The 57671-nt window shown below is 73.4% G+C and carries 45 protein-coding genes and 1 pseudogene (2 of these 46 cut by a window edge); 32 read left to right on the top strand and 14 right to left on the bottom strand.

The window, feature by feature from the left end:
• Positions 1-3072 carry the 3' portion of a fused isobutyryl-CoA mutase/GTPase IcmF gene (icmF, locus tag Q0967_RS04805; RefSeq protein WP_298747108.1) on the top strand. The gene continues 126 nt to the left of window position 1, outside the view, so the window shows 3072 of its 3198 coding nt (coding positions 127-3198); its start codon lies beyond the left edge, outside the window; the stop codon is at positions 3070-3072.
• A gap of 139 nt (positions 3073-3211) precedes the next feature.
• On the opposite strand, the gene Q0967_RS04800 is transcribed toward icmF, so the two are convergent.
• Complete coding sequence (locus Q0967_RS04800) at positions 3212-4756, bottom strand: DEAD/DEAH box helicase (RefSeq protein ID WP_298746134.1); 1545 nt, start codon at positions 4754-4756, stop codon at positions 3212-3214.
• A 166-nt stretch (positions 4757-4922) separates the two neighbouring features.
• Here Q0967_RS04800 and Q0967_RS04795 point away from each other — a divergent pair, with 166 nt between their 5' ends.
• The 4 genes from Q0967_RS04795 to Q0967_RS04780 all read left to right on the top strand — a co-directional run bounded on the left by Q0967_RS04795 (position 4923) and on the right by Q0967_RS04780 (position 10537).
• Positions 4923-5780 (top strand): alpha/beta fold hydrolase, encoded by an 858-nt coding sequence (locus tag Q0967_RS04795; RefSeq protein WP_298746136.1) that lies wholly within the window; start codon positions 4923-4925, stop codon positions 5778-5780.
• Between the two features lie 97 nt (positions 5781-5877).
• The gene (locus Q0967_RS04790; protein ID WP_298746138.1) at positions 5878-9162 is read left to right on the top strand and encodes a DEAD/DEAH box helicase; all 3285 of its coding nucleotides are present in this window, start codon (positions 5878-5880) and stop codon (positions 9160-9162) included.
• A gap of 27 nt (positions 9163-9189) precedes the next feature.
• Positions 9190-9813: a maleylpyruvate isomerase family mycothiol-dependent enzyme gene (locus tag Q0967_RS04785; protein WP_298746139.1), complete on the top strand. Its 624-nt coding sequence runs from the start codon at positions 9190-9192 to the stop codon at positions 9811-9813.
• Entirely contained in the window at positions 9806-10537 is a 732-nt protein-coding gene (locus Q0967_RS04780) for a VOC family protein (protein ID WP_298746141.1), read from the top strand. The genes Q0967_RS04785 and Q0967_RS04780 overlap by 8 nt, the downstream gene beginning before the upstream one ends.
• A 7-nt stretch (positions 10538-10544) precedes the next feature.
• Here Q0967_RS04780 and Q0967_RS04775 read toward each other — a convergent pair whose 3' ends face one another.
• From Q0967_RS04775 to Q0967_RS04765, 3 genes are read right to left on the bottom strand one after another with little or no spacing between them, the layout of a single operon-like run.
• Positions 10545-11378: a carbohydrate ABC transporter permease gene (locus Q0967_RS04775; protein WP_298746143.1), complete on the bottom strand. Its 834-nt coding sequence runs from the start codon at positions 11376-11378 to the stop codon at positions 10545-10547.
• Between the two features lies 1 nt (position 11379).
• The gene (locus Q0967_RS04770; RefSeq protein WP_298746145.1) at positions 11380-12294 is read right to left on the bottom strand and encodes a carbohydrate ABC transporter permease; all 915 of its coding nucleotides are present in this window, start codon (positions 12292-12294) and stop codon (positions 11380-11382) included.
• Positions 12294-13598: an ABC transporter substrate-binding protein gene (locus Q0967_RS04765; protein WP_298746147.1), complete on the bottom strand. Its 1305-nt coding sequence runs from the start codon at positions 13596-13598 to the stop codon at positions 12294-12296. The genes Q0967_RS04770 and Q0967_RS04765 overlap by 1 nt, the downstream gene beginning before the upstream one ends.
• 178 nt (positions 13599-13776) lie before the next feature.
• Here Q0967_RS04765 and Q0967_RS04760 point away from each other — a divergent pair, with 178 nt between their 5' ends.
• Positions 13777-14610: a L,D-transpeptidase family protein gene (locus Q0967_RS04760; protein ID WP_298746149.1), complete on the top strand. Its 834-nt coding sequence runs from the start codon at positions 13777-13779 to the stop codon at positions 14608-14610.
• A gap of 37 nt (positions 14611-14647) precedes the next feature.
• Here Q0967_RS04760 and mmsB read toward each other — a convergent pair whose 3' ends face one another.
• The 3 genes and pseudogenes from mmsB to Q0967_RS04745 all read right to left on the bottom strand — a co-directional run bounded on the left by mmsB (position 14648) and on the right by Q0967_RS04745 (position 17629).
• Positions 14648-15820 (bottom strand): multiple monosaccharide ABC transporter permease, encoded by a 1173-nt coding sequence (gene mmsB, locus Q0967_RS04755; protein ID WP_298746151.1) that lies wholly within the window; start codon positions 15818-15820, stop codon positions 14648-14650.
• A pseudogene (mmsA, locus tag Q0967_RS04750) lies at positions 15817-17359 on the bottom strand (multiple monosaccharide ABC transporter ATP-binding protein). Before mmsA ends, mmsB begins: the two are co-directional and overlap by 4 nt.
• A gap of 105 nt (positions 17360-17464) precedes the next feature.
• Entirely contained in the window at positions 17465-17629 is a 165-nt protein-coding gene (locus tag Q0967_RS04745) for a hypothetical protein (RefSeq protein ID WP_298747126.1), read from the bottom strand.
• A gap of 133 nt (positions 17630-17762) precedes the next feature.
• Between Q0967_RS04745 and Q0967_RS04740 the strand changes: the two genes are divergently transcribed.
• Entirely contained in the window at positions 17763-18749 is a 987-nt protein-coding gene (locus Q0967_RS04740; protein WP_299449287.1) for a LacI family DNA-binding transcriptional regulator, read from the top strand.
• Positions 18750-18763: 14 nt separating this feature from the next.
• Positions 18764-21010 (top strand): acyltransferase family protein, encoded by a 2247-nt coding sequence (locus Q0967_RS04735; protein WP_298746154.1) that lies wholly within the window; start codon positions 18764-18766, stop codon positions 21008-21010.
• On the opposite strand, the gene Q0967_RS04730 is transcribed toward Q0967_RS04735, so the two are convergent.
• Positions 21007-22182, bottom strand: coding sequence for an acyl-CoA dehydrogenase family protein (locus Q0967_RS04730; RefSeq protein WP_298746156.1), 1176 nt, complete (start codon positions 22180-22182; stop codon positions 21007-21009). The two genes, Q0967_RS04735 and Q0967_RS04730, sit on opposite strands and share 4 nt — an antisense overlap.
• Before the next feature lie 51 nt (positions 22183-22233).
• Here Q0967_RS04730 and Q0967_RS04725 point away from each other — a divergent pair, with 51 nt between their 5' ends.
• A complete protein-coding gene (locus tag Q0967_RS04725) occupies positions 22234-24633 on the top strand; it encodes a xanthine dehydrogenase family protein molybdopterin-binding subunit (RefSeq protein ID WP_298746157.1) in 2400 nt (799 codons plus the stop codon).
• 28 nt (positions 24634-24661) lie between these two features.
• On the opposite strand, the gene Q0967_RS04720 is transcribed toward Q0967_RS04725, so the two are convergent.
• Positions 24662-25606, bottom strand: coding sequence for an aldo/keto reductase (locus Q0967_RS04720; RefSeq protein WP_298746159.1), 945 nt, complete (start codon positions 25604-25606; stop codon positions 24662-24664).
• Positions 25607-25804: 198 nt separating this feature from the next.
• Here Q0967_RS04720 and Q0967_RS04715 point away from each other — a divergent pair, with 198 nt between their 5' ends.
• From Q0967_RS04715 to Q0967_RS04705, 3 genes are all read left to right on the top strand, one after another.
• Positions 25805-26671, top strand: coding sequence for an oxygenase MpaB family protein (locus tag Q0967_RS04715; RefSeq protein WP_298746161.1), 867 nt, complete (start codon positions 25805-25807; stop codon positions 26669-26671).
• Between the two features lie 46 nt (positions 26672-26717).
• A complete protein-coding gene (locus Q0967_RS04710) occupies positions 26718-27278 on the top strand; it encodes a 2'-5' RNA ligase family protein (protein ID WP_298746163.1) in 561 nt (186 codons plus the stop codon).
• Between the two features lie 61 nt (positions 27279-27339).
• The gene (locus Q0967_RS04705; protein ID WP_298746165.1) at positions 27340-28827 is read left to right on the top strand and encodes a cryptochrome/photolyase family protein; all 1488 of its coding nucleotides are present in this window, start codon (positions 27340-27342) and stop codon (positions 28825-28827) included.
• A gap of 72 nt (positions 28828-28899) precedes the next feature.
• Here the strand turns inward: Q0967_RS04705 and Q0967_RS04700 are convergent, their stop codons facing one another.
• Positions 28900-29376: a PPOX class F420-dependent oxidoreductase gene (locus tag Q0967_RS04700; RefSeq protein ID WP_298746167.1), complete on the bottom strand. Its 477-nt coding sequence runs from the start codon at positions 29374-29376 to the stop codon at positions 28900-28902.
• 126 nt (positions 29377-29502) lie between these two features.
• Positions 29503-31881 carry a hypothetical protein gene (locus tag Q0967_RS04695; protein ID WP_298746169.1) on the bottom strand — a complete coding sequence of 793 codons (2379 nt, stop codon included), beginning with the start codon at positions 31879-31881 and terminating at the stop codon, positions 29503-29505.
• A 143-nt stretch (positions 31882-32024) separates the two neighbouring features.
• Between Q0967_RS04695 and Q0967_RS04690 the strand changes: the two genes are divergently transcribed.
• Both Q0967_RS04690 and Q0967_RS04685 read left to right on the top strand, forming a co-directional pair.
• Positions 32025-33272, top strand: coding sequence for an amidohydrolase (locus Q0967_RS04690; RefSeq protein ID WP_298746171.1), 1248 nt, complete (start codon positions 32025-32027; stop codon positions 33270-33272).
• Positions 33273-33315: 43 nt separating this feature from the next.
• The gene (locus Q0967_RS04685) at positions 33316-34275 is read left to right on the top strand and encodes a diacylglycerol kinase family protein (RefSeq protein WP_298746173.1); all 960 of its coding nucleotides are present in this window, start codon (positions 33316-33318) and stop codon (positions 34273-34275) included.
• A 57-nt stretch (positions 34276-34332) separates the two neighbouring features.
• Here the strand turns inward: Q0967_RS04685 and Q0967_RS04680 are convergent, their stop codons facing one another.
• Positions 34333-35064, bottom strand: coding sequence for a flavodoxin family protein (locus tag Q0967_RS04680; protein ID WP_298746175.1), 732 nt, complete (start codon positions 35062-35064; stop codon positions 34333-34335).
• A gap of 104 nt (positions 35065-35168) precedes the next feature.
• On the opposite strand from Q0967_RS04680, the gene Q0967_RS04675 reads away from it, so the two are divergent.
• A complete protein-coding gene (locus Q0967_RS04675) occupies positions 35169-36050 on the top strand; it encodes an NAD(P)-dependent oxidoreductase (RefSeq protein ID WP_298746177.1) in 882 nt (293 codons plus the stop codon).
• Entirely contained in the window at positions 36047-37141 is a 1095-nt protein-coding gene (locus Q0967_RS04670) for a tartrate dehydrogenase (RefSeq protein WP_298746179.1), read from the top strand. The genes Q0967_RS04675 and Q0967_RS04670 overlap by 4 nt, the downstream gene beginning before the upstream one ends.
• A gap of 21 nt (positions 37142-37162) precedes the next feature.
• On the opposite strand, the gene Q0967_RS04665 is transcribed toward Q0967_RS04670, so the two are convergent.
• Positions 37163-38197, bottom strand: a complete 1035-nt coding sequence (locus tag Q0967_RS04665) for a LacI family DNA-binding transcriptional regulator (RefSeq protein WP_298746181.1) — start codon at positions 38195-38197, stop codon at positions 37163-37165.
• Positions 38198-38328: 131 nt separating this feature from the next.
• On the opposite strand from Q0967_RS04665, the gene Q0967_RS04660 reads away from it, so the two are divergent.
• The 16 genes from Q0967_RS04660 (at position 38329) to Q0967_RS04585 (ending at position 56802) form a co-directional block, all read left to right on the top strand.
• Positions 38329-39672, top strand: a complete 1344-nt coding sequence (locus Q0967_RS04660) for an ABC transporter substrate-binding protein (protein WP_298746183.1) — start codon at positions 38329-38331, stop codon at positions 39670-39672.
• A complete protein-coding gene (locus Q0967_RS04655) occupies positions 39672-40691 on the top strand; it encodes a carbohydrate ABC transporter permease (RefSeq protein ID WP_298746185.1) in 1020 nt (339 codons plus the stop codon). The genes Q0967_RS04660 and Q0967_RS04655 overlap by 1 nt, the downstream gene beginning before the upstream one ends.
• Positions 40688-41515 carry a carbohydrate ABC transporter permease gene (locus Q0967_RS04650; RefSeq protein WP_298746187.1) on the top strand — a complete coding sequence of 276 codons (828 nt, stop codon included), beginning with the start codon at positions 40688-40690 and terminating at the stop codon, positions 41513-41515. Before Q0967_RS04655 ends, Q0967_RS04650 begins: the two co-directional genes overlap by 4 nt.
• 85 nt (positions 41516-41600) lie before the next feature.
• Entirely contained in the window at positions 41601-43895 is a 2295-nt protein-coding gene (locus Q0967_RS04645) for a family 43 glycosylhydrolase (protein WP_298746189.1), read from the top strand.
• On the top strand, positions 43892-44965 hold the full coding sequence (locus tag Q0967_RS04640; RefSeq protein ID WP_298746191.1) for a glycoside hydrolase family 43 protein: 1074 nt from the start codon (positions 43892-43894) through the stop codon (positions 44963-44965). Before Q0967_RS04645 ends, Q0967_RS04640 begins: the two co-directional genes overlap by 4 nt.
• Positions 44962-46818 (top strand): glycoside hydrolase family 2 protein, encoded by a 1857-nt coding sequence (locus tag Q0967_RS04635; protein WP_298746193.1) that lies wholly within the window; start codon positions 44962-44964, stop codon positions 46816-46818. Before Q0967_RS04640 ends, Q0967_RS04635 begins: the two co-directional genes overlap by 4 nt.
• Positions 46819-46832: 14 nt before the next feature.
• Positions 46833-47399: an AAA family ATPase gene (locus Q0967_RS04630; RefSeq protein ID WP_298746195.1), complete on the top strand. Its 567-nt coding sequence runs from the start codon at positions 46833-46835 to the stop codon at positions 47397-47399.
• 205 nt (positions 47400-47604) lie between these two features.
• On the top strand, positions 47605-48663 hold the full coding sequence (locus tag Q0967_RS04625; protein ID WP_298746197.1) for a LacI family DNA-binding transcriptional regulator: 1059 nt from the start codon (positions 47605-47607) through the stop codon (positions 48661-48663).
• 71 nt (positions 48664-48734) lie between these two features.
• Positions 48735-49502, top strand: a complete 768-nt coding sequence (locus Q0967_RS04620) for an ATP-binding cassette domain-containing protein (RefSeq protein ID WP_022924685.1) — start codon at positions 48735-48737, stop codon at positions 49500-49502.
• Entirely contained in the window at positions 49499-50605 is a 1107-nt protein-coding gene (locus Q0967_RS04615) for an ABC transporter permease (RefSeq protein WP_298746207.1), read from the top strand. The genes Q0967_RS04620 and Q0967_RS04615 overlap by 4 nt, the downstream gene beginning before the upstream one ends.
• Positions 50605-51609, top strand: a complete 1005-nt coding sequence (locus tag Q0967_RS04610) for an ABC transporter substrate-binding protein (protein WP_298746209.1) — start codon at positions 50605-50607, stop codon at positions 51607-51609. Before Q0967_RS04615 ends, Q0967_RS04610 begins: the two co-directional genes overlap by 1 nt.
• 97 nt (positions 51610-51706) lie before the next feature.
• Positions 51707-53149 (top strand): FGGY family carbohydrate kinase, encoded by a 1443-nt coding sequence (locus Q0967_RS04605; RefSeq protein ID WP_298746211.1) that lies wholly within the window; start codon positions 51707-51709, stop codon positions 53147-53149.
• Between the two features lie 80 nt (positions 53150-53229).
• A complete protein-coding gene (locus tag Q0967_RS04600; RefSeq protein WP_298746213.1) occupies positions 53230-54141 on the top strand; it encodes a hypothetical protein in 912 nt (303 codons plus the stop codon).
• A complete protein-coding gene (locus Q0967_RS04595) occupies positions 54138-54869 on the top strand; it encodes an SDR family oxidoreductase (protein WP_298746215.1) in 732 nt (243 codons plus the stop codon). The genes Q0967_RS04600 and Q0967_RS04595 overlap by 4 nt, the downstream gene beginning before the upstream one ends.
• A complete protein-coding gene (locus Q0967_RS04590) occupies positions 54866-56119 on the top strand; it encodes an AGE family epimerase/isomerase (RefSeq protein ID WP_298746217.1) in 1254 nt (417 codons plus the stop codon). Before Q0967_RS04595 ends, Q0967_RS04590 begins: the two co-directional genes overlap by 4 nt.
• On the top strand, positions 56116-56802 hold the full coding sequence (locus Q0967_RS04585) for an HAD-IA family hydrolase (RefSeq protein ID WP_298746219.1): 687 nt from the start codon (positions 56116-56118) through the stop codon (positions 56800-56802). The genes Q0967_RS04590 and Q0967_RS04585 overlap by 4 nt, the downstream gene beginning before the upstream one ends.
• 31 nt (positions 56803-56833) lie before the next feature.
• Here the strand turns inward: Q0967_RS04585 and Q0967_RS04580 are convergent, their stop codons facing one another.
• Positions 56834-57671 carry the 3' portion of an MFS transporter gene (locus Q0967_RS04580; RefSeq protein ID WP_298746221.1) on the bottom strand. Its footprint extends 254 nt past the window's final position, so 838 of the gene's 1092 nt are visible here — the last part of the coding sequence; the start codon falls outside the window, past its right edge; the stop codon is at positions 56834-56836.

Below are 57671 nucleotides of genomic sequence, written 5' to 3'. Positions count from 1 at the left end.
GAGGCCGTCCTCGACGAGGACGCCAACGCGGTCGCGGTCTCCTCCTACCAGGGTGGGCACGTCGAGTACTTCGAGTACCTCGTCGAGCAGCTGCGCGAGGCCGGGGCCGGGCACGTCAAGGTCGTGGGCGGTGGCGGGGGCGTCATCGTCGCGGAGGAGATCACCCGGCTGCGGGAGGCCGGCGTGACGATCTTCTCCCCGGAGGACGGCCAGCGCCTCGGCCTGCCGGGGATGATCAACCAGGTCATCACCGACGCGGACTACGACATGTGGGAGGTCGGCCCGGCGGCGGTCGACGACGTGCTCGCCGGGAGCCGTACCGCCGTGGCCCGGGCCATCACCGGTGCCGAGCTGGGCGCCCTCCCGGCCGACGACCGGGAGCGGTATGCCGCCGCCGCCCGGGAGAGCAGCGCGCCCGTCCTCGGGATCACGGGCACCGGCGGCTCGGGCAAGAGCTCGCTGACCGACGAGCTGGTGCGGCGCTTCCGGATCGACCAGGGCGACCGGCTGCGGATCGGGATCATCGCCATCGACCCGACCCGCCGCAAGGGCGGCGGCGCGCTGCTGGGCGACCGCATCCGGATGGGCGCCATCGGCGGCCGCCAGGCGATGTTCCGGTCCATGGCCACGCGCGGGGAGTCCGAGGTGCCGGAGGCGCTGCCCGCCGCCATCGACGTGCTCAAGGCGGCCGGCTTCGACCTCGTCGTCGTGGAGACGCCCGGGATCGGCCAGGGGGACGCCGGCATCGTGCCGTTCGTCGACACCTCCCTCTACGTCATGACGCCGGAGTTCGGCGCCGCCAGCCAGCTGGAGAAGATCGACATGCTCGACTTCGCCGACGTCGTGGCCATCAACAAGTTCGAGCGGCGCGGGGCGATGGACGCGCTGCGCGACGTCGGCCGCCAGCTGGTGCGCAACCGGGAGGCCTTCGGCGCGCGGCCCGAGGACATGCCGGTCTTCGGGACCTCGGCGGCCACCTTCAACGACGACGGGGTCACCGCGCTGTACCAGGCGCTGCGGGACCGTCTGGCCGAGGACGGCCTGCCGGTGGGCGAGGGCGCGCTGCCGCCGGTCGACGTCCGGCACTCCTCGATGATCCGTCAGGTGGTCCCGCCCCGGCGGGTCCGCTACCTCGCGGACATCGCCGAGACCCTGCGCGGCTACCACGCCGACACCGAGCGCTACGCCCTCGCGGCCCGCCGGGTGGAGCGGCTCGAGCAGACCGCGGACGAGCTCGCGGCGGCCGGTGGCACCGGCGGCGACCACGGCCTGGACGAGCTCCTCGACGCCGCTCGCCGGGACGTCCCGACCGAGGTCCGGGAGATGGTCGAGGACTGGCCGGCCCGGGTCGAGGCATACTCCGGCGACGAGCAGGTGGTCACGGTCCGCGACCGGGAGATCCACACCCGGCTCACCAAGGAGTCGCTGAGCGGCAACCGCATACCCCGCGTGGCGCTGCCCCGCTACGACGAGGCGGGGGCGCTGGTCCGCTTCTGGCGCCGCGAGAACCTGCCCGGCCACTTCCCCTATACCGCCGGCGTCTTCGCCTTCAAGCGCGACAACGAGGACCCGGCCCGGATGTTCGCCGGCGAGGGCGACCCCTTCCGCACCAACCGGCGCTTCAAGCTGCTCTCCGAGGGGCAGCCCGCGACCCGGCTGTCGACCGCCTTCGACTCGGTCACGCTCTACGGCCACGACCCGGCGGAGCGTCCTGACATCTACGGCAAGGTCGGCACCTCGGGGGTGTCCATCGCGACGCTGGACGACATGAAGGCGCTCTACGACGGCTTCGACCTCGTCGACCCGACCACCTCGGTGTCCATGACGATCAACGGCCCGGCACCCACGGTCCTGGCGTTCTTCCTCAACACCGTCATCGACCAGCAGCTCGAGGCGTTCCGGGAGCGCGAGGGTCGCGAGCCCTCCGGCGCCGAGGCGGAGGAGCTGCGCGCGTATGCCCTCCAGAACGTCCGGGGGACCGTCCAGGCGGACATCCTCAAGGAGGACCAGGGGCAGAACACCTGCCTGTTCACCACCGAGTTCTCGCTGCGGATGATGGGCGACGTCCAGGAGTGGTTCATCGAGCAGGGGGTGCGCAACTTCTACTCGGTGTCGATCTCCGGCTACCACATCGCCGAGGCGGGGGCGAACCCCATCAGCCAGCTCGCCTTCACCCTCGCCAACGGGTTCACCTACGTCGAGTCCTACCTCGCCCGGGGGATGGACATCGACGCCTTCGCGCCCAACCTGTCCTTCTTCTTCTCCAACGGCATGGACATCGAGTACTCCGTCATCGGCCGCGTCGCCCGGCGCATCTGGGCGGTCGCCATGCGGGAGAGGTACGGCGCCAACGAGCGCAGCCAGAAGCTCAAGTACCACGTGCAGACGTCGGGTCGCTCGCTGCACGCGCAGGAGATGGACTTCAACGACATCCGGACCACGCTGCAGGCGCTCATCGCGATCTACGACAACGCCAACAGCCTGCACACCAACGCCTACGACGAGGCCGTCACCACCCCGAGCGGGGAGTCCGTGCGCCGGGCCCTGGCGATCCAGCTCATCATCAACAAGGAGTGGGGCCTGGCGATGAACGAGAACCCCAACCAGGGCTCGTTCGTCATCGACCACCTCACCGACCTCGTCGAGGAGGCCGTGCTCGCCGAGTTCGACCGGATCAGCGAGCGGGGCGGGGTGCTGGGCGCCATGGAGACGGGTTACCAGCGCGGCAAGATCCAGGACGAGTCGCTGCTCTACGAGCACCGCAAGCACGACGGCTCGCTGCCGATCATCGGCGTCAACACCTTCCGTCGGCCGGAGGCCGAGCGGGAGGAGGTCGAGGTGGAGCTGGCCCGGGCGACCGAGGCGGAGAAGCAGTCCCAGCTGGAGCGGGTGCAGGCCTACCAGGAGGCGCACGCCGAGGAGGCCCAGGAGGCGCTGGCGCGGCTCAAGGAGTCGGCCATGACCGGTGAGAACGTCTTCGCGGTGCTCATGGACGCCGCGCGGGTCTGCACCCTCGGTCAGATCACCGAGGCCTTCTTCGAGGTGGGCGGGGAGTACCGCCGCAACGTCTGAGTGGACTCCCGCCGGTTCCGTGGGCTGGCCGGGAGCAGCTGGCCGGCCAGCCGACCCACTTCTGTGCAGAAGGTGTTCCTCTGCGGTGACGCATCACCTCAGAGGAACACCTTCTGGGTATGAGTGGTGCTGGGTCCGCTCAGCGGCGACGGCCGCCGCCGCTGGAGGTCGAGAAGGCCACCACGGACCCGCCCGAGGAGCCGCCCTGGCGTCCGCCGCCCTGGCCACCGGAGCGCCCACCGCCGGAGCGTCCGCCGCCCTGACCGCCGGAGCGCCCACCGCCGGAGCGTCCGCCGCCCTGACCGCGACCGCCGCCGGAACGGCCCTGACCGCCGGAGCGTCCGCCGCCACCGTTGCCGCGACCGCCCTGGCCGCTGCCCCGGCCCTGGCCGCCGGATCGCCCGCCGCCACCGCTGCCACGGCCCTGGCCACCGCCCTGGCGACGGCCGCCCTGGCCGCCGGAGCCCTGGCCGCCCTGGGTCGGGACCTCGACGACCAACCCGCCGGGGGTCAGCACCCGCTCGCCGGGGGCCAGCTCGCGCAGGATCGGGTGGCTCGAGTGGGCCTTGGTGGTGGTGGCCTTGATCCCCGCCGCGCGGGTGAGGGAGCGCACGTCGCGTACCTGGTCGTCGGTCATGAGGGTGACCACCGTGCCGGCGTTGCCGGCCCGGGCGGTCCGCCCCGAGCGGTGGAGGTAGGCCTTGTGCTCGACCGGCGGGTCGGCGTGCACCACGAGGGCGACGTCGTCGACGTGGATCCCGCGGGCGGCGATGTCCGTCGCGACCAGCGTGCTGGCGCGCCCGGAGTGGAAGGCGTCGAGGTTGCGGGTGCGGGCGTTCTGGGCGAGGTTGCCGTGCAGCTCCACGGCCGGGACGCCGGCGCCGTTGAGCTGCTTGGCCAGCTTCTTGGCGCCGTGCTTCGTCCGGGTGAAGACCACCTTGCGGCCCGGCGCGGCACCGAGGTCGGTGAGCACCGCGAGGCGCTCGCCGGCGTCGATGTGCAGGACGTGGTGGTCCATGGCCTCGACCGGGGACTGCGCCGAGTCGGCGTGGTGGGTCACCGGGCTGCTGAGGTAGCGCTTGGCGATGACGTCGACCCCGGCGTCCAGGGTCGCGGAGAAGAGCATCTTCTGCCCCTGCCGCGGCGTGCGGTCCAGCAGCCGGCGGACGACCGGGAGGAAGCCCAGGTCGGCCATGTGGTCCGCCTCGTCCAGCACGGTCACCTCGACCCCGGAGAGGTCGGCATAGCCCTGTCCGATGAGGTCCTCGAGCCGGCCGGGGCAGGCGACGAGGACGTCGATGCCGGCCTGCAGCGCCCGCACCTGCGGATTCTGCCCGACACCGCCGAAGACGGTGAGGTGGGTCAGCCCGGCGGCGGCCGCCAGCGGCTCCAGCGAGGCGGCGATCTGACCGGCCAGCTCGCGGGTCGGGGCGAGGACGAGCGCGCGGGGGGTGCGGCCGCGGCGCCGGCCGGCGCCCGGGTCGGCCATGAGCCGCGTGACGAGGGGCAGCAGGAAGGCGTAGGTCTTGCCGGAGCCGGTGCGGCCCCGGCCCAGGACGTCCCGGCCGGCCATCGAGTCCGGCAGCGTGGCCGCCTGGATGGGGGTGGGGGTGGTGATGCCGCGCTCCGCGAGAAGGGCATCGAGGGTCGTGGGCACGCCGAGGTCGGCGAAGGAAGAGGTCACAGGGAGCTTTCGAGACGTGTGCGGAGTCCCACCCGGCGCCAGGCCCGGGGGCGGCGCGAACGTGGCAGCCGTCCGGCTGCGAGATCGGGCAGTCCGGGGCGAGACGGTCCGGGCTGCTGTGACCAGTCTACCGCAGACGGGGCTGCCCACCCGCCATCATGGACCGATGAGCACGGAGGAGACCCTGCGGCACACCCGGGACGGGCTGACCCACGAGGCGCTGGTCGGCGGACCGCCCGACGGGCCGGTGGTCCTGCTGCTGCACGGCTTCCCGCAGGACGGCACGGCCTGGGACCGGGTGTCCCCGGCGCTGCAGGAGGCCGGGCTGCGCACCCTGGCCCCGCACCAGCGGGGGTATGCCGAGGGCGCGCGCCCGCGGCGCGTCGCGGCATACCGGCTGGAGCGGCTCGTCGAGGACGCGCTCGGTCTGCTGGACCACGTCGGGGTGGACCGGGCGCACGTCGTCGGGCACGACTGGGGCGGCGCCGTCGCGTGGGCGCTGGCCGCGTGGCACCCGGAGCGGGTGGCCACGCTCACCGTCGCCTCCACGCCCCACCCCCGGGCGCTCGCGTGGGCGGTCCGGCACGCCGACCAGGCCCGCCGCAGCTGGTACATCGCCGGCTTCCAGGTCCCGGTGCTGCCCGAGCTCGTCATGGCGCGGGCCCTGCGCCGCGGTGCCCTGGTGCGCACCGGCCTCCCGGCACCCGACGCGCGCCGCTACGCCGCGCGGCTGGGCACCCGGGCAGCCCTGCGCGGTCCGGTGGGCTGGTACCGCGCGGCCGCCCGGCCCGGCGGCCGGCCGGTCGGCCGGGTCGAGGTGCCGACCACCCTGGTGTGGGGGGCCCGGGACCCGTTCCTGGGCCGGGCCGCCGCCGAGCGCACCGCCCGCGCCGTGTCCGGCCCCTACCGGTTCGTCGAGCTGGACGCCGGCCACTGGCTGCCCGAGCGACGGCCCGCCGAGCTGGCCCACGAGGTCCTGCTGCGGTGCGGGGCGGCGCCGGACGCGGTGGAGGGAGCCGGCTGAGGACGGGGCGTGCTCGTCCACGGGCGGCCGGACCGGGGCTCCGCCCGCCTGTGGACGAGCCCGCCGGCCTGTCGGCCCCCGGCCCTAGGCTCGGTCCATGTCGCCGAACCTCTCCGCAGCCGGGTGGGTGCTGCGCGTCGGCGACACCGACCTGCGGGCCGAGGTCGGCGAGCTGACCCTGGCCCGCGGCCGGGGGTATGCCGACGCCGGTCACGTCCGCACCCTCGTCACCGGTCCCGACGGGGGCGCCCTGGTCGGCACCGTGGTGGGCTCCGGTGGGCGGGTCTACCAGACCGTGGTGCGGGTGCACGACCGCGACATCGTCGTCTGGAGCGGGCAGTGCAGCTGCCCCGTGGTCCAGGACTGCAAGCACGCCGTGGCCGTCCTGCTGACCGCCCGGGCACGGCTGCGCTCGGACCCACCCGCGGCACCGGGGTGGGAGGCCGCGCTGGCCCCGCTGGTCCGCCCGGCGCCGGACACCGGCGCGACCCGCCACCGGCTCGGCCTGCAGGTGTCGCTCACCCGGGGGCCCGGTGGCCGGGAGGAGTCCGCCCGGGTGACCCTGGCACCGGTGCGGCCCGGCCGCAGCAAGCCGTGGGTGGGGCAGGGCGTGAGCTGGGACGACCTGACCAACCGCTGGTCCCCGACCGAGGTGGACCCGGAGCACCGGGCGCTGCTGGGCCAGCTGGCCGCGTTGGGCAAGAGCTCGGGGTTCGGCTACTTCTACGCCTCCGCCAAGGAGCTGCCGCTGGGGGCGATCGGCGCCGTCGCGTGGCCGGTGCTGAGGCAGGTCCAGGAGGCGGGGATCCCTCTCGTGGCCGGGCAGGGGGTCGCCGGGGTCGAGCTGGGGGAGGGGTCCGCGGCGATCGGTCTGGACCTCGTCCGCGGCGACGACGGCGCCCTCACCCTCGCCCCCGAGGTCGCGGTCGACGGCGCACCGCCGACGGGGGGCAGGCGCTTCCTCGTGGGTCGCCCTGCCCACGGGCTGGGCTGGGTCGACACCGACGACCGGCTCACCCTGTGGCCCCTGCGGGCGGCGGTCCCCGAGCCGCTCGCCGGCCTGCTCGAGGGCGGCACCTCGCTCGAGGTCCCCGCCGACCAGGTGGGGCGCTTCCTCGCCCGCTACTACCCCGCCCTCGCGCGCCAGGTCGGGCTCACCTCCAGCGACGGCAGCGTCGTCACCCCCGCCGACCGCCCGCCGCGGCTCCGGCTCGAGGTCACCCCCGAGCCCGGCCACGTCCTGCACCTGCGGTGGACCTTCGGGTATGCCGTCCCGACCGTCGAGGGGGAGCCGGACACCGTCGTGGTCGGCCTGGACGGGGGGCCCGAGGACCTCGCCCGGGACGAGGAGGCCGAGCGGGCCGCGGTGGCGGCGGTGACGCCCCTCCTGGAGGCGTCCCCGGCGGTGTTCGCGAACGGCCCGGCCGGGTCGGTCCGGTTGCGCCCGCGGTCGGTCCTCACCGAGCTGGCGACCGCGCGCTTCGCGGGCGAGGTGCTGCCCGCGCTGCAGCGGCACGAGGGCCTCGACGTGCTGGTGCACGGTGAGCTGGCCACCTACGAGGAGGCCGCGGAGGACCCGGTGGTGCACCTCACCACCAGCGAGGCGGGAGAGGGCGACTGGTTCGACCTGCACGTGAGCGTCACCGTCGACGGTCAGGAGGTCCCGTTCGAGCAGCTCTTCGCCGCGCTGGCGGCCGGGCAGGACGTCCTGCTGCTCGACTCCGGTCTGTGGCTGCGCCTGGACCAGCCCGAGCTGCGCACCCTGCGCCGCCTCATCGAGGAGGCGCGGGAGCTGGTGGAGGACGAGGAGGACGACGCCGCCCTCCTGCGGCTGACGCCCTACCAGGCCGGGCTGTGGGAGGAGCTGGTCGACCTGGGGGTGGTCCAGGAGCAGGGCGGCCGGTGGACCGAGCGGGTCGACGCCCTGCTCGCGATCGGCGACGGCGACCGCGGCCACGTCGTGCCGCCGCCGGACCTGCGGGCCACCCTGCGCCCCTACCAGCTCGAGGGGTACCGCTGGTTGTGCGCCCTCTGGGACGCCGGTCTCGGCGGCATCCTCGCCGACGACATGGGGCTCGGCAAGACGCTGCAGGCGCTGGCCATGGTGGTCCGGGCCGAGCACCGCGCGGACCTGGCGGAGGGGCCGGTGCTGGTCGTCGCCCCCACGAGCGTGGTGACCGCCTGGGCCGAGCAGGCCGAGCGCTTCGCCCCCCACCTGCGCACCGTCACGATCTCGGCAACCCGCAGGCGTCGCGGCACGGACCTCGCGGGCGCCGTCGGGGCCTCGGACCTCGTCATCACCTCCTACACCCTGCTGCGGCTGGAGGCCGAGGACTACCGCGCGCTGCCGTGGAGCGCCGCGGTGCTGGACGAGGCCCAGGTGGTCAAGAACCGTCGCTCGGCGACCTACCAGGCGGTGCGGCGCCTGGGGGCGTCCCGCACCTTCGCGATGACGGGCACCCCGCTGGAGAACACCCTCATGGACCTGTGGTCGATGACGTCGCTGGCCGCCCCCGGGCTCTTCCCGCGGCCGGAGTCCTTCACGGAGCGCTACCGCACCCCGATCGAGTCCGGCTCCGCGCCCGAGGATCTGGCCCGGCTGCGACGACGCATCCGTCCCTTCATGCTGCGCCGCACCAAGGCCCAGGTGGCCGCCGACCTCCCCGACAAGATCGAGCAGACGCTCGCCGTCGACCTGCACCCCGCGCACCGCCGCGTCTACGACCAGCACCTGCAGCGGGAGCGTCAGCGTGTGCTGGGGCTGCTGGCCGACCTGGACAAGAACCGCGTCAAGATCCTGCGGGCCCTGACGATGTTGCGCCAGCTGTCCCTCGACCCCGCGCTGCTGGACGAGGCGCACGCCGGGCTGGCGACCTCGGCCAAGGTGACCGCGGTGGTCGAGCGGCTCACCGCGCTCGCGGCCGAGGGGCACCGGGCCCTGGTCTTCTCCAGCTTCACGAGCTACCTCGCGCTCGTGCGGGACGCCCTGGACGCGGCCGGCATCGGCTACGTCTACCTCGACGGTCGCACCCGGGACCGCTCGGCGCGCATCACCGCCTTCCGGGAGGGTGAGCAGCCGGCCTTCCTCATCAGCCTCAAGGCCGGAGGTGTCGGGCTGACGCTGACGGAGGCGGACTACGTCTTCGTGCTCGACCCGTGGTGGAACCCCGCCGCGGAGGCGCAGGCCGTCGACCGGACCCACCGCATCGGCCAGCACCGGACGGTCCACGTCTACCGGCTGGTGTCGACCGGCACCATCGAAGAGAAGGTCGTGGCCCTGCAGGAGCGCAAGCGGCGGCTGTTCACCAGCGTCGTGGACGCGGGCGAGTTCGGGTCCGGCGTGGTCACCGCCGAGGACATCCGTGGGCTGCTGGACGGGTGACCAGGTGGCGAGACGAGACGATGAGACATGAGTGACGTGTGGGACCTGGTGCACCAGGAGCGCGAGTCCCTGGTCGCCGACCTGGAGACCGTGGAGACGTCACGCTGGGACGAGCCCTCCCTGTGCCCGGGGTGGAGCGTCCACGACGTCGTCGCCCACCTCGTCGACAACGCCCGGACGAGCACGCCCAGGCTGCTCCTGGCGATGGCGCGCGCCGGGTTCGACTTCGACCGGCAGAACGCCCAGGGAGTGGCGCGCGAACGCGGTTCGAGCCCGGGGGAGACCCTGGAGCGGCTGCGCGCGGTGGCAGGACGCACCTCATCGCCACCGGCGCCTCGCGCCAGCCGGCTGGTCGAGGAGGTGGTGCACGGCGAGGACGTGCGGAGCCCGCTGGGGATCGGGCATGCCTACGCCCAGGAGGCCGTGGTGCTCGCGCTGCGTGACCAGCTGCGCACCCCGGTCGGGTTCGGCGGCGGCAAGGACCGTGTCGAGGGCCTGTCCCTGCGCGCGACCGACGCCGGGATCGTCGTGGGCGAGGGACCCGTGGTCGAGGGGCGGGCGCTGCCCTTGCTCATGGCGGTCTCGGGGCGCCGGGTCTTCCTCGGCGACCTCCATGGCGCCGGTGTGGACACGATGGTCTCGCGTGCCTGAGGCAGCGGGGGGTGGGCGCGAGCGGCGGGGCGGCGGGACCGAGCGCCCGGAGCAGGGGTCGCGCGCGCAGCAGCTGCACCCCGCCGCGCTGGACCACCTCGTCTACGCGGTCCCCGACCTCGACGCCGCGGTCGAGGAGCTGCGGCAGCGCACGGGGGTGGCGGCGGCACCGGGTGGCGCCCACGTCGGCCGGGGCACACGCAACGCCCTCGTGGCGCTGCGGCACTCCGGCAGCACCGCGGCATACCTCGAGCTGCTCGCCCCGGACCCGGAGCAGCCGGACGTCCCTCCGGAGCGCACCATGCTCGGTGTCGGCCGGCTGGGCGCGGGGCACTCACCGGTGGGGTATGCCTGGGCCGTCCGTCCCGCCGACCTGGACGATGCGGTGGCCCGGGCCGCCGCGGCCGGTATCGACATCGGCACACCGGTCGGGGCCGCCCGCCGGACCCCGGCCGGCACCGACCTGGTCTGGCGGCTGGCGGTGCCCTCGCCGCTGGGCCTCGGCGGCGTCCAGCCGTTCCTCATCGACTGGGGTGGGTCGGCCCACCCCGTCGACGACGACCTCCCGCTGCTCGGGCTGACGGGGCTGCGGGCCGAGCACCCCGACCCGGTGCGGGCGCGGCAGGTGCTTGCGCTGCTGGGTGCGCAGCTGGCGGTCTCCCGCGGGCCGGTGCCCGCCCTGCACGCCCGGCTGACCGGTCCGGCCGGCAGCCTCACGTTCTAGAGGTGCCTCAGTCGCTGATGCCGGTGCGCTCGACGCCCTGGACGATCCACCGCTGCAGGAGCAGGAACATCAGCAGCAGCGGCAGGATGGCTACCAGCGCGGCCATGAACAGCAGGCTGACCTGGGAGGTCTGGGCGGTGAGGTAGGTCGACAGCGCCACCTGCACCGTCCACGACTCGGGGGTGCGCCCGATGACCAGCGGCCACAGGAAGGCGTTCCAGGAGCCGATGAAGGTGATCGTGCCGATCGCGGCGGCGAAGCCCCCGGAGTTGGGCACGACCACCCGCCAGAAGATGCCCCACCAGGAGAGCCCGTCCAGCGCGGCCGCCTCCTCGATCTCCCGGGGGAAGGAGAGGAAGAACTGGCGGAAGAGGAAGGTCGCCAGCGCCTGGAAGAGCCCCGGCACGATGAGCCCGCGCAGCGTGGAGATCCACCCGAGGGAGGAGACGAGCACGAAGCTCGGCACGAAGGTCACCGCGGCAGGGATGAGCAGGGTCACCGTGATGAGCCAGAAGACGACGTTCGACCAGCGGTAGGGGATCCGGGCGAGCCCGTAGCCGGCCATCCCGGAGAGCACCAGCACCCCGACGGTCTGGCTGACGGCGATGAGGGTGCTGTTGAGTAGGGCACGGCCCAGCGGGACGGTGCGGTTGTCGAAGACGGCCGCGAGGTTGCCCCACTCCCACGTGGGCGGGAGCCAGTGCCAGGTGGCCGAGGTGAGGTCGGCCTCGCTGCTGAACGCGCCGCGGAGCAGCAGGTAGAAGGGCACGAGGAAGAGCAGGGTGCCCACCAGCAGCAGGCCGCGGCGCAGCACGGCGTGGCGGCGACGTTCGTGCAGCATCTCAGTCCCTCCCGCCGAGGCGCAGGAGCCGGGTCTGGGCCAGCGCGACGACCGCGATGAGGACGGTGAGGATCACCGCACCCGCGCTGCCGTCGCCGAAGTTCTGCCCGCTTCCGAGCGCGGTGTAGTAGAGGTACACCAGCGGTGGGCGGGCGTAGGGCGGGTAGCCGCTGAAGCCGGCCAGGATGTTGTAGAACTCGTCGAAGGCCTGGAAGGCGTTGATGAGCAGCAGGAGGAGCACCGCCGTGGAGGCGGGCAGCAGCTGGGGCCAGGTGATGTGCCGGAAGACCTGCCACCCCTCGGCGCCGTCGATCGCCGCGGCCTCGTAGAGGGTCACCGGGACCCGTTGCAGGGCGGCGAGGAAGAGGATCATGTAGAAGCCGACCTGCAACCAGAGCCGGGCGGACACGATGACGAGCCAGTACCACGGCGGGTCGGTGATCGAAAGCCACGGGATGGGGCTGACCCCGGCCAGCCCGAGCAGGGCGTTGGCCGCCCCGGAGCTCATGCCGGAGAAGATCGACATCTTCCAGACGAGCGCCGCCACCACGTAGGAGCAGGCGACCGGGAGGAAGAAGACCGAGCGGAAGAACGCCTGCATCACCCGCGTCCGCGCCACGAGCAGGGCGGTGAGCAGCGACAGGGCGAAGGTGGTGGGCACGATGAACGCGGCGAAGACGACGAAGGTCAGCAGCGAGTCCCTGAACGCCTGGTCGGTGAGCATGTCGCGGTAGTTCGCCAGCCCCACGAACTCGGTGGGGGTGACGGTGTTGTAGGCCTCGAAGAAGGAGAGGTAGACGCTCCACCCGATGGGGACGTAGATGAAGAGGACCAGGCCGGCGAAGAACGGGCCGACGAAGACCCAGAACCACAGGCTCGCATCGCGGTTCGTGCGACCGCGAAGCCGCGTCAGCATCAGCCGGTGACCCGCTCCAGCTCGGCCTCGACGATGGGCACGAGGGCGTCCAGCTCGGCCTGCGGGTCCGCGCCGTCGCGCACGATGCGGTTCATCATGTCGCTCCAGGCGGTCGCGCTCTGGGGGGTCCACAGCAGCGGGGTCTGCGCGTGCCCGTGGTCGGTGACGTAGCCGGCGGCGTCCGCGGCCGGGCCGGAGGAGAGCACGTCGGCCTCCGGCACGAGGCTGGTGCGCGAGGGCAGGTGGAAGCCGTAGGCGGTGGCGAAGTCCAGCTGCTTGTCGGTCTGCTCGATCCACAGCCACCGCACGAAGTCCTGGGCGGCCTGCACGTCGCTCGCGCGGGTCGAGACGCAGGACCCGTAGGCACCGACGGGGACCGAGGGGGAGCCACCCTCCATCGCGGGCCAGGGGATGACGCCGAAGTCGTCACCCAGGGCCTCGGCGATCATCGGGAAGGTCCACAGCCCGGTCCACTGCATCGCCGCGCGCCCGGAGGTGAGGGCGTCGGGGTCGAACCAGTCCTTGGCCTGCCCCAGCAGCACGGTCTCGTCGGTCCAGAGCGTCCGCAGCACGGCGAGGGCCTCCGGGGCCCCGGCGCTGTCGAAGCCGACCCGCTCGCCGTCGAGGTAGTCCAGGCCCGCCGCCCACAGCATCGGCCCACCGAGCAGCCCGGCGCCGCCGTCGTTGCCGAGGAACAGACCCTTGACGTCGTCACGGGTGAGCTCCCGGGCCGCCTCCACCAGCTCGGAGATCTGCTGCGGCGGCTCGATGCCGGCCTGCTCGAGCAGGCTGCGGCGGTAGACGAGCACCTGCGTGTCGACGACCTGGGGGACGGCCCAGACCTTGCCGTCGTAGGTCATCCGCTCGACCAGGGAGGGGGTGAAGTCGTCGAGGGTGTCGCCGAAGAGGTCGGTGAGGTCGGCCACCTGGTCACCGCGGATCATGTCGATCGTCGGGCCGTTGCCGTACTCGAAGACGTCGGGACCGGAGTCGGTGAGCAGCGAGGCCGCGGTGGACTGGTCGTAGTCACCCGGCTTCCACGAGACGGTGACGTCGGCGGGCCCGTAGTCCGCGGCATACCGCTCGACGGCCTCCTGCGTGCCCGCCTCGCCGTACTGGTGGTACCACTGCGCGATCTGGGGCCGGCCCGCGGCGCTGGACCCGGCACCGTCCGGGCTGGTGGACCCGCCCCGGCCGGTGTTGTCGCCGCACGCCGCGAGCGAGGCGCCGAGCGCGCCGACGCCGCCCAGGGCGAGCACCCTCCGGCGGGAGAGGGACGGCAGCGGTCGGTGCGGGCGGGCCATGGTGGTCCTCCTTGGGCGCGTGGTGTGACAACCTGGGGTGGGGTGCAGCATATGCGGGCCCCGGGGACGGGGCGCGGGAGAGCGTCCACATCACGATTCGGCAACATCGGGAGCGGCGGGCAACCTCCCGGGTGCACCGCCGCGTCTACTGGCCAGGAAGCAGACGAAGGGGACACACATGCGCAGGCAGAGGTATGCGTCGTGGGCCGGGCGGCTCCGGACCGCACCGCTGCCCCGGCGGGCTCTGGTGCAGGGTGGCGCGGGGCTGATGGCGGGGGCCGTGGTCGGTGGCCTGGAGGACTCCGGCGACGTCTTCGCCCTCCCTCCCGAGCCCGAGCCCGAGCCCGAGCCCGAGCCCGAGCCCGAGCCGGAACCCGAGCCGGAACCGGAGCCCGAGCCCGTCGAGCCGCCGCCCCCGCCCGTCCTGGAGCGAGGCAGCGGCGGCGAGGCCGTCTGGGTGCTGCAGGAGCAGCTGGGCGCGGCCGGCTACTGGTGCGGCGCGCCGGACGGCGGCTTCGGCCACCTCACCCAGCAGGCCGTGTGGGCGCTGCAGAAGGCGCACGGCCTGTGGCGCGACGGGGTCGTGGGCCCCAGCACCCGCGCGGCGCTGGCCACCGGCTACCGACCGGCGCCGGCCTACGGCGGCGACCACGTCGAGGTCCACCTGGCCTCGCAGCTCCTGCTCGTCGTCCGTGGCGGCAGCACGCTCATGACCCTCAACACCTCGACCGGTAACGGTGAGCCCTACGAGTTCGAGGACCGCGAGTACGACGCGCAGACCCCGACCGGCGACTTCACCGTGTGGCTCACCCACAGCGAGGGCTGGCAGGACGGCGAGCTGGGCAAGATGTACCGCCCGATGTACTACCACGGCAACTACGCGGTGCACGGCTCGCAGTCCATCCCGCCGGTCCCGGCCTCGCACGGCTGCGCCCGGATCTCGGTGGACGCCATGGAGATGTTCTGGTCGCAGGGACTGCTGGGCCCGGGCGACCGGGTCGTCGTGCTCTGACGGACGACCCGGTGCCACCCGGCCGCGAGGGTCCGGCTCAGTTCCCGGCGCGCCGCTTGTTGTAGACGTCGAAGGCGACCGCGAGCAGCAGCACCAGGCCCTTGACGAGCTGCTGGGTCGACTGCTCGGCGCCCATGAGCTGCATGCCGTTGGACATCACCGCCATGATGAGGCCGCCGATCATGGCCCCGGTGACCCGGCCGACACCGCCGGTCACCGCGGCCCCACCGATGAAGCAGGCGGCGATCGCGTCCAGCTCGAACATGTTGCCCGCTCCGGGCTGGGCGCCGTTCATCCGCGAGGAGAACACCACGCCGGCGATGCCCGAGAGCAGCCCCATGTTGACGAAGATGAGGAAGTTGACCTTCTTGACCTTGACGCCGGAGAGCCGGGCGGCGGTGAGGTTGCCGCCGATGGCGTAGACGTTGCGGCCGAAGACGGTCTTCTGCGTGACCATGCCGTAGACGAGGATGAGCACCGCCAGCAGGATGAGCACGTTGGGCAGACCGCGGCTCTGGGCCAGCTGGTAGCCGAACCACATGACGACCGCCCCGACCGCGACGATCTTCAGCACGAACAGCGGCAGCGCGCCGACCTCCTGCTCGTAGGAGACCGCGGCGCGGCGCTGGCGCCAGGCGTTGACGGCATACCCCAGCACCGCGATCGCGAAGATCACCAGGGTGAAGACGTCCACGACGTAGCCGCCGAGGATGCCGTTCTGGAAGCCGTTGGCGATCTGGTAGTAGGTGCCGCCGAAGGGGGAGCGCGAGACGTTGTCGAGGACCTGGAAGGTCAGCCCGCGGAAGATGAGCATCCCGGCGAGGGTGACGATGAAGGCGGGGATCCCGATGTAGGCCACCCAGAACCCCTGCCAGCACCCGGCCAGGACGCCCACCGCCAGGGCCGCGAGGACCCCGACCCACCAGGGCATCCCCTGGCGGATCGAGACCACGGCCGCGGTCGCCCCGGTCAGGGCCACGAGCGAGCCGACGGACAGGTCGATGTGCCCGCCGATGATGACGATGATCATCCCGATCGCCAGGATGAGGATGTAGGAGTACTGCAGGACGATGTTGGTCAGGTTGCCCGGGGTGAGGAAGGTGGGCTGGAGGACCGAGAAGAACGCGACGATCACGACCAGCGCCAGGAGGATGCCGCTCTGGCGGATGTTGCTGGTGAGCAGTTCCCTGAGGTTGAGCGTCCCGGTCATCGGGCGGCACCTTCCTTGTCCATGGTCATGAGTGACATGAGGCGTTCCTGGGTCGCCTCGGCGACGGGCAGCTCACCGGTGATCCGGCCGAAGGCCAGGGTGTAGATGCGGTCGCTGATGCCGAGCAGCTCGGGCAGCTCGGAGGAGATGACGACGACCGCCTTGCCGGCCGCGACCATCCGGTTGAGATCGTGGAGATCTCGTACTTCGCCCCGACGTCGATGCCGCGCGTGGGCTCGTCGAGGATGAGCACGTCGGGATCGGTGAACAGCCACTTGGCGAGCACGACCTTCTGCTGGTTGCCGCCGGACAGCTTGCCCACGCTGTTGAGCACGCTGGGCGTGCGGGTGTTGAGGTCGCGCCGGTAGTCCTGAGCGACCTTGAGCTCCTCCAGGCCGTTCACCCAGCCGAGCCGGGACAGCTTGTCCAGTCCGGCGGCGGAGGTGTTGTGCCGCACGTCGTCGATGAGGTTGAGCCCGTAGGCCTTGCGGTCCTCCGTCGCGTAGGCGATGCCGTGACCGATGGCGCGCGAGACGGTCGAGACGTCCACCTCCTGGCCCTGCTTGAGGACCCGGCCGGAGATCCCGCGGCCGTAGCTGCGCCCGAAGATGCTCATCATCAGTTCGGTGCGTCCGGCGCCCATGAGGCCGGCGATCCCGACGACCTCCCCGGCCCGGACCGAGAAGCTCGCGTCCTCGATGACCACCCGGTCGGCCTGGGTGGGGTGGTGGACCCGCCAGCTCTCCACCCGGAGCATCTCCTCGCCCACGTGCGGCTCCCGCTCGGGGTAGCGGTGCTCCATGTCGCGGCCGACCATCCCGCGGATGATCCGGTCCTGGGTGGCTCCCGGCTCGCTCATGTCGAGGGTCTCGATCGTGCGACCGTCCCGGATGATCGTCGTCCGGTCGGCGATGTCGGCGATCTCGCCCAGCTTGTGCGAGATCATGATGCAGGTCACCCCCTGGTCCCGGAGCTGGCGCAGGAGCCCGAGCAGGTGCTCGGAGTCGTTGTCGTTGAGGGCCGCCGTGGGCTCGTCGAGGATGAGCAGTCGCACGTCCTTGGACAGCGCCTTGGCGATCTCCACCAGCTGCTGCTTGCCGACGCCGACGTGCCCGATCTTGGTCACCGGCAGCTCGTGCAGGCCGACCCGGTGCATGAGCTCGGTGGCGTCCCGGTTGGTCCGGTGCCAGTCGATGAGGCCGCCGCGGCCGCGCCGCTCGTTGCCCAGGTACATGTTCTCGGCGATCGACAGGTGCGGCACGAGGGCCAGCTCCTGGTGGATGATGACGACGCCCTTCTCCTCGCTGTCGTTGATCGAGGAGAAGCGGACGGGGTCACCGTCCAGGAGGATGTCGCCCTCGTAGGTGCCGTGCGGGTAGACCCCGGACAGCACCTTCATCAGGGTCGACTTGCCGGCGCCGTTCTCGCCGCAGATGGCGTGGATCTCGCCGCGCCGGACCTCAGGGTCACGTCCTCCAGCGCCTTCACGCCGGGGAACGTCTTGGTGATCCCACGCATCTCCAGGATGGTGTCGCTCATGGAGCTCCTCACGGAGGGGCCATCCGCACGGGGACGGGTGGCGGGAGGTGGTCCGCCCCTGACCCGCCGTCGTCGCGACGGGTCAGGAGCGGTCGGGCAGGGGGGTCACTCGGCGACGCCGGAGTCGACCTCCTCCTGGGTCCAGTACTCGGAGTCGATGAGCAGCTCGGTGATGTTGTCCTGGTAGACGATGTCGGACTCCAGCAGGAACGAGGGGACGGACAGGGTGCCGAAGTCGACGCCGACGACGTAGGTTTTGTTACCGCTCACAAGCGAGGAGGTTACCGCTAACATCTGATTTGTCCAAGCCCCCTCGTCGCGGTTGCGACGAACGGTGCAGGATGGTCGCCGAGCGGACGGAGAGGTGATGGACGGGCGAGGTCGACGCACGACCATGTATGACGTGGCGGCCGCCGCCGGCGTGTCCCACCAGACGGTGTCGCGGGTCGTCAACGGCAGCCCGCAGGTGCGTCCGGAGACCGTGGAGCGGGTGCGCAGCGCCATGACGCGGCTGGGCTACCGGCCCAGCGGCACCGCCCGCAACCTCGCGGTGCGCCGCACCCGCTCGCTGGGGGTGGTGAGCTTCATGGGGCCGCTCTTCGGGCCGATGTCCATGCTGCTGAGCATCGAGGCGGCAGCCCGACGGAGCGGTTACGCGGCCCAGATCGTGTCGGCGCACGGGCTGGACGCCGGCCAGGTCGACGCCGTCCTCGAGGAGGTGCTGGGCCGGGACGTGGAGGGGGTGGCCGTCATCGCGCCCACCGACGGGCAGGCGCGGATGGTGGACGGGCTGCGCGCCCAGCTGCCCGTCGTGGCCGTCGAGGGCCGGCTCGGCGACGACGTGCCGTTCGTCGCGAGCGACAACGAGGCCGGCGGCCGCCTCGTGGCCGAGCACCTGCTCGACTGCGGGCACCGCACCGTCGCCCACGTCAGCGGTCCGACGGACTGGGGGGAGGCCCGTCAGCGCACCGCCGGGTGGGCGGACCGGCTGGTCGCGGCCGGGGTGCAGCCAGGGCCGGTCTGGGTCGGCGACTGGAGCCCCGAGGCCGGCTACCGGGCCGGTCTGGAGCTGCTCGAGCATCCTCGCTGGGAGGAGGTCGGCGCGGTGTTCGCCGCGAACGACTCGATGGCGCTCGGGCTCATGGCGGCGCTGCACCGCTCGGGTGTCGAGGTGCCCGCCCGGGTGAGTGTCATCGGCTACGACAACACGCCCGAGAGCGGGTGGCTGCAACCGGCGCTGAGCACGGTCGAGCAGCAGTTCGACGCCGTCGGCGCCGCCGCGGTGGAGCGTCTGGTGTCGCTGCTGGAGGGAGGAGACGGTGCGGCGGAGCTGCTCATCCCGCCCCGCCTCGTCTCCCGGTCGAGCGTGTCCTGGCACCGGAGGCGCTGACTAGACTTCCCCGGGTGAGCAGGCTCGGTGGTCGTACGGTCCCGCCGGGCTACCGGGCCGACATCCAGGGGCTGCGGGCGCTCGCCGTCCTCCTCGTGCTGCTCTACCACGCCGGGGTGCCCTGGCTCCCCGGCGGTTTCGCCGGGGTCGACGTCTTCTTCGTCATCTCCGGCTACGTCATCACCGGGCTGCTCGTCTCCGAGGTCCTGCGCACCGGGACGGTGGACCTCGGGAGGTTCTGGTCCCGCCGCGCGCGGCGGCTGCTCCCGGCCTCGGCCCTCGTCCTGGTGGTGACGGCCCTGCTCACCCTCACCCTGCTGCCGCAGGTGCGCTGGCGCGAGACGGGCTGGGACATCGTCACCTCCGGGCTCTACGTGGTGAACTGGCGGCTGGCGGACCGTTCGGTGGACTACCTGGCCGAGGACTCGGTCGACTCCCCGGTGCAGCAGTACTGGTCGCTCGCCGTCGAGGAGCAGTTCTACGTCCTGTGGCCGCTGCTGCTGCTCCTCGCCGCCTGGCTCGCGCGCCGGCGCGGTGTCCGACCGGTCCCGCTCACCGCCGTGCTCCTGGCCGTGGTGGTGGTCCTGCCGTCCTTCGGCTGGGCCGTGCACCTCACCACCGCCAGTCCTCCGGAGGCCTACTTCGTCACCTCGACCCGGCTGTGGCAGCTCGGGGTCGGCGCGCTGGTGGCGCTGGGGAGCGCCTGGTGGTCCCGCGTCCCCGTCCCCCTCGCCACGGCGTTGGCGTGGGGCGGTCCGGCCGTGGTCCTGGCCGGGGCGGTGCTCACCGGACCGCAGACGCCCTGGCCCGGGTGGGCGGCGCTGGTCCCGACCCTCGGGACCGCGGCGGCGCTCGTGGGCGGGGTCCGGGCCTCGGAGACGTCCGGGCCGGTGCGCGTGCACCGCGTGGCGCCGCTGCAGTGGACGGGGGCCTTGTCCTACTCCCTCTACCTCTGGCACTGGCCGCTGCTCGTCGTGGCGGAGGCGCGATGGGGCGCGCTGCCGGTCTGGCTGGGCCTGGGGGTGGTGCTGCTCAGCGCGCTGCCGGCCACCGCGGGCTACCTGCTGGTGGAGCGGCCGGTGCGCCACGCCCGCGGCCGATGGGCGCGCCCGGCGGCCGGGTTGGCGGTGGGCGCGCTGTGCACGGTGCTGGCGACCGCCTCGGGCTGGCAGCTGGTGCGCGAGGTCGACCGCCAGGTCCGCGTCAACGAGGCCACCGCCGACGCCGACGGTGCGGCGGCCCTGTCGGGTGAGCGCGCCGCCGGACCGCAGGAGCTCGCCGGGGACGGCCGTCGGGAGGGCGAGCGGCTCGGGGGGCTGGGGGCGGCAGGGCCGGACCCCGAGGACGGTGCCGGTGCGGATGGCGCGGACGCGGACGCCGACGGGTCGGGGAGCCGGGAGGTCGCGTCCGGCACCGAGGGAGCACCCCCGCCGGACCTCGACGGCCTCGACCTCGATCCCGCCTCCATCACCCCGGACCCGCTCGAGGCCACGCGGGACCTGCCGGCGCTCTACCGGCAGGACTGCGACGCCACCGGCGACGAGGTGCTGCGCTGCGCCTACGGCGATCCCGAGGGCGACCTGCACGTCGCGGTCGTCGGGGACTCCAAGATCGCCCAGTGGACGGGCGCGCTGGACCGGCTGGGGGAGCAGCGGGGGTGGCGGGTCGACGTCTACTACCGGTCGGCCTGCCCGTGGAGCGCCACCCCGGTCGAGTTCGAGGACGAGGCGCAGGCGCAGGCCTGCCGCTCCTGGGGGGCCGAGGTGACGCGCCGGCTGGTGGCCGAGCCCCCGGACGTCGTCCTGACCTCGTCGGTCAAGTCGCAGGGCCTCGACGCCGACGGCGAGCCGTCCGGGTCTGCCCTCGCCGAGGGGATGGCGCAGCACTGGCGCGAGATCGGTGCCGCCGGTGTCCCGGTCGTCGCGGTGGCGGACACCCCGCAGCCCGGTGACCTGCAGGTCTACGCCTGCGTGGCCGACCACCGCGACGACCTCGACCGCTGCAGCTTCGCCAGCAACGACGGCAGCGGCACCGGTCCGTTGCTGCTGGCCGTGGAGCAGGTCCCCGGGTCGACCTTCGTCACGATGAACGACTGGGTCTGCCCCGGCCAGGACCGGTGCCCCCCGGTGGTGGGAGGGGTGCTGGTGTACCGCCAGGGCAGCCACATCACCGACACATATGCCCGCTCGCTCGCCGACGTGCTGGGCGACCGGCTGGAGGCGGCCTTCGAGCGGCTCGGGGTCGACGCCGGCCCGGGCTAGCGGTAGGCCTGCTGCCCGGTGAGGGCCTGTCCGACGACGAGGGTGTGCATCTCCTCGGTGCCCTCGTAGGTGAGGACCGACTCGAGGTTGGCCATGTGGCGCATGACCGGGTAGTCGCCGGAGATGCCGTTGGCCCCGAGGATGGTGCGGGCCGTGCGGCAGATCTCCAGCGCCGCGCCGACGTTGTTGAGCTTGCCGACGCTGACCTGCTCGGGCCGCAGGCCGTGACGGTCCTTGAGCCGGCCCAGGTGCAGCGCCAGCAGCGTGCCGGTGGCCCAGGACTGGTGCATGCGGGCCAGCTTGGCCTGGGTGAGCTGGAAGGCGCTGATGGGGCGGTCGAACTGCTCCCGGGTGGCGGCATACCCCAGCGCCGTCGAGAGCGCCGAGCGGGCGGCGCCCATCGACCCCCAGACGATGCCGTACCGCGCCTCCGACAGGCAGGACAGCGGCCCCTTGAGCCCGCGGACGCCCGGCAGCACCGCGTCCTGCGGCAGCCGGACGTCCTCGAGCACGACCTCGCCGGTCACCGAGGCCCGCAGCGACATCTTGCGCTCGATGGTCGGGGTGGAGACCCCCGGGGTGGAGGTGGGCACGACGAAGCCGCGGATGCCGTCCTCGGTGCGGGCCCACACCACCGCGACGTCGGCGACGGGGGCGTTCGTGATCCAGGTCTTCACCCCGTCGAGGACCCAGTCGGTGCCGTCCCGGCGCGCCCGGGTGGTCATCGAGCCGGGGTCCGAGCCGTGGTCGGGCTCGGTGAGCCCGAAGCAGCCGATGGTCTCCCCGGAGGCCATCCCGGGCAGCCAGCCCTGCCGCTGCTCCTCGGTGCCGTAGGCGTGGACGGCGTGCATGGCCAGGGACCCCTGCACGGACACCAGGGAGCGGACCCCGGAGTCGACGGCCTCCAGCTCGGTGCAGGCCAGGCCGTAGTCGACCGCGCTCATCCCCGCGCAGCCGTAGCCCTGCAGGTGCATCCCTAGCAGCCCCAGCCGGCCGAACTCCCGCGCCAGCTCGCGCACCTGCCCGTGCTCGAGGTGGCCGGCCTCGTACCACCCGGCGATGTGCGGGACCACCTGCTCGGCGCACACCGCGGCGACCGAGTCGCGCACGGCGCGTTCGTCGTCGTCCAGCAACGAGTCGAGGTCGAGCAGGTCCGGCTGGGGGTCGGGCATACCCCCATCATGCCGCTCGCCGACCCCCCGACGAGGAGGCAGGATGGGGGGATGACGGATCTTCAGCGCGGGACGTCCATCCTCGGCACCGAGGTGCGCCGGGTGGAGGACCCCGACCTGCTGCGCGGGCGCGGCACCTTCGTCGGCGACCTCGACCTGGACGACCCGGAGGTCCTGCACGCCGTGTGCGTGCGCAGCCCGGTGGCGCACGCGCGTCTCGCCGGGATCGACACGTCCGACGCCGCGGCGGCGCCCGGGGTGGTGGCGGTCTACACCGCCGAGGACCTCGGCACCGACCCGGTGCCGCCCTTCGCCCAGATCCACGACCAGGTGGCCCGGACCGCCCTCGCCAGCGGCCGGGTGCGATTCGTGGGGGACCCGGTGGCCCTCGTCGTGGCGGGCAGCCGGGTGGCGGCGGTCGACGCGGCAGACCTGGTCGACGTGGACTACGAGGAGCTGGACGCGGTGGTCGACCTCGAGGACGCGCTGGCCGAGGACGCGCCCCGGCAGTTCCCCGAGCTCGGGACCAACCTCGTGCTCGCGGTGAAGGACCCCGACGGCGAGCAGGACGTCCTCGCCGGGGCGCACCGGGTCGTGCGGCTGCGGATGGAGAACAACCGGATGGCGACCAGCCCGATCGAGGGGCACGGCATCCTGGTCCGCCCCACCCTCGCCGGTGGCGTGGGCGGCGGCGGGACGCCGGAGGTCACCGGCCTGGACGTCGCCCTGGGCACGCAGCACCCGCACCTGGCGCAGCGCCTGCTGGTCCGCTGGACCGGGCTGCCCAAGGACGCGGTGCGGGTGCGGGCGCCGCACGTCGGCGGCGCCTTCGGCGGCAAGGCCGGCATCATCCCGGAGCACGCGGCCGTGGTGCGCGCCAGCTGTCGGCTCGGGCGACCGGTGCGCTGGCTGGAGACGCGCAGCGAGACGATGCTGTCGATGACCAGCCGCGGCCAGGTGCAGTACGTCGAGGTGGGGCTCGACGAGGACGGTCGGATCACCGGGATGCGCGCGCGGCTCGTGGGGGACTGCGGCGCCTACGCCGGGTTCGGCGGGTCCTTCGCCAGCGGCTCGACCCGGACGATGTCCGAGGGGTCCTACGTCATCCCCCGGCTGCGTTACGACGCCGTGTCGGTCATGACCAACACCGCCCCGACCGGGGCCTTCCGCGGCGCCGGCCGGCCGGAGGCGGCGGCCATGGTGGAGCGGGCGATGGACCACGCGGCGCGCGAGAGCGGTCTCGCCCCGGAGGAGTTCCGCCGCCGCAACTTCGTCGCGGCCGCCGACTTCCCGCACACGACCAAGTTCGGCGCCCGCTACGACACCGGCGACTACGCGAGGGCCCTCGAGAGAGCCCTCGAGGTGGCGGGCGTCGAGGAGCTGCGGCGTGAGCAGCGCCGTCGGCGGGAGACGGGCGGCCCCTGGCAGCTGGGGATCGGCATCGCGAGCTACGTCGAGATCACCGGGTTCGGTGGTTCGGAGTATGCCGGGATCCGGGTGGACCGGGACGGCTCGATCACCGTCGTGGCCGGGACCTCCGCGCACGGGCAGGGGCACGCGACGGCCTTCTCCATGCTCGTGGGCGACCAGCTCGGGCTGCCGCTGGAGCGCGTGAGCTACGTGCAGTCCGACACCTCCCTGGTCCGCTCCGGTGGAGGGACCGGCGGGGCGCGCTCCCTCCAGCTCGGCGGGAGCGCCGTGCTGGAGGCCGCCGTGAAGCTGCGCGAGCAGGCGACCCGCCTGGCCGCCGAGCTCCTGGAGGTCGCCGAGGTCGACGTCGAGCTCGTCGACGGCAGCTTCGGGGTGCGGGGGGTCCCCGGGGCCGCCCTCACCTGGGACGCCGTCGCGGAGCGCGCGCACGAGCGCGGTGAGGGTCTCGGCGTCGACCACGACTTCTCGCAGGACGGGGCCACCTTCCCGTTCGGCACCCACGTCAGCGTGGTCGAGGTGGACGTGGAGACCGGCGCCGTGCGCCTGCTGCGGCACGTCGCGGTGGACGACTGTGGCACCGTCGTCAACCCGCTCCTCGTGCGGGGCCAGCAGCACGGTGGGTGCGTGCAGGGCATCGCGCAGGCGTTGTTCGAGGAGTTCCGCTACGACGAGCTCGGCAACCCGGTTACGGGCACCTTCGCCGACTACACGCTGCCGACGGCCGCCGACCTCGTGCAGCTCGAGGCGAGCCTCACCGAGACCCCCACCGACCGGAACCCGCTGGGGGCCAAGGGGATCGGCGAGGCCGCCACGGTGGGGTCGACCCCCGCGGTGCAGAACGCCGTCGTCGACGCGCTCGCGCACCTGGGGGTGCGGCACGTCGACCTGCCGTGCACCCCGGAGCGGGTCCACCGGGCCCTCCAGGAGGCGGCGCGGGGTGAGCACCACCCCTGGCGGGAGCCGCCGGCCCTCTTCGACGACCTGCCCGACCTCGACGCGGTGGACGACGTCGAGGTCTGACTCCTCGCCCCGAGGAGCGCGTCGCGGCTCAGAAGCCTGCGGACGCCTCGTCCAGCTCGGCGCGGTCCTGCTCGTCCAGCTCGAGCCGGGTGGCCGCCAGCAGCGGCTCCAGCTGCTCGGGACGCGAGGCGGAGGCGATGGGGGCGGTGACACCCCGGTCCAGGAGCCAGGCCAGCGCCACCGACGCCGGGGCGACCCCGTGCCGGTCGGCGACCGCCACCAGGGCGTCCACGACCGCGAGACCGCCGGCCTCGGCATACCGTCGGGCGGCGCCCCCGCGGGCGTTGCCGGCGAAGTCCTCCTCGGTGCGGTACTTGCCGGTGAGGAAGCCCGAGGCCAGCGCCGGGTAGCAGAACACCGCGAGGTCGAACTCGTCGACGAGCGGCGCGAGGTCGTTCTCGTATCCCGAGCGGGAGACCAGGCTGTAGCGCGGCTGGATCGCGGTCGGGAGCACCGCGCCCTGCGCCGCGGCGGTCTCCATGAACTCCCGCAGCCGGTCGGGGGAGTAGTTCGACAGGCCGACGGCCCCCACCTTGCCGCCGCGCACGGCCTCGTCGAAGGTCGCCACCTGGTCCTGGATCGCCACCGTCTCGTCGTCGGCGTGCGCGTAGTAGAGGTCGACCCGATCGGTCTGCAGGCGTTCGAGGGACTCGTCGAGGGCGGCCATGACCGAGTCGTGCGCCAGACCCTCCCGGCCCGGCTTCTTGCCGACCTTGGTCGCCACCAGCACCTCGTCCCGGTTGCCGCGCTCGGCCATCCAGCTGCCCAGGATGCGCTCGGACTCGCCCCCCTCGTGCCCCTCGGCCCAGGAGGAGTAGGCGTCGGCGGTGTCGACGAAGGACCCGCCCGCGGCGAGGAAGGCGTCGAGGACCGCCTCGCTGGCCTCGGCGGAGGAGGTCCAGCCGAAGGGGTTGCCGCCGAGGTTGATCGGCAGGAAGGTGCGGTCGGTGCCGGGGAAGGTGGAGGTCAGCATGGTGCCCGACACTACAAGTCGGCGACGGGGACCACCGGGTGGGGCGACGGACGGTCGCGGGGTGGGTTCTTCCGGTGGGCCCGCCGCGCGTGGTCGGTGGAGACGGGCCGCGTGGACGGTGGGCAGCGGCCGTGCAATAGTGCTGCTGTTACGTCTTTGTCCAGACTCTGTCCACGGTCGGCGAATGCGAGGTCCCGGATGATCGGTCGGCTCCAGAGCGCCCTTGGATCGGCGCTGCGCTCCCGGGTGGCCGGTGACGACGCGCAGCAACGGGCCGCGGTGATCTGGGACACGCCGGGGGAGCGCTGGTTCACCCCGCACGACCCGGTATGGCGGGTGCACGCCGACGCCTCGATGTTCCCCGGCGGTGTCGCGGCGCTGCTCCTGCAGATGCTGCACCCCATGGCCATGGCGGGGGTCGCCGGCCACTCGGGCTACAAGGGGGATCCCTGGGGCCGGCTGCAGCGGACCAGCACCTACCTCGCGGCCACCACCTTCGGCACGGTCGAGCACGCCCTGACGACGATCGGCCACGTCCGCGCGATCCACGAGCGGGTGCGCGGGAAGGACGCCTTCGGGCGGCCCTACCGTGCCTCCGACCCGCACCTGCTCACGTGGGTGCACGTCGCCGAGGCGGTCTCCTTCCTCGACGGCTTCCAGGCCTTCTCCGGGTCACCGCTGACCGACGACGAGGCGGACCGCTACGTCGCCCAGGCCGGGGTCTCCGCCCGGCACCTCGGGGTCCCGGAGCCGCCGACGACGGTGCGCGAGCTGCGGGCGGCCCTCGAGGCATACCGGCCCGAGCTGGAGGCGACCGAGGCGGCGCGCGAGGCCGCCCGCTTCCTCCTCGCCGAGCCGCCGCTGCCGATCGCCTCGCGACCCGGCTACTGGGCCATCGCGGCGGGAGGCGTCGCCCTGCTGCCGTCGTGGGCGCGCTCCGAGCTGGGACTGCCGGCCTCGCCGGTCCTGTCCCGTGCCGTGCTGTCGCCCCTGGGTCGGGCCAGCACCTCGACCGTGCGCTGGGCCATGGCCGGGGTGGGTCGGGCGCGACAGGACGCCGCGTGATCCGGGCGCGGGCGACAGGGTCGGCCTCCAGGACGTGGGGCGCCGCGTGAGCCGGGCGCACGCGCTGGAGCTCGTGCTGAGCCCGACGCACGACGCCGTGGTGCGCGAGCGCTGGGCGGTGCTGGAGGACGCGGGCATCCCCTCGCTGGGTCGGCACCGCGGCCGCACCCACCGTCCGCACCTCACGGTCGCCTCCTCTCCCCAGCCCCCGGGCGAGGAGCTGCTGGCCCTGGCGGGTGAGCTGTGGTCCCCGCTGCTCCCGCTGCGCGCGGACGTCACCGGGCTGGTGCTGCTGGGCGGTCGTCGACTGATCTTGGCCGACCTCGTGGCCCCGCCCCTCGCCGCGCGGAGGGCCCAGGCGGAGCTGGTCCTGCGCTGGGCCGGTGCCGACGAGCGTCCCTGGGTGCCGCACGTCAGCCTGGCGACCCGGCTCACGACGCAGGTGGCCGGGGCCGCGCTCGGCGCGCTCTCGGCGCAGGCTTCCGGGCAGGGCAGCGGCGTGGTCGGCACCGGTTCGACGTCCCCGGTCTCGTTGTCCCCGGAGGCCCTGCGGTGGTGGGACCCGGACGCCGAGACCGTCTCCGCCGTGGCGGGAGCCGCGGCGTGAGCCGCGGTGCGATCCGCGGGCCGGACGCCACGGCCGTCTCCGCCGTCGCGGGGGTCGCCGGATGACCCGCGGACCGGACGTGCGGCTGGTCTACCCGCACCAGCTGCACACCGAGCAGCTGGACGTGGCCGACGGCACGGTGCTCGTCGTGGTCGAGGACGACCTGCTCTACCGGCAGTTCCCGTTCCACGCCCACAAGCTGGTCCTGCACCGCGCCGCGGTGCGCAGGTTCGTCGACCGAGCGCGCGAGGAGTCCTTCGATGTCGAGGTCGTCGAGTCGTCGCCGGACCGCAGCAGCGGCGCCGGTGTGGTCGAGCTCGTCGGACGGTTGCGGCCGGAGCGGGTGAGCGTGCTGGACGTCGCCGACGACTGGCTGGGTCGGCACTGCCGCGACCAGCTGAGGGAAGGGGGATACGAGCTGCGCCGCGAGGACGTCCTCGACACGCCGGCGTTCCTCACCACCCGCGAGCAGGTCGCGGACCACTTCGCCTCGGGCGGGGCCCGCATGCAGCACTTCTACGCCTGGCAGCGACGCCGGCTCGACGTCCTCATGGACGGCGAGCAGCCGGTCGGCGGCCGGTGGTCCTTCGACACCGAGAACCGCAAGAAGCTGCCCCGGGGGCATCACGTGCCGGATCCGTCGCTGGGACCGTCGCGACGGCATACCCGGGTCGACGAGGCGGTCGACTGGGTCGCCGAGCACTTCCCGGACGCCCCCGGTGATCCCTCGACCTTCTGCTGGGCGACCTCGCCGGGCGAGGCCGACGCCGCCCTGCGCCGCTTCCTCGACGAGCGCTTCACGCAGTTCGGTCCCTACGAGGACGCCATCAGCGCCGAGCACCCGGTGATCTTCCACGCCGCCCTCACCCCAGCCCTGAACTGCGGTCTCATCAACCCCGACCAGGTGCTGGAACGTGCCCTGGTGGCTGCCGACGAGCACGACGTCGACCTGCCGAGCCTGGAGGGCTTCGTCCGTCAGCTCATCGGGTGGCGGGAGTACATGCGCGCGACCTACCGGATCTGGGGACGTCGGATGCGCACCAGCAACGTCCTCGAGCACGGGCGCCCCATGCCGGAGTCGTGGTGGACCGGGGACACCGGTCTGGAGCCGGTCGACCTCGTCATCCGTCGGGTCCTGGAGCGGGGCTACGCGCACCACATCGAGCGGCTCATGGTGCTGGGCAACGCCCTGTGCCTGCTGCGCGTGCACCCCGACGAGGTGTACCGGTGGTTCATGTCGCTCTTCGTCGACGCCTACGACTGGGTCATGGTGCCCAACGTGTATGCCATGAGCCAGTTCGCGGCGGGCGATGCCATCACGACCAAGCCCTACGTGTCCGGCAGCAACTACCTGAGGAAGATGTCGGACCTCCCCCCGGGGGACTGGCGGCAGGCGTGGGACGGCTTGTACTGGACCTTCGTGGAGGACCACCGCGAGGTGTTCGAGGCGAACAGCAGGGCGAACTTCGCGGTCCGCACGTGGGACGGCATGGCGCAGGAGAAGAGGCAGGAGCACCGCGACTCCGCCGCGCCGTGGCTCGGGCGCTAGCCCTGCTCGGCCGGGAGAGGGGCGGCGCCGATGAGCCCGAACGTGGGGTGACGGCCGCGGGCGAGAAGCAGCTCAGTCCTCGTCCGGTGCGGCGAGCCGGGCAGGGAAGCCACCGGTCGCGATGGGTGACCACCGCGTGGGGGTGACCCTGATGAGCGACTTGCCCTGGTCACGCATGGCCTGGCGGTACTCGTCCCAGTCCGGGTGCTCGCCGGAGATGCACCGGAAGTAGTCGACGAGCGGCTCGATGGCGGCCTCGCCGTCGAGGACCTCGCAGGTGCCGTCGACCTGGACCCACGCGCCGTCGAAGTCGTCGGACAGCACGAGGACGCTGACCTCGGGGTGGCGCCGGGCGTTCGTGGTCTTGGCCCGTTCCGGGTAGGTCGAGATGACCAGCCGGCCCTCGTCGTCCACCCCACCGGTGACGGGGGAGGCCTGGGGGCGCCCGTCCTGGCGCTGCGTGATGAGGACGAGGTGGTGACGGTCCCGGGCGAACTCGAGGAGTCGTTCACGGTCGACGTCGGTGGTCGTGGCGATGGAGCGAGGCATGGGACCCACTGTGCCACCCGCGTCCCTGGGCCGCGCCGCGTGCGTCGCCGGCGCCGGGTGTCAGAAGGGGGGCGGGTGTCAGGGGCGCCGGGTGTCAGGGGCGCCGGGTGTCAGGGGCGCCGGGTGTCAGAAGGGGGGCGGGTCGTCACGGGATGTCTCCCACGACGCTGGTGGGTCCTCCGACCCCTCGTCCGGCATCGGGTGGGACTGGTCGCGCGGTCCCTGGCCCCGCGGACCGTCCTGCCGGCCGATCCGCGGGCCGTCCGCGGCAGGAGGCGGGCTCTGCGGTTCCTGGTCCTGCGAGCCGTCCAGCGCGTCAGCGGGGGCGTCGTCGTCCGGCCCTGTGCGGCTGGTCATCCTGAGCAGGCTCGCCACGGTGGCGCAGTCCTCGGGTGGCCCGCTGCGCCGTCGGCCGTCCTGACCCCGGTGGGCCAGGGTGATCCACCCGCTGAGCCGAGGGTCGTGGTCGGTGGCTCCCTCGGCGTCGTCCGCGTCGGCGAGCAGAGCGGCGACGCCGCGATGGGCGAGTGCGGCATACAGGGCCCTGCAGGCGAGGTCCAGGTCGTCGTCACCGGGGAGATCGAGACCGGGCTGTTCTCGTGGACCTGGCAGATCCGGACCATCTGGATGGCTGGGGGCCTGACGGGAGGGGAGGTACTGGCGGTAGTCGTGGCCGCGCGTCTGCTCGACCTGGCCGAGAAGGGTCTCCCACCGGACGTCGCGCCGTGGACCCAGCGCGCTGGACCACCATCCCTCGGTCTTGAGCTGGTGGCTGCGGACGTCCTTCAGCACGAGGTTGCTCTCGCTGGTGGCACCTCCGCCGGACCCCCAGGGCTGTTCGTGGTCGAGCTCGCAGGCGAGCGCGGGGCTGCGGCTGCCGGGTGCCCGGGAGTAGACGTCTGCCGCGACGACCTGCCGGCGCATGGCGGCGTCGGGCCGGTAGGAGGTGATGCTGCGCTCGATCAGGCGCCCGTCGGCGGGATCGACCAGCAGCCGGGTCAGGGTCGTGCCCGGTGCGAGCGCGAGCTCCCGCGCGTGGCCCGCGGTGATGAAGGCGGGGTGCCGGCCGAGGACCTCGCCGACGAGGGAGGGTGGGCGTGCCGGAGCCGCGGCCGGGGGTGACATCGCCCGACCCGCCGCTGCTGGATCGGGAGGTGCCAGACGGGCCGCCGGTCGATCAGGGGGTGCCTGTTCGGGTGCCTCCGCGTCCCCAGCCGGACGGTCGACGCCGGCCCCGGCGGGGTGGCCGAGGGTCGGCTGGGTACCGGGCGGGTCGTCACCAGCCGGGCAGCGCGCACACGCCGGGTGGCCGGAGAGCGCGTCCCAGGGCACGACCACCTCGAGGCAGATGGAGGGCTGTGCGGTGACGATCTGCGCGACGGTCTCGCCATGGGTCGGTGAGACGAGAGCATCCTGCGGGTCGGGGAGATCGAGGTGTCCATGGAGCAGCAGGGTCTGGGCGACGTCAGAGCGCAGCTGCGCGAGGGTGCGTCCGTCGCCGCCCTTGCGCAGCGCCTTGGCGCAGAGGTCCAGGCGTCGGGAGATCGCACAGAGGCTCGTCAGGGGACCGGTGATGGCCAGGGTGGCCGTGGAGTCGTCGTCCACCCTCATCCAGACGTGCCGATCGGCACGTGCCCGCCGCCGGCGCTCGCGCTCCGCGACGACGTCCTGCCCCTCCACCCGGACCGCCTCCCGCTCCAGCGCAGCCCAGAACTCCGCCTGGTGCCACGGCCGGTCGAGCACCGTGCCGTCCGGGCCCAGCCGCTCGGTCACCACGGTGTCGGCGTCGGACCCGAACAGGGACTCGCAGACCAGGACCGCCTCGTCCGCCTCGAGGGACCCGCACCGGTCCCAGAACGCACGCACGTGACCCCACGAGGCGAGGCCGGTCGCCAGGGCCTCACCGACCACGGTCCGCACGGGGGCAGGGGCACAGGCCACGCCGATCATCTGGCGTGCCTCCTTGACGCCCAGCCCGAGGGCGACCTGAAGCTCCGCGCAGGCCAGCCGTTTGGTCTCGGCCCGCCACCTGCGGCGCTGCGCCGACGTCAGCTCCTCGACATCGGCGAAGCCCTTGTCGGACAGCAGGGCCCGTCCGACCTCCGCCGAGAGGTCGCGGGCTGCTCCGAGCAGCTGGGCCTCCAGCGCCGACCTCTGCCGCGCCAGCTCCCGGACCCGGGCGACTGGGTCTGCGATCGTCGCCTCAGAGGGGTCGGAGGGGTCTGAGGGGTCTGAGGGTTCGACAGGGTCTGTCGCCTCGGAGGGGTCCGTGGGTGCAGGCTCGGCCCCCGGGCCATCCTCGATCGGATCACCGTCGACGCCGTCCTGCGCGGTGATGGCGCAGGCATCCTCGGAGCCGGCCTCAGGGGTGGTGATGATGCGCAGGGCCAGCCGGGCCTCGTGCAGGTCGAACCTCATGACGGGCGGCTCGAGACCCCACGACGATCGGTCGCCGAGCTCGGCGAGCCCGCACTCGATCGGTGAGTCGACGTATGGGTGATCCACGATGTCCCGCCCCCCTTCTCTCCTCATCATAGAACATATGTTCGAACACCGCAAGGGGTGATGCACAACGCCCTGGGCCGCAAGCACCGCCACGACGAGGTCCCGGAGGACGCTCGCGGGCGTGCGCGGCATACCCTCGCCGTATGTCGCCGACGACCACGATCCTGGACGAGCCCGAGCACGCCGACCTGCGCGCGTCGCTGCACGACCTCTACCGCCACCTGCACTCCCACCCGGAGCTGTCGATGCAGGAGGAGGCGACCGCGGCCCTCGTCGAGGAGCGGATGAGCGGCCTCGGCTACGACGTCTTCCGGTGCGGCGGGACCGGCGTCGTGGCGACGCTGCGCAACGGGGACGGCCCCGTGGTCGGGTTCCGCGCGGACACCGACGCGCTGCCGGTCGAGGAGGACACCGGTCTGGAGTACGCCTCCACCGCCCGGGGCACCCTGCCGGACGGCACCGACGTCCCCGTCATGCACGCCTGCGGTCACGACATGCACATCACCGCCGCCATCGGTGCGGCCACCCTGCTCGCCCAGGACCGCTCGTCCTGGGCCGGCACCGTCGTCTTCCTCTTCCAGCCGGGGGAGGAGACGGCGCAGGGTGCCGCCGCGATGCTCGACGACGGGTTGTGGGACCGGGCGCCGCGGCCCGAGGTGATCTACGGCCAGCACGTCTGGCCCGGCGTCTCCGGGACCGTCGACATGACACCTGGCCCGGCCATGACCTTCTCCGACGCGTGGCGGGTGACGGTCAAGGGTCGCGGCGGCCACGGGTCGCAGCCGGAGTCGACGATCGACCCGGTGGTGCTGGCCGCCCACATGATCGTGCGGATCCAGAGCCTCAAGAGCCGCGAGGTGCCGGCCCAGAAGGCCGCGGTCATCACCATCGCCACGATCCACGCCGGGCTCAAGGAGAACATCATCCCGGCGACCGCCGAGTTCACCGTCAACATGCGCAACCTCGACGCCGACGTGCGCGACCACCTGCTCGGTGCGCTGCGCCGGGTCATCCTCGCCGAGGCGATGGCCTCGGACGCGCCGGAGCCGCAGATCGAGGAGATCTACACCTTCCCCCTGCTCGTCAACGACGAGGAGGAGACGGCGCGGGTGATGGGGGTGCTGCGCGGGGCGCTCGGTGAGGAGCAGGTCAACGAGATCCCCGCGGTCATGGGCAGCGAGGACTTCGGGGCGCTGCCGGACGCGATCGACGTGCCGGGCGTCTACTGGTTCTTCGGCGGCCTGACCCGCGAGGAGGTCGAGGGGGAGGAGATCACCGTCACCAACCACTCACCCCACTTCGGTCCCCAGCTGGAGCCGACCCTGGGCGTCGGGGTGACCGCGGCGCACGCGGCGCTCACCGCCCGCCTGGTCCGGGGCGGCGCCGCCTGACCAGAGGCGTAGCGTGGGCCCTTTCCCCCACCGAGGAGACGCCGTGGCCGAGGACCACACCGCCCGCGACGAGGACCGCCGCGTGCTGGTGCTCTCCAACTCCGCCGCAGGGTCCTCCAAGGAGGGGCTCGTCGAGCGGGTGTGCGGAGAGCTCGAGTCGTGCTCGCCGTCCGGCACGGAGGTCGTGACCCCCGCCGACGACGAGGAGTATGCCGCGGCCGTCGCCTCGGCGGTCGGCCGCGACGTCGTCGTCATGGGGGGCGACGGGTCGGTCCACCGCCTCCTGCAGGCGGTGCACGACCAGGACCTGCTGGGCCGCATCGGCGCGGTGGGGGTGGTGCCCCTCGGCACCGGGAACGACCTGGTCCGCGGTGCGGGGATCCCGCTGGACCCGCAGGAGGCGGCCCGTGCGGCGGTGGCCGGCGCCCCGACGGCGCGCGGGCTCATGGTCGACGACACCGGGGCGGTCGTGGTCAACGCCGTGCACGCCGGGGTGGCGGCCGAGGCGACGGCGCACGCCGGTGACGTCAAGGGGGTGCTCGGCAAGGCGGCCTACGGCTGGGGCGCCCTCCGGGCGGGACTGACCTCGAAGGGCTGGCACCTGCGGGTGAGCGTCGACGGGGAGAGCATCGCCGACGACGGCCGCCCCGAGCTCATGGTGACGCTGGCCCTGGGCAGCTCGGTCGGGGGCGGCACGCCCGTGGCCCCGCACGCCCGCGCCGACGACGGGCAGGTCGAGGTGGTCGTGGCGCACGGGGTGTCTCCCGCGGCCCGGGTGCGCTTCGCGCTCGACCTGCGCAAGGGCAGGCACACCCAGCGCGAGGACGTGACGCTCACCTCCGGGCGGGAGGTCGTCGTGACCGCCGAGCGCGACATCGACGCCTTCCGGGTCAACACCGACGGCGAGGTCGAGGAGCAGCGGGTCGCGCGCCGCTCCTGGCGCCTGCTGGAGCAGGGCTGGACCCTGCGCGTGCCGGAGGGGTCGACGGGCGACGCCGGCTGACCTCTCCGGACGCCGGCGCCCCACCACGGGTTGCAGGCCGACGTCGGCGGGCGGTCCTCAGCCCTCCGGGACCGCCGCGGGCTCGGCATACCCGAAGAGCTCGCCGTCGGCGAGCGCGTTCCGGTCGTTGCCGTAGGTCGGCAGCCCACCGGCCTGTCGCAGCAGGTGCGCGGTGTGCATGAGGTTCCAGCTCATGATCGTGGCGTTGCGGCGGGTGAAGTCGTTGTCGAAGCCGACCGGTCGCCCGCCGTCCTGCGGGTCGCCGTAGGAGGGCCCCGGCCCGATCTCGCCGAGCCAGCCGCAGTCGGCCTGGGGCGGGATGACGAGGCCGAGGTGCTGCATCGCGAAGAGCAGCGACATCGAGGTGTGCTTGACGCCGTCCTCGTTGCCGGTGATGACCGCCCCGCCGACCTTGCCGTAGAAGATGGACTGCCCCCGGTCGTTGAGCATCCCGGACATGGCGTAGAGGCGCTCGATGATCCTGCGGCACACCGAGGACTCCTCGCCCAGCCACAGCGGGGTGCCGACGACGAGGATGTCGGCCGCCTCGACGCGCGGCCACAGCCCGGGCCAGGCGTCGTGGTCGAAACCGTGCTCGCGCATGTCCGGCTGGACGCCCGGGGCGATGTCGTGGTCCACGGCGTGCAGCCGGTCGACCTGCACCCCGGCCCCGGCCATGAGGTGGTCCACCACGTCGAGCAGCCGGCCGGTGTGCGACGCCGCTGCGTCCGGGGTGAGCGAGCAGTTGACGAGCAGGGCGCGCAGCCCCTGGTAGTCCGGTGCCTCCATGGCGGTCCTCCTGGTCGGGCGTGGCGTGGTCCGACCAGCCTGCCACGGCCCGGCCGGTGATGCCTCGCCGCACGGGCCCCCGGCCGGGATGACATCATCCCCGCATGAGGATCGCCTTCGTCGGACTCGGGGTCATGGGTGCACCCATGGCCGCCCACCTGCAGCGCGCCGGCCACGAGGTGCGGGGTCACAACCGCAGCCCGGGCAAGGGCGAGGAGCTCGTGGCGGCCGGCGGCACGGAGGTGGACACGCTGCCCGCGGCGCTCGAGGGGGCCGAGGCGGTGTGTCTCATGCTGCCGGACGGGCCCGACGTCGAGGCGGTGATGGGCGGCGAGGACGGCGTGCTCGCCCGGGCGGCGGCCGGGACCCTCGTCGTGGACTTCTCCACGGTCGCCCCGGACGTCGCCCGGCGCGTCGCCGGGCAGGCGGCGGACCGGGGTATGCCGATGGTCGACGCCCCCGTCTCCGGCGGTCAGGCGGGCGCCCGGGAGGCCCGGCTGTCCGTCATGGTCGGCGGCGAGGAGGACGCGGTCCGGGCCGCGCGCCCGCCGCTGGAGGCCGTCGGGGCCACGGTGGTGCACGTCGGACCGCCCGGCGCGGGCCAGGTCGTCAAGGCCGCCAACCAGGTCGTCGTCGCCGGCAACATCCAGGTCCTCTCCGAGGCGGTCGTGCTCCTCGAGAGCCAGGGCATCGCGCTGGACGACGCCCTCGACGTGCTGGCCGGCGGGCTCGCCGGCTCCGCGGTGCTGACCCAGAAGCGCGACAACCTCGTGAGCCGCCGCTTCGAGCCGGGCTTCCGCCTGCAGCTGCACGACAAGGACCTGCGGATCGCCGAGGGCCTCGCGGCGGGCTCCGGCCTCGACCTGCCGGTCGCCCGCACGGTCGCCGCCCTCGTCGCGCAGGCGCTGGACGACGGCGACGCCGCCCTGGACCACTCGGCCCTCATCCGCGGGCTGGACCGACGCTCCCCCGGAGGACCCCGATGACCCCGCCACCGACGTCCGACCGCCCGGTGCGGGTCGCCGTGATCCCCGGTGACGGCATCGGGACGGAGGTGATGGAGCCCACCCTCGGGATCCTCGAGGCCGTGGGGGAGCGGCACGGCCTGACCTTCGACTGGCAGCACCACGACTGGAGCTGCGAATACTACACCCGGACCGGTCGGATGATGCCGCAGGACGGGCTCGACCGGCTCGCCGAGGTCGACCAGATCCTGCTGGGGGCCGTGGGCTACCCGGGGGTTCCGGACCACGTGTCGCTCTGGGGCCTGCTCATCCCCATCCGCCGCGCCTTCGAGCAGTACGTCAACCTCCGTCCGGTCCGGCTCCTGCCGGGGATCGAGTCACCGCTGCGGCTGCGGGAGGGCACGTCCATCGACTTCGTCGTCGTGCGGGAGAACAACGAGGGGGAGTACTCCGAGGTCGGCGGCCGGATGTACCGCGGGACCCCGCACGAGCTCGCCGTGCAGGAGTCGGTCTTCACCCGGCGCGGCATCGAGCGGGTGGCGAGGTATGCCCTCACCCTCGCCGCGGGGCGCGGCGGCGGCCTCGCCTCCGCCACCAAGTCCAACGGCATCATCCACACCATGCCCTTCTGGGACGAGGTCGTCCGGGACACGGCGGCGGACTTCCCGCAGGTGGAGGTCCGGGACTACCACATCGACGCGCTGTCGGCGATGTTCGTCCTGGACCCGGGGCGATTCGACGTCGTGGTCGCCTCCAACCTCTTCGGAGACATCCTCACCGACCTCGGGGCCGCCATCATCGGGAGCATCGGGATCGCGCCGTCGGCGAACCTCAACCCCGAGGGCGTGCACCCCTCGATGTTCGAGCCGGTGCACGGGTCCGCCCCGGACATCGCCGGCCAGGGGGTGGCCAACCCCCTCGGTCAGCTCTGGGCGGCCTCGATGATGCTGGACCACCTCGGCCACCCGGAGGCGGCGGCAGAGGTCGTCGCGGGGATCGAGGCCAGCCTGACCTCCGGGGTGCGGACCCCCGACCTGGGCGGTACGGCCTCGACGACCGAGGTGGCGCAGGCCGTCCGTGACCACATCAGCGGGCTCGACGCCGCCGGGTGACCACGCCCCCGGCCGCCCGGTTCAGGCCGGACCGGTGGTCACCGGGGCCGTCGCCCCGCCGGTGGACTCGCGGTGGTGCAGCGTCCACGGCACGACGGGGTGCTCCGGCGGTGCTGCCCACCCCTCGATCCGCCGGACCAGCAGGTCGAGGACGTGGTGGGTCAGCACCTCCAGGTCGGGGGAGATCGTCGTGAGCGAGGGGGCGTGGAAGCGGCCCTCGGCGATGTCGTCGAAGCCGGCCACCGCGATGTCCTCGGGGACCCGGACGCCGGCCTCGTAGCACGCACGCATGGCCCCCACGGCCAGGAGGTCGTTGAAGGCGAAGACCGCGTCCGGTCGCCGGTCCGCCGGCAGGTCCAGGAGCTGACGCATGCCGTGGTACCCCTCCTCCCGTCCGAAGCCGTCGACGGTGACCGTGCGCTCGTCGGGGAGGTCGAGGCCGTGCTCGTGCAGGGCGCCGACGAAGCCCTCCAGGCGGACCGAGGCCGTGCCCTCCCGGGTCTGCCGCCCGATGGCCGCGGGCCGGCGCCGCCCGAGCGCGAGGAGGTGCTCGCCCACGGCCCACGAGGCGGCCACCGAGTCGACGGCCACGTGGTCGAGGTGGGTCGGGGTCCGTCGCTCGCCCAGCAGGACCAGCGGGATGTCGTCGGTCCGCGCGGCGATCTCCTCGGCCGACAGGGCCAGCGGGCTGAAGATGACCCCGTCGACCATGTGGGCCCGCATGCCCGACAGGACCAGCCGCTCCTCGTCCGGGTCCGCACCGGTGACGTCGAGCAGCAGCAGGAACCCGCGGCGGGTCGCCTCGTCGGACAGGCGGGCGGCGAGCTCGGAGAAGTAGGGAGAGTCGAGCTGGGGCACCGCCAGCGTGATGAACCCCCCGCGGCCGTGCTTGAGCTGCCGGGCCGCGAGGTTGGGGCGGTAGCCCAGCTCGGTCAGCGACGCCTGCACCCGCTCCCGCATGAGGCTGCTGACGTTGGGGTGGTCGTTGACGACGTTGGAGACCGTCTTCACCGAGACCCCGGCGTGCTGCGCGACGTCCTTGAGTCTCACCGGCATGCAGCCATGGTAGGGGTAGGTCGCCCGCCGACACGCCGCGTCACACCGCTCTTTACAACGTTGCACACGCACGGCATACTCCTGGGTGAACCACGATGGTTATCCGTTGTAAACGAGGACAAGGACGTCTCATGACCCAGCCGACCCGCTCTCCGTTCAGCCGTCGATCCTTCCTCTCGCTCGCCGCGGCCGGAGGCATGACCGCCTCGCTCGCGGCCTGCGGGGGGAGCTCGCCGCGCGACAGCGCCGACCAGGCGGTGGCCACCGGTGACGGTGGCGCCGGGGGTTACGACGGACCCCAGGTCGACCTGGCCTTCTGGAACGGCTTCACCGGCGGTGACGGGCCGACCATGAAGGCCCTGGTCGACACCTTCAACTCCGAGCACGCGAACATCGCGGTGACGATGACGACGATGCAGTGGGCGGACTACTACTCCCGGCTGCCCTCCGCGGTCACCTCCGGCAACGGTCCGGACATCGGCATCATGCACGTCGACTCGGTCGCGACCAACGCCGCCCGCAACGTCATCCAGCCGCTGGACGACGTCGCCGCGGCGCTGGAGCTGGCCGAGTCCGACTTCGCCGCGGTCCCCTGGCAGGCCGGGATCTACGACGGCCAGCGCTTCGCCATCCCGCTGGACGTGCACCCCCTCGGCTTCTACTACAACAAGGACGTCATGGAGCAGGCCGGCCTGGACCCGGAGGCCCCGCCGACCGACCACGACAGCTACATGGCGGCGCTGGAGGACCTCAAGGCGGCCGGGATCGAGGGGCACTGGGCCAGCCCGTTCCCCTTCACCGGCGGGCTGACCCTGCAGGCCCTCATCTACCAGTTCGGCGGCAGCCTCTTCAACGAGGACGGCACGCAGGTCACCTGGGGCGAGGCGCCGGCGGTCGAGGCCCTCACCTGGTGGGTGGACCTCGCCAAGAACGGCTACTCGCCGGCCAACGTGGACCAGGACGCCGACTACGTCGCGCTCAAGAACGGGACCACGGCCTTCAACTGGAACGGCATCTGGCAGATCAACGACCTCAAGCAGACCGACATCAGCTGGGGCGTCGCGCCGCTGCCCGACATCGGCGGCTCCGGCGGGGTCTGGGCCGGATCGCACCAGTTCGTGCTGCCCCGCCAGCGCAACGCCGACGCCGACAAGGCCCAGGCCTCCCGCGTCTTCGTCAGCTGGATCTCCGAGCAGTCGCAGGCCTGGGCCGAGGCCGGCCAGGTGCCCGCCCGCAACTCGGCCCGCGAGACCCCCGAGTTCGAGGCCCTGACCGAGCAGGCGACCCTGGCTGAGCAGCTCGACGACCTCCGCTTCATCCCCACCGTCCCGGGCATCACCGACTGCATGGCCGAGTTCGACCGCGCGCTCAACGAGGCCGTCCTCAGCGGTGCCGAGCCGGAGGCCATCCTCGCCGACACCGCGTCCCGGGCCCAGGCGATCCTCGACGAGAACGCCTCGCGCTACAGCGGCTGATGGCCAGGACCCGCACCCCCGGGAGGGGTGGGCGCACCGGCTCGCCCCTGACGCCCTACCTGTTCCTGGCGCCCTACCTGGCGCTGTTCGTCGCCTTCGTGGCCTTCCCCGCCGTCTACGGCCTGTGGATCAGCCTGCACGACTGGGACTACATGATGAGCTCGCAGCGCTTCCTCGGGCTGCAGAACTACACCGACCTCCTGGACCCCGCGTCGGTCGTCTTCCGGGACTTCTGGAACGGCATGGGCAACACCCTGCTGTTCACGGTGGTCAGCGTGCCCTTCCTGCTGGTGCTGCCGCTGCTGCTGGCCCTGCTGCTGCAGCAGAAGTTCCCGGGCCGGACCTTCTTCCGGGCCATGTTCTTCGCGCCCTACGTCCTGGGGGTGGCGGTGATCGGCCTCATGTGGCGCTACCTGCTCGACGGCAACTTCGGGCTGGTCAACGCCTACCTCGGCACCGACATCTCGTGGACCACCTCGCAGCCGTGGGCCTGGGTCAGCCTCGTCGGGGTCACGGTCTGGTGGACCCTCGGCTTCAACGCCGTCATCTTCCTGGCCGGGCTGGGGGACATCCCGACCGAGCACTACGAGGCGGCCGCCCTGGACGGCGCCGGGTGGTGGGCGAGCTTCGTCCACGTGACCCTGCCCGGGCTGCGACCGGTGATGATCTTCGTGGTGGTCATCACCGTGCTGGCCAGCGCCAACATGTTCGGGCAGTCGTACCTCATCACGCAGGGCGGGCCCTCGCAGTCGACCCAGACGGCCATCATGGTCATCACCGACCTGGGGCTGAGCCGCTACCAGATGGGGGCGGCGGCGGCGCAGAGCTACCTGCTGGCCCTCTTCCTGGCCGTCGTCTCCATCGCCAACTTCTGGCTCATGCGGGACAAGGACGCGGCCGAGCAGGCCAAGGCGCTGCGCGCGCAGCGGCGGCGCGGCGGGGGAGCGGACGGGCATACCCCGGGGTCGTCGGACCCCCAGGTCCCGGCCACCCCTGCGAGCCTGGGGACCGTGCGATGAGGCGCGCGGCACGCAACCCCCTGCTGTGGGTCGTCCTGACGCTGCTCTCGGTCGTCTTCGTCGGTCCCATCGCGGCCATGCTGCTCACCTCGCTGAAGCCGACCGCGGAGGCGCAGTCCGCCGACCCCGGTCTGCTGCCCGGCGAGATCACCTTCCGGGCCTACGAGGTGCTCTTCACCTCGGCGGACAACCCGGTGCTGCGCTGGTTCCTCAACTCCATGCTCGCGGCCACCGCGCACGCGCTCCTGGTGGTGCTGACGGCGTCGCTGGCCGGCTACGCCCTGGCGCGGATGGACTTCCCCGGCAAGAACCTCATGTTCGGGGTGATCATCTCGACGATGTTCGTCCCCGGGTTCATCTTCCTCATGCCGAACTTCCTCACCCTGGACCGGCTCGGCTGGCTCGACACCCTCGCGGCCATCGTCGTGCCCGGGGCGGCCGGCGCCTTCGGGGTGTTCTTCATGCGGCAGTTCTTCCTGTCCCTGCCCAAGGAGTTCGAGGAGAGCGCCCGCATCGACGGGGCCGGGCCGTTCACGACGTTCTTCCGGATCATGCTGCCCAACGCCACGCCGGCCCTGGTGACCCTCCTGGTGCTGAGCTTCCTCGCGAACTGGAACGACTTCATCTGGCCGCTCTACGTGCTCTTCAACGACGCGCGGCTCACCCTGCCCATCGGGCTGTCCAAGCTGCAGGGCGCCTACACCATCGACTACCCGGTCATCATGGCCGGCGCCGTCATCGCCTCGCTCCCGGTGCTGCTGCTCTACGTCTTCGTCCAGCGCTACGTCATCGACGGCGTGGCCACCTCCGGGGTCAAGGGCTGAGGCGCGCACCGTTGCGCCCCGCTCGCCCCAACCGTCCCGCCCCCACCGTCCCGCGTCGTCCCGTCCCGCATCGAAGGAGATGCCCATGACCCACCACCCACGCCGCGCCCTGCTCGCCACCGCGACGGCGCTCGCGCTCAGCGCGACCCTGGCCGGACCCGGTCTCGCCGCCCCCGCAGGACCCGCGGCCCCCGCACGGCCCGCGGCCCCCGCCGCCCCCGGGGCGCCGGAGGGCACCTACACCAACGCGGTCAGCGACGCCTTCTCCGACACCTACGCCGACCCCGCGGTCATCCAGGGCAAGGACGGCTGGTGGTACGCCTACGCCACCGCCGACCCGCTCTACGCCGGCCAGGAGCCGGGCATCGGGCACATCACCCGCACCCGCGACTGGGCGACGTGGGACTACGTCGGCACCATCTTCGACGACACCAACCGCCCCGTCTGGGCGGAGGAGTCGGCCGGCCTCTGGGCCCCCGACATCCGCTACGTCGACGGTCGGTACGTCCTCTACTTCACCGTCACCGACACCACCCGCAACCCCGGTGAGGACTCGGCGATCGGGGTGGCCACCTCCGCGGACCCCGCCGGCCCGTGGGTGCCGGCCGACGAGCCCATCGTGGCGCCCCGGCAGCTGGACGACGGTCGCTTCCTGTGGACCTTCGACCCCGCGGGGTTCACCAGCACCGACGGCCGCCAGTGGCTCTACTACGGCTCCTACTTCGGCGGCCTGGAGGTGACCGAGGTCAGCGCCGACGGCCTCACGCCGGTCGGTGAGCCCACCCAGGTCGCGATCAACGACCGCTACGAGGGCGCCTACGTCGTCGAGCACGACGGCTGGTACTACCTCATGGGGTCCTCGGCCAACTGCTGCGCGGGGCCGGCCACCGGCTACTCGGTCTTCGCCGGTCGCTCGAAGGACCCCCGCGGCCCCTTCCTGGACGCCGACGGTCTCGACCTGTCCGCCTCCGTCACCGGCGGCACCACCGTCCTCACGCAGAACGGCAACAGCTGGGTCGGGGCGGGCCACCACTCCGTCCTCACCGACGCCACCGGCCAGGACTTCATCGTCTACCACGCCATCGACCGGGACGAGCCCTGGCTGACCGACCCCTTCGGCATCAACCGGCGCCCCATGCTCCTCGACCGGTTCGACTGGATCGACGGCTGGCCCCGCACCGACGCCGGGGCCGGTCCCTCCGAGGGCCCGCAGCCGCTGCCGGTGACCACCTCGCTGCTGCCCGCTGACCCTGCCGACCCGGCCACCTCCTTCACCGGGATGAGCACGGGGCAGGACCCGCAGGGTGGCGACGTCGGGGTGCTCGAGGGGACCGCGACCAGCCGGGCGAAGGCCCCCCGCGATGCCGCCCGGGTGCGCCTGGACGTCCGGGCCGAGGACACGCTCACCCTCACCCTGGGTGCGCACCCGAAGAAGGTGCGGGTCACCTACGACGGCGCGGCCGGCGAGCTGAGGACTGCCGTGGTGATGGGCGCCAAGAAGGTCGTCGACGAGTCGGTGACCCCGCTGCCCCCCGGGCAGGGCTGGCGCACGCTCACCGTCGAGGCCGGCCGGCGCGCCGTCACCGCCGAGGTGTCCGCCTCCGACCTCCACGACCCGATGGCCGTGACGGGCGCATCCTTCCCCGGGTTCTCCCTGGCCTCGGCACCGGTGACCCTCACCGGGGCGGACGCCCGGGTCGACAACCTCTCCGTGCAGCACCCCGCCACGCCGGTCACCGACCCGGCTCCGGCGCCGCAGGTCGGCGACGTGATCTTCTCCGACTCCTTCGACGGCGGGCTGGACGACACCTGGCAGTGGGTCCGCCCGGACGACGGCATCACCGTGGCCGACGGCGACCTCGTCTGGCCGCTCCGGTCGGTCGACGCCGTCGGGGGCACGAACACCGGCGCGCTGCTGCTGCGCGACATGCCCGAGGGCGACTGGATCGCCGAGACCGAGCTCACCCTCGACCTCGGCGAGGACACCGTGCGCAACTACCAGCAGGCCGGTCTCATCGTCCACGAGGACGACGACGACTTCGCCCGGCTGGGGTCGGTGGCCATCTGGAACACCCGGACCGTCGAGTACGGCCGGGAGCTCGCGGTCGCCGAGGGCGACGACCGGACGATCTACGCCGGGGCGATCATCGGGGCCCCGGCACCGACCATGTCGATGCGGATCGCGCACACCACCGGGGCCGAGGGCGAGCACGTCTACCGCGCCGGCATCAGCAGGGACGGCACGTCCTGGGTGTGGGGGGCCGCGTGGACCTTCCCCGCGGGCACCGACCCCCGGCTGGGTCTCTACGCCGGCGGCGGTGCCGAACCCCCGGTCGACGCCCGCTTCCACGAGCTGACCGTCTACGAGTCGGCGCCGTGAGGCGCCGGACGCGGCGAGCGGCCGGCATACCCCTGGTGCTCCTCGTCCTCGCCGGGTGCGCCGGCGGGGGCGGGGCGGGCCAGGACGCGGCGACCCAGCAGACCACCGACCAGACCACCGAGAGCGAGGCCGACGACGTGGCCGCAGGCACCGGGTTCACCAACCCCGTCCACCCGACCAACTTCCCCGACCCGCACATCCTGGCCGACGAGGACGGCGGCTACATCGCGTTCGCCACGAACGGCAACGCGATGAACGTGCAGACCGCCGTGAGCGAGGACATGGTCGACTGGTCGCAGGGCAGCGACGCGCTGCCCCGGCTGCCCGGCTGGTCCACCCCCGGCAAGGTGTGGGCGCCGGAGACGATCCGCTGGGCCGACGGCAGCTACCGGATGTACTACACGACCGCGCTGACCGGCGAGGACCGCCAGTGCATCTCGGTGGCCGTCGCTGACCAGGCCGCCGGCCCCTACGTCGACGAGTCGGACGAGCCGCTGCTGTGCGAGATCGAGGAGGGCGGCTCGATCGACACCAGCCCCTTCGTCGCCTCCGACGGCACCGCCTACCTCTACTGGAAGAACGACGGCAACCACGTCGGCGTGGACACCTTCATCCGGGTGGCCCGGCTCTCCGAGGACGGGATGAGCGTGGAGGGGGAGACCGTCGACGTCCTGCAGCAGGACCAGCCCTGGGAGGACATGCTCGTCGAGGGGCCCTCGGTCTGGGAGCACGAGGGCCGCTTCCACCTCTTCTACTCGGGCAACGGCTTCTGGACCGAGGCGTATGCCGTCGGCCACGCCGTCTCCGACAGTCCCACCGGGCCCTTCACCAAGGACCCCGAGCCCGTGCTCGTCGCCAACGAGGTGGCCGCCGGGCCCGGGCACAACTCGCTCATCGAGGTCGACGGGCAGCTGTGGATGGTCTACCACGCCTGGGTCCCGGGCTCGGTCGGCGACGAGGCCGTCGGGCGCCAGATGTGGCTCTCCCGGGTGACCTTCACCGCGGACGGCGGCGTGGAGGTCGAGCCCCCCACCGTCGACCACCCGGTGGCGCCGGAGGCCGGCCGATGAGCGCCCCCGCCCCCGCCGTCCCCCGCCCGGAGCACCCCCGGCCCCAGTTCGTCCGCCCGGACGGGCGGTGGCTCACCCTCAACGGCACGTGGCAGTTCGAGCGCGACCCCGGCGACTCGGGCCTGGAGCGCGGGCTGCTGGACCGGGAGCTGGACGCCTCCATCCTCGTCCCGTTCGCCCCGGAGTCCGCGATGTCCGGGGTCGGGGACCCCGACTGGCACGAGGCGGTGTGGTACCGCCGCTCCCTGGGGCTGCCGGCGGACTGGCCGGCGCAGGACCGCGTGCTGCTGCACTGCCAGGCGGTCGACCACGACGCCACCGTCTGGGTGGACGGCACCGAGGTCGGTCGGCACCGCGGCGGGCACACCAGCTTCACCCTGGACCTCACGGCGGCCCTGGGCGGCCGGCGGTCTGCGACCCTGGTGATCCGCGCCCGCGACCCGCGGCACGAGCTGCTGCCGCGCGGCAAGCAGGCGACCTGGTTCCACGGCACGCACGCGCAGTACCCGCGCACCACCGGCATCTGGCAGCCGGTCTGGCTGGAGTCGGTGCCGACCAGCTTCCTGGGCCGGGCGCGGATCACCCCCGACGCCGCCGGGGCCTTCGACGTGGAGCTGCCGGTGACCGGCGGCATACCGGGGCAGCGGGTGCGCGCCACCCTGCGGGACGACGCGGGGGAGGTCGCCGCCGCGGAGGCGCCCGTCGGGCGCCAGCTGGTGCCGCGGGTGCGCCTGGACGTCCCGGCCGACCGCCGACGCTGGTGGGGCCCGGGCGACCCGCACCTCTACCGGCTGCACCTGGAGCTCCTGGACACCGGGGGAGAGGTGCTGGACGAGGTGGAGTCCTACGCCGGGCTGCGCACCCTCGCGATCGACGGGCACCGCATCCTGCTCAACGGCGAGCCCGTCTTCCAGCGCCTGGTCCTGGACCAGGGGTACTGGCCGGAGTCGCTCATGACGGCCCCGAGCGAGGAGGCGCTGGTCGCGGATATCGAGCTCGGGCTGGCGGCCGGCTTCAACGGCGCCCGGGTGCACCAGAAGATCGCCGAGGAGCGCTTCCTGCACCACTGCGACCGGCTGGGCTACCTCGTCTGGGGGGAGTTCCCCGACTGGGGGGTCTCCGGGGCCGGGCCGGCCGGGCACAACCAGGGGCACGGCCCGACCTTCGTCGCCCAGTGGGTGGAGGCGGTCGAGCGCGACTACTCCCACCCCTCCGTCGTCGGGTGGTGCCCGCTCAACGAGACCCACCAGTTCCTGCACGACCGGTTCACCACGCTCGACGACGTCACCCACGCGATGTACTGGGCGACCAAGGGGATGGACCGGACCCGTCCGGTCATCGACGCCTCGGGCTACAGCCACCGGGTCGCGACCACCGACGTCTGGGACAGCCACGACTACGCCCAGGACCCGGCGGTGCTCGCCGAGCACATGTCCGGCCTGGCGCAGGGGACGCCCTGGACCAACACGGGCGAGAACACCGGGGCGTGCCAGCCCGGCGCCCCCGCCTACTCCCTGCCGTACGCCGGCCAGCCGTACTTCTGCAGCGAGTACGGCGGGATCTGGTGGGTCCCGGAGCACGAGCGCGCCCGGTCCGACGAGGCGAACGACTCGGGCGAGTCCTGGGGCTACGGCGACCGGGTCCGCGACGAGGAGGAGTTCTACGCCCGGGTCGAGGGCCTGACCCGGGTGCTGGACCAGGACCCGCTGATGTTCGGCTACTGCTACACCCAGCTCACCGACGTCTTCCAGGAGAAGAACGGCATCTACGGCTTCGACCGGTCGGTGAAGTTCGACATGGCCCGGATCCGCGCGGTCTTCGGTGCCGAGGCGGCCTACGAGCAGGAGGGCTGACTAGGCTGGCCGCCGTGGGAGAGCAGCTGGCAGTGGCGGTCACCGGGGCACCGGGGGCAGGGAAGACCTCGACCGGTCGGGAGCTGGCCCGGGTGCTCGGGGCGGCGCTGCTGGACCTCGACACGGTGACGAACCCGCTCGTGGACCTGCTCATGGCCTCGCTCGGGGGCCAGGGGTATGACGACCCGCAGGTCGCGCCGCAGGTGCGCCGGGCGCGGTACGCCTGCCTGGTCGGCGCGGCCCAGGACTGCCTGCGCACCGGCACGCCCGTCGTGCTCGTCGCACCCTTCACGGGGGAGCGGGCGGACCCGCAGGCGTGGGCGGTGCTCGCCCGGACGCTGACCGAGGCCGGGGGTGAGCCGTGGCTGGCCTGGCTGGAGATCTCCGCCGGTGAGCTCGGCGCACGGCTGCGGGCACGGGGGGCCCAGCGGGACCACGCCAAGCTGGCGGACCTGGAGGGTTACCTCGGCGGGGTGGACCTCGCCCCGCCGCTCGCGCCGCACCTCGCGGTGGACGCGACGCTGCCGCCGCAGGAGCAGGCCCGTGACCTGCGCCGTCGACTGGCGCCGGCGCCGCGCTGAGGACTGCTGGCCCCACGGCATACCCCGCGCCGCGGCCCGCCGAGAAACTCATCCGTCGGACCCGTTGACAACGGTGTCATCTGCGAGGCAGACTCCTCCTGTCAGCAGATGACAACGATGGACAACGACGACCGGAGGACTCCATGGTGGAGCGAGCGCACACGCTGCGGCGTGCTGGTGCACCCGGTCCTCGGGGAGGCCGTCGATGACCTCCCTCACCCCCCGTCGGCGGGTCCCCGGCCCCACCCTCCGCGACGTCGCCGCGCTGGCCGGCGTCAGCCTCAAGACCGCCTCGCGGGTGCTCAACGACGGGCCGAACGTGTCCAGCGCCACCCGGCAGGCGGTCCAGGAGGCCATGGAGTCGCTCTCCTACGAGCCGGACCCGGCGGCCCGCTCGCTGCGCGCGGGGCACGACCGCACCGTCGGCGTCGTCGTCGACAGCGTCGGTGACATCTTCTTCTCCGAGCTGGCCGCGACCCTGGAGTCGGTGCTGGACGCCGCCGGCTACAGCTGCCTGCTCGCCTCCAGCAACCGCCAGGAGGGCCGGGAGCGCGACATCGTCCGCAGCCTCGTGCGCCGACGCTGCGCCGGCGTCATCGTCGCGCCGACCACCCCCGCCTCGATCTCCGCCGCGGACCTGGCCGGCACCCCGGTCGTCTTCGTGGACCGCGTCGGCCACGTCGAGGGGGCCGCCTCGGTGGTCTCCGACGACCCCGGCATGGCCTTCGAGGCCACCCGGCACCTGCTGGCGCACGGCCACCGCCGGGTGGCCCTGCTCAGCGACTCGCTCGACCTGCCCACCACCCGGGGGCGGCAGGAGGGATACCGCCGGGCGCTGACCGAGGCCGGCGTCGAGGTGGCCCCCGAGCTGATGCGCATGGAGTGCGACGACGAGAGCTCGGCGATGCGTCAGGTGCGCGAGGTGCTGGACCTCGCCGACCCGGCCACGGCGATCTTCTCCTGCAGCTCGCGGCTCTCCCTCGGGGTGGTGCCCGCCCTGCACCAGTTCGGCCGCACCGACGTGGCCCTCGTGTCCTTCGGGGACTTCACCATGGCGGACAGCGTGCAGCCCGCGGTGACCGTCGTCGACCACTCCGCCCGGCGGATCGCGCAGACCGCGGCGGAGGCCCTGCTGGCCCACCTGCCGCCGCACGACCCCACCCACGGCCCGACCGGGGTCATCGAGGTGCCCGCCCGACTCATCCCCCGTGGGACCGGCGAGATCGCCGCACCTCCCACCCCCCAGCAGATGTCCCGAGCCTGAAGGAGGCACATGTTCACCGCGACGACGGGGTGCGACATCCCCGAGGACCACCCCAGGAAGGAGCAGCCCCGATGAGCACCGACGCGATCTACGAGGCGCGCGGCATCGTCCGCCGGTTCGGCGCCGTGCAGGCGCTGGACGGCGCCGACTTCGACGTCCGTCCCGGTGAGGTCTCCGCGCTCATCGGCGACAACGGCGCCGGCAAGTCCACGCTGGTGCGGATCCTGTCCGGTGCGGACGCCCCGGACGGGGGGACCATCTCCTTCCAGGGCCGCGAGCTCACCCTCACCAGCCCGACGGACGCCCGCGACCTGGGGATCGAGACGGTCTTCCAGGACCTCGCGCTGGCCAACCACCTCGACCCCATCCAGAACATGTACCTCGGCCGCGAGCTCATGCGGCCCGGGCTGCTGGGCCGGCTCGGCTTCATGCAGCGGGCCGAGATGCGCCGGCGCGGCGCCGAGGCCTTCGACAGCCTCGGGGCGACCGTCCGTGACTACGAGGGAGCGGTCAGCGGCATGTCCGGCGGCCAGCGCCAGGCCATCGCGGTCGCCCGCGCGGCCACCTGGGCCGACAAGGTCATCTTCCTCGACGAGCCGACCGCCGCGCTCGGCGTCGTGCAGACCAAGGGGGTGCTCGACCTCATCCGCCGGATCCGCGACCAGGGGCTGGGCGTCGTCTACATCAGCCACTCCATGCCCGAGGTCCTCGAGGTCTCGGACCGGGTGCACGTCATGCGCCAGGGCCGTCGCGTCGCGGTCTACGACGCCAAGTCCTCCAGCGTCGAGGAGCTCGTCGGCGCGATGACCGGAGCACTCGAGACCAGGGAGGCCTCATGAGCAACGCCACGCACACCAAGGACGACGTGGCCGCCGCGCCCGAGACCGAGGACGCCGCCCCCCGCACCTCGGTCGGGGAGCACCTGCGCCGCCGGGTGCAGGCGCAGGCCCTGCAGATCGTGCTCGTCTGGCTGGTCATCTGCGCGATCTTCAGCACCCTGGCCCCGACGGCCTTCCTCGACGTCACCAACTTCCGCAACATCGCGGTCAGCGTCGCCATCCTGGCCGTGCTCGGCGTGGGGACGACGTTCATCATCGTCACCGGCGGCATCGACCTCTCTATGGGGTCGATCCTCGTCTTCAGCGGGGTGGTCTCGTCGCTGACGATGGAACGCCTCGGGGACGGCCAGGGCTGGGGCGTGGCGCTCGTCGGCATCCTGGTGGCGCTGGGCTGCGGGCTGGCCTGGGGCCTGGTCAACGGCTTCTTCGTCGCCAAGGCCAAAGTCCCGCCCATGATCGTCACGCTCGGCACCTTCGGCGCCGCGCTGGGCCTGGCCCAGGTCTTCACCGGCGGCATCGACCGCCGCGCCGTCCCGGACGTCCTGGTCAACACCGTCGGCTTCGGGCAGGTGGCCGGGGTCCCCATCCTCGTGCTCGTGGCCGCGCTCGTCGTCGTGCTCGGCATCGTGCTGCTGCGCCGCACCAAGTTCGGGCTGCACACGAGCGCCGTCGGGTCCAACCCCGAGGCCTGCCGCCGGGTCGGCATCAACGTCGACCGGCAGCTCATCCGGGTGTATGCCTTCGCCGGGCTGCTGGCCGGGCTCGCCGGGATCCTCAACCTCACGTTCTTCCGGTCGACGACCATCGCCGGGCACAGCCTCACCAACCTGGACGTCATCGCCGGCGTCGTCATCGGCGGGACCAGCCTCTTCGGAGGCATCGGGACCGTCTTCGGCACGGTGGTCGGCCTGCTCATCCCGGCCACGCTGCGCAACGGCTTCGTCATCCTCGGGGTGGCGCCGTACTGGCAGCAGGTCGTGGTCGGGGCCTTCCTTGTCGGCGCCGTCTACTTCGACCAGGTCCGCCGCGCGTCCGCGACCCGCGGCCGCCCCCGCAGCTCTCTGTTCTCCCGCATCTTCACCCACCACCGAAAGGACTCCTGATGCGACTCCACCGATCAATAACGATCCTCGCCGCCGCTCTCGCCACCACGGGGCTGGCCGCCTGCGGAGGCGGTGACGCCGACAGCGGCGACGGCGCCGACGGCACCCAGGCCGAGGGTGGCTCCTCCGGCACCCCGCAGGTCGCCTTCATCCAGGGCGTCATCGGCGACAACTTCTACATCTCCATGGAGTGCGGCGTGCGCGCCGCGGCCGAGGAGCTGGGCGCCGAGGTGTCCGTCCAGGGCCCGCAGCGCTGGGACCCGGCGCTGCAGCAGCCGATCGTGACCTCGGTCGCGGCCAGCGACCCGGACGCCATCCTCATCGCCCCGAACGACGTGACCGCGCTGCAGCGGCCCCTCGAGGACGCCGCCGAGAACAGCGAGGTCGTCCTGGTGGACACCACGGTGGAGGACCCCTCCTTCGCGGTCTCCGAGATCGCCTCGGACAACGTCGGCGGCGGCGCCGCGGCCTTCGAGGCCATCCAGGAGCTGGCCCCCGACGGCGGCAAGGTGCTCGTCATCGACAACCAGCCGGGCATCTCGACCTCCGACGACCGGGTCCAGGGCTTCGAGGAGGCCGTGGCGCAGGACGACTCCTTCGAGTACGTCGGTGTGGAGTACGCCCAGAACCAGCCGGCCCGGGCGGCCTCCATCGTCACCTCGGCGCTGCAGCGTGACCCCGACCTGGTGGCGATCTTCGCGACCAACATCTTCAGCGCCGAGGGTGCTGCCACCGGCATCGAGCAGGCGGGTGTCTCCGGTGAGGTGCAGGTGGTCGGCTTCGACGCCGGCCCCGCCCAGGTCGAGGCCCTCGAGGACGGCACCGTGCAGGCCATCATCGCCCAGCAGCCCTACGAGATCGGCTACCAGGGCGTCGAGCAGGCCCTCATGGCGCTCGAGGGCGAGGAGACCGAGGCCCAGATCCAGACGGGCTTCACCATCGTCACCGCCGACACCCTGGACAGCGAGGAGGGCCAGGCGGCCCTCTACGCCTCCGAGTGCTGACCCGGCGCCGGCCGCGACCCGGCGCAGAGCACCGACACACCGACCATCCCGACCCCCGCGGCAGGCCCGCGGGAGCACCACGCAGAGAAGGAGCGACGTGCCGACACTGGTAGCCGGGCTCGACCTGGGCAGCACCCGGATCAAGCTGCTCGTCCTGGACGACCGGGGCGAGGAGGTCGCGCTGAGCCGCACCGCCACCCCCTGGGAGGAGGACGAGGTCGGCGCCGTCGTCCTCACCGAGGACGCCCTGGTCGCGGCCGTGCACGAGGTGCTCGACGACGCGGCCCGCCAGCTCGCCACCCTCGACGGCGGCGACGCCTGCGCCGCCGAGGCCGCCGGGCCGTCGCCCCGGGTCGAGGTCCTGTCCGTCACCGGGATGGGGGAGTCCGGCTTCCTCCTGGGCCCCGACGACCGGGTGGTCGCCCCCGCCTTCGCGTGGTTCGACCGCACCGGCCAGGATGCCGTCGAGGCGCTGCCGGCCGACCTCCGGGCGCAGTTCCCGGGGCGCACCGGGCTCCCGTGGGGCGTGCAGGTCTCGGCCGCCAAGATCGCCCACCTGCGCGACCGTGGCGCACCGGTGGCGGACGCGCGCTGGCTGAGCCTGCCGGAGTTCGTCGTGCACGCCCTCGGCGGGCCGGTCGTCGCCGAGCGCTCGCTCGCCGCCCGGACCGGGCTGCTGCAGGTGGAGACCGGGCAGGTCTGGCCCGAGCTGCTCGACCACCTCGGCGTCGGGGCCCAGGTCGTCCCACCGCTGGTCGACGCCGGCACCCCGGTCGGCCGCGTCGACGCCGCCCGGGTCCCCGCGGCGTTCGGGCAGGCCGAGCTCAGCGTCGCCGGGCACGACCACCTCGTGTCCAGCCGCGCGAGCGAGCACGGCCATGCCCCCGGCGACGACGACGACGAGCACGAGCACGAGCAGGCAGCCGCGACCCCGGGCACCACCGCCTCGCCGGGCGGGCGCTACCACGTCTCCCTCGGCACCGCCGAGGTGCTCCTGCGGGTCATCGACACGCCCCTGACCTTCGAGGCCCGCAGCCGGCTGGGGGCATACCTCATCAACTGCGTCCCGCACGTCGTCCCCGGCCGCTGGGTGGTCGTGGCCGGCGTCAAGACCGGCCTGCTCATGCGGCGCACCCTGACGATGCTGGGGATGGTCGACGAGCCGTCGCACCGGGCCCTCGACGAGGCGGTGCTGGCCCTGCCGGCGGACGCCCCGTCCACCGGCATCACCGTCGCCGGTGCCCGCAACGACGACGGCGAGCTCGCGCTGCGGATCGGCACCGACGAGGTGTCGCCGGCCCTGCTCATGCGGGCGGTGCTCGAGCACGGCAACGAGGAGATCGCGCGCCTCGTCCAGGTCCTGGACCGCGAGCTGCCGCCGGCCACCTCGGCCCTGCTCACCGGCGGCTGGACGTCCTGGGCCAGCGTCCGGGAGGCCCGGGGCCGGGTCCTGCCGCGCCTGGAGGTCTCCCACCGGTCCCAGGACACGGCCTACGGCGCCGCGGTCTCGGCCCTGTCCCTGCTCCCCGCACACCGCTGAGCCACGGCACCCCCACCCCTGAACCGCACCGTCCCACCCCTGAACCGCACCACCCCCGCAACCCACGAGGAGCGATCCACATGAACACCCTGTCCACGCTCGAGCGCCGCGCGTTCTCCCGGCTCACCACCCCCGCCGGGCGGATGCTCGTCGTCGCCGCGGACCAGCGCAACGGGATGAAGGCCGTGATGAACGGCCCCGAGGGCCCGGAGGGCATCTCCGTCGCGGAGCTGGCCGAGGCCAAGTCCGACCTCGTCGCGCACCTGGGCAACCACGCCCCCGCCATCCTGCTCGACCCCGAGGTCGCGCTGCCCAAGGTCGTCGACGAGGGCACCCTCGCCGCCGGCACCGCCCTGGTGGTCGGCATGGACGCCTCCGGGTTCGAGACCGTGGACGGGTTGCGCTACACCCGCTACGTGCCCGGTGTCACCGCCGCGACGGTGCGCGAGCTGGGCGGGGACGCCGCCAAGATGCTGTGGTACCTGCGGCCCGACCAGCCGGCCTCGGTCGCGCGGGTCGCCGCCGAGATGGAGGCGCTGGTCGCCGACTGCGAGGCGGCCGGCCTCCTGCTCATCGTCGAGATCCTCACCTACCGGCTCGAGGACGAGTCGCCGGAGGAGTATGCCGCGCGCTTCGGCCAGCTGGTCGTGGACTCCGCGCGGGTCTCCGTGGAGCACGGCGCCAAGGTCCTCAAGCTGGCCTACCCGGGCTCGGCGCAGGCCTGCGCCGAGGTGAGCGCGGCCGCCGGGGACGTGCCCTGGGCCGTGCTGTCGGCGGGGGTGGACCACGCGACCTTCGTGGAGCAGGTGCGGACCGCCGTCGAGCACGGCGCCGCCGGCGCGATGGCCGGCCGCTCCCTGTGGAAGGACAGCCTCGCCATGACGGCGGGGGAGCGCGAGGAGCTGCTCAGCACCCGTGCCCAGCCGCGGCTGGCCGAGCTGTCCGCCACCATCGACGGCGCCGTGCCCGCCGACGTCGGGGTCCCCGCGTGAGCGGCGGCCTCGACGGCAGGACCGTCCTCGTCACCGGGGCCTCCGGCGGCATCGGCGCCGAGATCGTGCGCCACCTCGTGGCGGCCGGGGCCGACGTGGTCGCCGCGGCGCGCACGCAGGAGTCGCTCGCCGACCTCGTCGCCGAGACCGGGGTGCGCACCGTGCTGTTCGACCTCGCCTCCGAGGAGCAGATCGCCGCGGCCCTGGACGGCCTCGACCTGTGGGGCGTGGTCAACTGCGGCGGTTTCGGCGGCGAGATCGCGTCGCCCACCGAGACCGACATCGAGGTCTTCGACCGGGCGATGGCGGTCAACGCGCGCGGCGCCCTGCTCGTCATCAAGCACGCCGCCCGCACCATGATCCGGTTGGGCGCCGGCGGCTCGATCGTCAACGTGTCCAGCCAGGCCTCCCTCGTGGCGCTGCCGAACCACGTGTCCTACGGCTCGTCCAAGGCCGCGCTGGACAACATCACCCGGGTCAGCGCCCTGGAGCTCGGACCGCACGGCATCCGGGTCAACAGCGTGCACCCGACGGTCGTCATGACCGAGATGTCCGAGTTCTACTGGGGCCGCGAGGACGTCGGCCCGCCGTTCCTCGCGCAGATGCCGCTGGGGCGCTGGGCGACGCAGGCCGAGGTCGCGGCGCCCGTCGTGTTCCTCCTCGGCGAGGGCGCCTCGATGATCACCGGCGCCCACCTGCCCGTCGACGGGGGGTACACGTGCCGGTGAGCCCCGGACCCGCCGGTGGTCCCCTCCCGGGCGGACGGGACTACCGGCGCGCGCGGCGCGCGGAGCTGCTGCGCTTCGCGCAGGGCTCGCGGGTGCCGGAGGGCTTCGGCTACCTCGACGACGACGGTGCGGTGGACCCGGCCCACCCGGTCGAGCTCTACGTCACCTGCCGGATGACGCACGTCTTCTCGCTCGGCCTCCTGGCCGGCGACCCCCCGGCGCCCGGAGGCCCGGGGCCGGGGGAGCTGGCCGACCTGGCGGCGCACGGCGTGGCGGCCCTGCTCGACGGCCCGCTGCGGGACGCCGAGCACGGGGGCTGGTTCGCCGCGGTCCGCGACGGGTCGGTCGAGACCTCCACCAAGCAGGCCTACGCCCATGCCTTCGTGGTGCTGGTCGCGAGCACCGCGCGCACCGCCGGCATACCTCGTGCGGACGAGCTGCTGGAGACGGCGCTCGCCGTCCAGGAGCGTCGCTTCTGGGACGAGGAGCAGGGCATGGTCGTGGAGGAGTGGGACGCGTCCTGGTCCGAGCTGGACCCCTACCGCGGCATCAACTCGGCCATGCACACGGTCGAGGCCTACCTCGCCGCCTGGGCCGCCGGAGCCGGACCCCGGTGGCGCGAGCGGGCGCTGCGGATCGCCGGCCGGGTCGTCGGCTGGGCCGAGGAGCGCTCCTGGCGCATCCCCGAGCACTTCGACACCGCCTGGACGCCGCTGCCGGAGCACCACGCGGACCGCCCGGCCGACCCGTTCCGTCCCTACGGCGCCACCGTGGGGCACGGGCTGGAGTGGGCCCGGCTCCTCGTGACGCTGGCCACCACCGGCGAGCAGACCGACACCACCCTGCTCGAGGCCGGGGTGCACCTGGCCGACCGCGCGGTGGCCGACGGCTGGGCGGCCGACGGGCAGGACGGCTTCGTCTACACCACCGACTGGGCGGGTCGGCCCGTGGTGCAGGAGCGGATGCACTGGGTCCTGACGGAGGCCATCGCCACCTCGACCGTGCTCCACTGGGTCACCGGTCAGGCGCGGCACGCCACCGACCTGGAGCGCTGGTGGCGGTATGCCGACCGCTACCTGGTCGACGCCGACGGCCGGTCGTGGCGGCACGAGCTGGACCGGCACAACCGGCCCAGCGCGCGCACCTGGCCCGGCCGCCCCGACGCCTACCACGCCTACCAGGCGTCTCTGGTGGCCGATGTCCCCGGTGCGGCCTCGTTCGCCGCCGGGGTGGCGGCGTGGTCGCGGTGACCGGTCCCGCGGCGGGCCGGCGGGAGCCGGCCGAGGAGCGCTACGAGGCCGTCCTGCTCGACAGCGACAGCACCCTCGTGGACTCCGCGGGTGCGGTGCGGCGCAGCTGGGAGGCCTGGGCCCGCCGCTTCGGCGTCCCGGTCGAGCGGCTCGGTGAGACGCACGGGATGCCGAGCCGCCAGACCATCGCCCGTCTCGACCGCGAGCTCGACCTCGGGCTCGACCTCGAGCAGGCCGGGGCGGTCTTCGACGAGATCGAGCTCGGCGACCTGGACGACGTGGTGGCGCTGCCGGGCGCCCTCGACGCGCTGGCCGCGCTGGGGGACCGGGCCGCGGTGGTGACCTCGGCCGACCGGGCCCTGGCCTCGGCGAGGCTGGGGGCGGCCGGGCTGCCCGCGCCCGCGGTGCTGGTCTGCGCCGACGACGTGGAGCGGGGCAAGCCCGACCCGGCCCCCTACCTGGAGGCGGCCGCGAGAATGGGCGTGGACCCGGCCGGCAGTCTCGTGGTGGAGGACTCGCCGGCCGGCGTGCGGTCCGGCCGGGCGGCCGGAGCCTCGACCCTGGCGCTGCTCACCACCACCCCGCGGGAGCAGCTCGCGGAGGCGGACCTCGTCGTGCCCGACCTCTCCTGGGTGCGCTTCGGCGTCGACGCGCGCGGGGTGTGGGTCTCCGCCCGCGACTGAGTCGAGCCACGGGTCGCACCGCGGACGGCCCTCACGGGCCGACGAGGGCGGCGCCCACCGCCTGGCCCACCGAGAGGGCGAGGAACAACCACGCGGTGGCCTGCCCGGCGTCCTGCGGTCGCAGCACACGGCCCCAGAGGATGAGGGTCCCGGTCAGCGCCATGTAGGCGGCGCCGAACAGCGCCAGACCCAGCACCGCCGCCCACGGCTGCGTGGCCGTCGACACGGCGCCGGTGGCCAGCAGGACCCCCGCCGCGCAGGCGAGGAAGGCCAGGAACGGGCTGGTGAGGTCGACGAGCCGACCCGCGACGACCCCGACCAGCCCACCGACCCCGACGGCCACCCAGAGCCAGCCGATGTGGTCGGTACCCAGGCCCGTGTCCCGCACCACCGCGCTGGGGCCGTAGGTCCACACGTAGGCCGAGACGCCCCCTGCGGCGGCGGCCAGCAGCCAGGGGAGCACCATCCCGCCGACGGCGCCGGCGGCCGGCGCGGACCCTTCCGGGGCGGACCCGCCCGCCCCGCCCGGCTCGGCGTCGGGCACCTCCGGCGCGAGCGTGTGCACGGCCCACCCGGCCCCGACGCACACGACGGCGACCATGAGCCACGGGGTGAGCGCGGCGCTGGTCAGCAGCACCACCGCGCCGACGACGACGAGCCCCACGGCGGTCCCCGAGTTCACCGCGGCCTGCGTCAGCCCGGAGCGCCCGGCGGGCACCGCGCGGTCCAGGAGCGGGACCAGGGCCGGGGAGGCCAGACCCGCACCTGCCCCGGCGACGAAGGCGGCGGCGGTGAAGGTGGCGACGCCCGGCGCGAGCATGAGACCCAGGGCGCCGGCCCCCGCGACGAGGCCGGCGGCGAGCGCGAGG

Source organism: uncultured Serinicoccus sp. (genome assembly GCF_947500995.1).
Taxonomy (GTDB): domain Bacteria; phylum Actinomycetota; class Actinomycetes; order Actinomycetales; family Dermatophilaceae; genus Ornithinicoccus.
This window is presented reverse-complemented; position numbering and strand designations above follow the sequence as displayed.

Bases quoted from the DNA above. Each gene is read 5' to 3' on its own strand.
- Q0967_RS04795 (WP_298746136.1), top strand. From the start codon at position 4,923: ATGAGCACGGAGGAGACCCTGCGGCACACCCGGGACGGGCTGACCCAC.
- Q0967_RS04790 (WP_298746138.1), top strand. From the start codon at position 5,878: ATGTCGCCGAACCTCTCCGCAGCCGGGTGGGTGCTGCGCGTCGGCGAC.
- Q0967_RS04785 (WP_298746139.1), top strand. From the start codon at position 9,190: ATGAGTGACGTGTGGGACCTGGTGCACCAGGAGCGCGAGTCCCTGGTC.
- Q0967_RS04775 (WP_298746143.1), bottom strand. From the start codon at position 11,378: ATGCTGCACGAACGTCGCCGCCACGCCGTGCTGCGCCGCGGCCTGCTG.
- Q0967_RS04770 (WP_298746145.1), bottom strand. From the start codon at position 12,294: ATGCTGACGCGGCTTCGCGGTCGCACGAACCGCGATGCGAGCCTGTGG.
- Q0967_RS04765 (WP_298746147.1), bottom strand. From the start codon at position 13,598: ATGGCCCGCCCGCACCGACCGCTGCCGTCCCTCTCCCGCCGGAGGGTG.
- Q0967_RS04760 (WP_298746149.1), top strand. From the start codon at position 13,777: ATGCGCAGGCAGAGGTATGCGTCGTGGGCCGGGCGGCTCCGGACCGCA.
- mmsB (WP_298746151.1), bottom strand. From the start codon at position 15,820: ATGACCGGGACGCTCAACCTCAGGGAACTGCTCACCAGCAACATCCGC.
- Q0967_RS04730 (WP_298746156.1), bottom strand. From the start codon at position 22,182: ATGCCCGACCCCCAGCCGGACCTGCTCGACCTCGACTCGTTGCTGGAC.
- Q0967_RS04725 (WP_298746157.1), top strand. From the start codon at position 22,234: ATGACGGATCTTCAGCGCGGGACGTCCATCCTCGGCACCGAGGTGCGC.
- Q0967_RS04720 (WP_298746159.1), bottom strand. From the start codon at position 25,606: ATGCTGACCTCCACCTTCCCCGGCACCGACCGCACCTTCCTGCCGATC.
- Q0967_RS04715 (WP_298746161.1), top strand. From the start codon at position 25,805: ATGATCGGTCGGCTCCAGAGCGCCCTTGGATCGGCGCTGCGCTCCCGG.
- Q0967_RS04705 (WP_298746165.1), top strand. From the start codon at position 27,340: ATGACCCGCGGACCGGACGTGCGGCTGGTCTACCCGCACCAGCTGCAC.
- Q0967_RS04700 (WP_298746167.1), bottom strand. From the start codon at position 29,376: ATGCCTCGCTCCATCGCCACGACCACCGACGTCGACCGTGAACGACTC.
- Q0967_RS04690 (WP_298746171.1), top strand. From the start codon at position 32,025: ATGTCGCCGACGACCACGATCCTGGACGAGCCCGAGCACGCCGACCTG.
- Q0967_RS04680 (WP_298746175.1), bottom strand. From the start codon at position 35,064: ATGGAGGCACCGGACTACCAGGGGCTGCGCGCCCTGCTCGTCAACTGC.
- Q0967_RS04675 (WP_298746177.1), top strand. From the start codon at position 35,169: ATGAGGATCGCCTTCGTCGGACTCGGGGTCATGGGTGCACCCATGGCC.
- Q0967_RS04670 (WP_298746179.1), top strand. From the start codon at position 36,047: ATGACCCCGCCACCGACGTCCGACCGCCCGGTGCGGGTCGCCGTGATC.
- Q0967_RS04665 (WP_298746181.1), bottom strand. From the start codon at position 38,197: ATGCCGGTGAGACTCAAGGACGTCGCGCAGCACGCCGGGGTCTCGGTG.
- Q0967_RS04660 (WP_298746183.1), top strand. From the start codon at position 38,329: ATGACCCAGCCGACCCGCTCTCCGTTCAGCCGTCGATCCTTCCTCTCG.
- Q0967_RS04655 (WP_298746185.1), top strand. From the start codon at position 39,672: ATGGCCAGGACCCGCACCCCCGGGAGGGGTGGGCGCACCGGCTCGCCC.
- Q0967_RS04650 (WP_298746187.1), top strand. From the start codon at position 40,688: ATGAGGCGCGCGGCACGCAACCCCCTGCTGTGGGTCGTCCTGACGCTG.
- Q0967_RS04645 (WP_298746189.1), top strand. From the start codon at position 41,601: ATGACCCACCACCCACGCCGCGCCCTGCTCGCCACCGCGACGGCGCTC.
- Q0967_RS04635 (WP_298746193.1), top strand. From the start codon at position 44,962: ATGAGCGCCCCCGCCCCCGCCGTCCCCCGCCCGGAGCACCCCCGGCCC.
- Q0967_RS04625 (WP_298746197.1), top strand. From the start codon at position 47,605: ATGACCTCCCTCACCCCCCGTCGGCGGGTCCCCGGCCCCACCCTCCGC.
- Q0967_RS04620 (WP_022924685.1), top strand. From the start codon at position 48,735: ATGAGCACCGACGCGATCTACGAGGCGCGCGGCATCGTCCGCCGGTTC.
- Q0967_RS04615 (WP_298746207.1), top strand. From the start codon at position 49,499: ATGAGCAACGCCACGCACACCAAGGACGACGTGGCCGCCGCGCCCGAG.
- Q0967_RS04610 (WP_298746209.1), top strand. From the start codon at position 50,605: ATGCGACTCCACCGATCAATAACGATCCTCGCCGCCGCTCTCGCCACC.
- Q0967_RS04600 (WP_298746213.1), top strand. From the start codon at position 53,230: ATGAACACCCTGTCCACGCTCGAGCGCCGCGCGTTCTCCCGGCTCACC.